The following is a 56,194-nucleotide window of genomic DNA, read 5'->3' as shown; positions in this document are numbered from 1 at the left end:
CACGGCCCACATCAGCGCTTCGCTCTTCAGCCACAGGTTCACCAGTGACGCCAGCACAATCCCAATCAGCCCCATAAACAGCATGCTGCCGAAGCCGCTCAGATCGCGCTTCGTGGTGTAACCGTACAGGCTCATCGCACCAAACATCCCGCCGGTGACCACGAAGGTGCTGGCGATGGATGAGTAGGTGTAAACGATAAAGATGCTGGAAAGCGTCAGCCCCGTTAGCGCCGAATAGAGCATAAACAGGGTCGTTGCCATGCCGGCACTCAGCTTGTGCACCAGACCCGAAAGCACAAACACCAGCGCCAGCTGCGCGATGATCAGCCCAAAGAAGGTGATTTTGCTGGAGAAGATAAACATCATCAGCTCCGGCGTATTCGCCGCATACCACGCGATAAACGCGGTAAGCAGCAGGCCAACCGTCATCCAGCCGTACACCTGAGCCATATACGTCTGCAGGCCGCTACGGGTCTGCTGTACTATTGAATCGGAACGCGGAAATCGGTCCATGATTCACTCCTGATTAAGATTAAGTAGACACACTCGTTAAGAGTAACACATCCACGTAAACCGACTACCAACGGCTGGCGGCCTGTTTATCGCTATCGCGAGATTCTACCCAGCGATCGCCTTCCGGCGTGGCTTCGCGCTTCCAGAACGGCGCTTTGGTTTTGAGGTAATCCATAATGAACTCCCCTGCCGCAAACGCGCTGCCGCGGTGGGCGCTGGTCACCCCGACAAAGACAATCTCCTCGCCAGGCCACATCTCACCGATGCGGTGAATCACCGTGACGCGCCCGAGCGGCCAGCGGTCCCGCGCCTCGTCCACTATCTCCGCCAGCGATTTTTCCGTCATGCCGGGATAATGCTCCAGCGTCAGCGCCTTCACGCTGTCACCAAGGTTGTGGTTGCGCACCTTGCCGGTAAAGGTCACGACCGCGCCGTCTTCATCGCGTTCCGCCAGCCAGCTGTATTCGGTCCCCACGTTAAATCGCTCGGGGCTCACCAGAATGCGGGTTTCAGACATCTTAGCCCCCTGTGACTGGCGGGAAGAAGGCCACTTCATCCCCGGCCTTCAGCGGATGGGTAAGCTCCACCAGCGTCTGGTTAACGGCGGCCAGCAGCTTGCCTTCATCCAGCGCCAGCGCCCAGCGGTCGCTCTGTGCCGCCAGATGCGCGCGCAGGGCCGCAACGTTTTCAAAAGAGGCATCCAGCGTCAGGCTGTCGGTATTCACCAGCTCGCGCACCTGCGCAAAAAAGAGCACCTTAATCATGGCTGTCCACCTTAAAATCACCGGATTTGCCGCCGCTTTTTGCCAGCAGGCGAACCGGGCCAATCACCATATCTTTCTGCACCGCTTTGCACATGTCGTAGATGGTCAGCGCGGCAACGGAGGCCGCCGTCAGCGCCTCCATCTCCACGCCGGTTTTGCCGGTTAAGCGGCAGAGTGACTCAATGCGCACGCGACTCTGCTCCGGCTGGGCCTGCAGGTTCACCTCCACCTTGCTCAGCATCAGCGGATGGCACAGCGGGATGAGATCCCAGGTGCGCTTGGCGGCCTGAATACCCGCGATGCGCGCGGTGGCAAAGACATCACCCTTGTGATGGCTGCCGTCGATAATCATCGCCAGCGTTTCCGGCAGCATGGTGACGAACGCTTCGGCGCGCGCCTCGCGCACCGTTTCCGCTTTGGCGGAGACGTCAACCATATGCGCTTCGCCAGCGGCGTTAATGTGGGTCAGTTGTGACATAGCTTATTTCTTTAAATGGGGATGGAAATTACACGGACGGGTACGGGCATCCAGCTGCGGGGCGATGATGTTTTCCCACGCGGTTCGGCAGGCTTTCGTCGAGCCCGGCATGGCGAAAATCAGGGTTTTGTTCGCCACCCCGGCAACGGCGCGCGACTGCAGCGTGGAGGTGCCAATCTCTTCAAAGGAGAGCATGCGGAACACCTCGCCGAAGCCTTCCACCTCGCGGTCGAACAGCGGGAGCAGCGCTTCAGGCGCCTGATCGCCCGCTGTAAAGCCGGTGCCGCCGGTGATCAGCACCACCTGCACCTCATCACTGGCGATCCACTGCGAGACCTGCGCGCGAATGGCGTAGCGGTTCTCCTTCACGATCGCTTTATCAACAATGTTATGCCCCGCGTCATGGGCCGCCTCCCGCAGCCAGTGGCCGGAGGTATCATCCTCTTCGCCACGGCGGTCGGAAACGGTAAGGATCGCAATGCGTGTCGGGATAAATTCTGCGCTGACCTGACTCATCTTCTGATTCCTTCTTAAGACTGGTTACCCGCCAATGTAAGACAGGTTCTGAGTAATGCCGGTATTGCCCTGATGCAGGAAGTGGGTCTGTTTTTTATGCGTCAGTGCTTCAGAAATGCGCGCTTCAAGCGCGTCCTGCTGCGCATCGTCTTCCAGCAGATCGCGAAGGTCCACGCCGCCGTCGCCGAACAGGCAGAGATGGAGTTTGCCCACGGAAGAGACGCGCAGGCGGTTGCAGCTGGCGCAGAAGTCTTTCTCGTAAGGCATGATAAGCCCGATCTCGCCTTCATAATCAGGATGGCAGAAGACCTGCGCCGGACCGTCGCTGCGCTGGCGGATCTGGTGGATCCAGCCGCGCCTGAGCAGTTCGTCGCGTAGCACCATGCCGGAGATGTGATGGCGGCGAAACAGCTCGCTGCCCTCGCCGGTTTCCATCAGCTCAATAAAACGCAGCTGAATGGGGCGGGTTTTGATCCACGCCAGGAAGGTATCGAGCTGGTGATGGTTTACATCACGCATCAGCACCGTGTTGACTTTGACTTTTTCGAAGCCGGCCGCAAATGCCGCATCGATACCGTCCATGACCTGCTGGAATTTATCCTGGCCGGTAATGGCGTGAAACTGGCGGGCGTCCAGACTGTCCACGCTGACGTTAATAGCGGTTAAGCCCGCATCGCGCCAGGTGGCTACGTCGCGCGCCATACGGTAACCGTTGGTGGTCACCGCAATCTGGCGGATACGTTCGTTTTCACGCACGGCGGCAATGATGTCGGGGAAATCGCGGCGCAGCGAGGGTTCACCGCCGGTAAGGCGCACTTTTTCGGTGCCGAGCTCAGAGAAGGCGCGCGTGACGCGGCGCACTTCATCCACGGAGAGAAAGCCGTTATTGGTGACGCTGCCCGGTTTGTAGCCGTCAGGCAGGCAGTAGGTGCAACGGAAATTGCACACATCGGTAATCGACAGACGTAAGTAATAAAACTTACGCGCGAAAGCATCAGTAAGTTGTGAAGCCATGTACACCTTTCCAGATACGGGAGGCACAGTCATTTCTTTCTGTACCCTGGTGGCAAATTCGCCACGGCCAGAGCGCCATATCTTTCGACACAGGCACAAGGGCTAGAGTGTATGTTTTCAATGTTGAAAACGTGGTTAGGGCGATAGTAGCGCGGAAATTCGGACAGCGCCATTGTCGCTTTTCGCTATATAATTACGTATATAGCGAATCATTCGCCCATTTTCGCTACAGAATACCTAAAAATCGCACTTTCACATTGATATACGTCATTTTGCATCGGGTGAGGCATCGTCTTTTAGGGGTAGTTAGGTTACTGTTACGCGATCGAACGTGATAAGGAATACGTATGCGCAATCGCACTTTTGCGGATCTTGACCGAGTGGTCGCTCTTGGCGGAGGCCACGGCCTGGGCCGCGTCATGTCCTCATTGTCGTCACTCGGCTCAAGGCTGACAGGGATAGTGACCACCACCGACAACGGCGGCTCAACCGGGCGGATCAGACGTGCCGAAGGCGGCATTGCCTGGGGCGATATGCGCAACTGCCTGAACCAGTTAATTACCGAGCCGAGCGTCGCGTCGGCGATGTTTGAGTACCGTTTTGGCGGCAATGGCGAACTTTCCGGACATAACCTCGGAAATCTGATGTTAAAGGCGCTGGATCACCTGAGCGTAAGGCCTCTCGAAGCCATCAATCTGATCCGTAATCTGCTCAAAGTGGACGCATTCCTGATCCCCATGTCTGAACAACCGGTTGACTTGATGGCCATCGACGCCGAAGGGCATGAAGTTTATGGCGAGGTGAATATTGACCAGCTCCTTCTGCCGCCAACGGAGTTAATGACCTATCCGAGTGTGCCCGCCACGCGTGAAGCGGTAGAGGCAATCGGGGAAGCGGATCTTATCCTGATCGGCCCGGGCAGCTTTTACACCAGCCTGATGCCGATCCTGCTGGTGAAAGAGCTGGCGCAGGCGCTGCGTCGCACCCCTGCGCCAATGGTTTACATCGGTAACCTCGGACGTGAGCTGAGCCCGGCAGCCGCAAGCCTGTCGCTGTCGGATAAACTCAATTTGATGGAGCATTACGTCGGAAAGAAGATCATTGACGGCGTGGTGGTGGGGCCGAAGGTGGATGTATCCGGTATCGGCGATCGCCTGGTGGTGCAGGAGCCGCTGGAGGCCTCAGACATCAAGTATCGCCACGACCGCCATCTGCTGCGCGAGGCGCTGGAGAAGGCGATTCAGGCGCTGGGTTAGATTCGTTTTGTGAGGCCTGATGCCCTCACCCCGGCCCTCTCCCACGGAGCTGAGGAACCCCCTGTAATTTCTCTACACGAAGCGATGAATGTTGCTTCAGAAAAATGAACGGCTTGCAGCGACGCCCTGGTCCGGCTGTAAATCGCTGAGGCGTTTCCTGCAGGCCGGGGCGAGGCGCAGGGATGCGCCGAGAGGGCGGGCTTTACATGGACGTTGCCTCCGCCCGTACCCGACAAGCCGGAAGGAATAAGCCGAGGGCACCGCGAAGCGGCGATTTACCGCCGGGAGCCCGGGTCGCCAGGGCGGCGGCGACTGAGCCGCCCTGGCACGTTCACCGGTATAGGAATCACAGAGTAGCAAGGAACATAAAGTGAACGGAATGACCACCGCTGCCGTATGTTCCCCTCACCCTAACCCTCTCCCCAAAGGGGCGAGGGGATTGTTCAGTGCTCGCAATAATTTGTGGGGATTCCTCAACCCACGGGGAGAGGGAGAAAACAACGCTTTACTCACGACGCCGCGATAAACAGATCCCGCAGTTGATGAAGCTGGTCGCGGATCTGCGCCGCCTCTTCGAACTCCAGGTTCTGCGCGTGCTGCATCATCTGCCCTTCCAGCTCGTGGATTTTCTGCTGCAGCGCTTTTGGCGTCAGCACGACGGTATCTTCTTCCACCACTGAACGCGCCTTGCCGCGGCCTTTCGCTTTGGTTTTGGCGATGTTCTGACCCAGCGCCAGAATATCCACCACCTTCTTGTTCAGCCCCTGCGGGGTAATGCCGTGTTCTTCGTTGTAACGCTGCTGTTTCTCGCGGCGGCGCTCCGTCTCACCAATCGCCTTCGCCATCGACGGGGTAATTTTGTCACCGTACAAAATCGCTTTACCGTTGACGTTACGCGCGGCGCGGCCAATGGTCTGAATCAGCGAACGCTCGGAACGCAGGAAGCCCTCTTTGTCCGCATCCAGAATCGCCACCAGCGAGACCTCCGGCATATCGAGACCTTCTCGCAGCAGGTTAATCCCTACCAGCACGTCAAACTCGCCCAGACGTAGGTCGCGGATAATCTCCATGCGCTCCACGGTATCGATATCCGAGTGCAGATAACGCACCTTCTCACCGTGCTCTTCAAGATACTCGGTCAGGTCTTCCGCCATACGCTTGGTGAGCGTGGTCACCAGCACGCGCTCGTTGATGGCGGAACGGGCGCGGATCTCTGAGAGCAGGTCGTCCACCTGCGTGGCCACCGGACGCACCTCGATAACCGGATCCAGCAGCCCGGTCGGACGAACCACCTGGTCAACCACCTCATCGCCCGATTTTTCCAGCTCATAGTTGCCCGGCGTGGCCGAGACGTAGATGGTTTGCGGCGCCAGCGCCTCAAACTCTTCAAACTTCATCGGACGGTTATCCAGCGCTGACGGCAGGCGGAAACCGTACTCCACCAGCGTCTCCTTACGCGCCCGGTCGCCACGGTACATCCCGCCGATCTGCGGGATCGTGACGTGGGATTCGTCGATCACCAGCAAACCGTCGGCCGGAAGGTAATCAAACAGCGTCGGTGGCGGCTCCCCCGGCCCGCGCCCGGAGAGGAAGCGGGAGTAGTTTTCAATGCCGGAGCAGTAGCCCAGCTCGTTCATCATCTCCAGGTCGAACTGGGTACGCTGACTCAGGCGCTGCTCTTCCAGCAGCTTATTGTTCGCCAGCAGCACCTTGCGGCGCTCGGCCAGCTCCACTTTGATCTCTTCCATCGCCTGCACGATTCGCTCGCGCGGCGTCACGTAGTGCGTTTTCGGGTAGATGGTGAAGCGCTGGATCACCGACTCAACGTGTCCGGTCAGCGGGTCGAAGAGCGACAGGCGTTCAACCTCTTCGTCAAACAGCTCGACGCGCAGCGCCATATCGTCCGATTCTGCCGGGAAGATGTCGATCACTTCACCGCGCACGCGGAAGGTGCCGCGCTGGAAGGCCTGGTCGTTGCGGGTGTACTGCAGCTCCGCCAGGCGACGCAAAATCGCGCGCTGGTCAATGATCATCCCCTGCGTCAGGTGCAACATCATCTTGAGATAGAGATCCGGATCGCCCAGACCGTAGATCGCGGAAACCGAGGCAACGACGATCACATCGCGACGCTCCAGAAGCGCCTTTGTGGCCGACAGTCGCATCTGCTCGATGTGTTCGTTCACCGAGGCATCTTTCTCAATGAAGGTGTCAGAGCTCGGCACATAGGCTTCAGGCTGGTAGTAATCGTAGTAGGAGACGAAATACTCTACCGCGTTTTCCGGGAAGAACTCTTTCATCTCGCCGTATAGCTGCGCCGCCAGGGTTTTATTGGGTGCCAGCACCATCGTTGGGCGCTGGAGATCCGCAATCACGTTGGCAATGGTAAATGTTTTACCCGAGCCGGTGACCCCCAGCAGCGTCTGGTGCGCCAGCCCATCCTCCAGCCCCTCTTCCAGACGACGGATCGCCTCAGGCTGATCGCCAGATGGACGGAAAGCAGAATTCAATTTGAACGGTTTACTCATGGGCGACAACCTGATGACGTTATAAGCGGCAGGTGAGTAATTTTACTCCTTGTTGCCAGGAATGCCAGTAAAAAACACTGGATGAAAAACCAGTAGCATGTCAGGATATTTAGAGTAGCGCCTGAATGATTAGCGCGATAGCGACCAAAATTTGGACTGTGACAACATAAAACACCAGTCAGGTCAGGTTATCCCCAGAACTTTTTCTTTTTTAACATTTGTCAAGCCAGGTAATGATAGTTTTGTGGCAACCGGTGACACTTTCATGACGGGAATTGCTTTTATCTAAGCAATTAAAAACTAAACGATATTTTCTAAAGCCGCGTTTCGCGTCAATTTGGGCGTAAGCCGCGTCTTCTCTCGCTTATCGCGTGTTTTCTAACTCTAATGCACATGGTTATCCACAGGAATAGTGGATAACTGCTTCCAGCCCATACAGACTGGCGCTCCGCAAATTCCCGGATTTTCCCACGAGACGGCGGCAAAAAATTTTTATAGCTATTTTTTGCTGATTAACAGTTGCGTCATTCATAACCAACCGATGCGATCTTGCTCACATTTTCACCCTTTCGGGCTCTGCACCACAACTCACCACCACCAGCACCGTCGATGTGCAAGCCCGGTTTTTATCCGCCGCGCTTCTGTGACTTATTCCTAAAAAAGTCGCTTTTTTAACCACTTTCCGCTTTATGGCAGGGGTTTTGCAGATTCATCCACGAGCCACACCTACACACATTTTTAAGGAGAGAAAGATGTTGAGTCTGCGTGCAGTGAATCAGTTTTACGGAAGTCAACATACGCTATGGAATGTGGATTTAGATTTTCCGCAAGGGATGTGTACAGGCGTCGTTGGTCTGCCGGGCATGGGGAAAACCACCCTCATGAATTGCATCGCCGGGAAAGTGCCTGTCGAAAGCGGCAGCATCATCTGGTATGAGGCGGGCGCACCGCCGCGTGATTTGCTCCACCCGCCGTCAGAACAGCGCTCCGGGCCGGGGATTGGCTATGTCTCGCAGGACAGGCGGATCTTCTCTCAGCTAACGATTGAGGAGAACCTGCATATCGCCATGCGGGCGACGGGGAAACCTAACCCGGAGGCGAAAAATGACGTTTACGACTTGTTTCCGGCGCTCTATGGGGTGCGGCAAACCCGCGCCAACACGCTCTCTCCGGACGACCAGTATCAGTTGGCGCTGGCTAATGCGCTGGTCAACCGCCCTCACCTGCTGATCCTGGATGACCCCCTGCACGGCGCGGGGCACAGCGTTGCCCAGAAGCTGGTGCAGCTGCTGGGGCGATTAAACCGGGAGTTAGGGATGACGGTGCTGTTAGCGGAGCAGCAGCTGTCGTTTATCCGTCGGGTGGCGGACCGTTTCTGTATGCTCTATCGCGGGCGTAACGTGGCGCAGGGCCACGTTACCGAACTGGATGATGAGCTTATCGCTCACTGGATGTCGCGGGAAGCAAAACGCTGAGATCGAGATAACGTCCTGTTTCGGCATTTTCCGCGCCGTCAGCAAGCCATGGGATCTCCCCGAGGCACGGCGCGGGCAGGACGCGCCTGAGCGTCGCCAGATACTCCAGGTGTCGTTTACCCGGCGCAACCACGTCGTTGGCTATCCAGCCCGCCAGACGCAGCCCGGCCTGCTGTACGGCCTGCGCGGTCAACATGGCGTGATTGATGCAGCCCAGCTTGACGCCGACGACAAGAATGACCGGAAGCTGCTCGGCCTGCACCCAGTCAGCAAACGTCTGCGTGTCCGAAAGCGGCGTAAACCAGCCGCCAGCCCCTTCCACCAGCACCCAGTCGGCCTGATTTTCCAGCGTCCGCAGTCCGGCAGACAGCACGGCGAAATCAATCGGACGACCTTCATCGGCGCTGATAATGTGCGGCGAGGTCGGCTCGGCAAAGGTGTACGGATTCACCGCGGAATAGGCGAGTTCACGCGTGCTGTTACGCTGGAGCGCCAGCGCGTCGGTGTTGCGTAACCCTTCCGCCGTCATCTCGCTGCCGGACGCCACGGGCTTATACCCGGCGGTGTTTTTCCCGAGCAGCCGTGCCGCCTGCAGCAGCGCCGAGCTGGCCACCGTTTTGCCCACTTCTGTGTCCGTGCCGGTGACAAAATAACGTTCAGTCACGTTCGATAATCCCATGAAAAAGTTGATAGGAGAGCGGGAATTGACCCCGCTGCTGCGGCCAGGCCAGCTCAAGACGCTGCAGCTGACCGCGGGTGAGCGGTTTTTTCTCGCGTCCGGTATGCAGGTGCGTGGCGCCTATGCCTTTCAGCGAACGCATGGCGCTGAACGCATCGCTAAAATTGAGCGTGATGGTCTGCACCACGCTGCGAGCGCGCCAGCCTGCCAGCGCCTGCGTCACCTGCTCATGCGATAAAAACCGGTTAGCATGCGGCTGTTCATCAACTGCCTGCCAGGCCTGATTCAGCTCCGGCAGCGAACTTTCCAGCAAGGTGGTAAACGCCACCTTCCCGCCCGGTCGCGCCACGCGATAAAGCTCGCGCAAGGCCTGCGGCAGGCTGCTGCACCACTGAACCGCCAGATGGCTCCAGACCAGATCAAACTGCGCGTCCGCCAGCGGGATCGCCTCGATATCGGCCAGCAGATAACGATCTGCTGCCTGCCGCTGACGCGCCTCTTCCAGCATCTGTGCTGAGAGATCGATTGCCGTCACCTGGCTTCCCGCTCCGCGCCAGTAGCGGCTGTTGCTGCCGGGACCACAGCCGGCGTCCAGCACCTGTGGAAAACCGTTCTCGCCAAGGGCGGCCAGAAGCCCCTGCGCGCTCAGACGCTGCAGCTCATCATGCTGCGAATAGCTCTGCGCGGCGCGGCCAAATGCCGCCGCGATGGCCTGCTTATTCACCGGCATCATGGAGCACCTCCAGCAACGTCTCAATATCCTGTCGTTCATGCGCCGCCGTCAGGGTTAAGCGCAGCCGCGCCGTGCCCGGTGGGACGGTGGGCGGGCGGATGGCGGTCACCCACATGCCGCGCAGGCGCAGCGCCTGTGCCAGGGCCAGCGCGCGGGCATTTTCACCGACAATCACCGGCTGGATAGCGCTCTGCGAATCGGTGCTGCAGAAGGGCAGCGCCGCGAGTCCCTGACGGAAGCGGGCGATATGCTCTGCCAGCCGCTGGCGACGCTCATCCCCTTCCGCGCTGCGGATGACTGCCAGCGAAGACGACAGCGCCACGGCCTGCGCCGGAGGCATGCTGGTGCTGTAAATCAGGTGGCGGGCAAACTGCAGCAGATAGTCGGCGACGGATTCGCTGCACAGCACGGCGGCACCGCTAACGCCAAAGCCTTTGCCGAAGGTGACAATCAGCAGTTCCGGCTTCACGTTTTGCTGATACGCGCTCCCGCGCCCTTCGTCGCCCATCACGCCAGTGCCGTGGGCATCGTCCACCAGCAGCCAGGCATGCTGCCGCTTTGCGGCCTCGTGCAGCGCGGCAAGCGGCGCGCTGTCGCCGTCCATGCTGAACACCCCTTCCGTGACCGCCAGCTGTTGTCCTTCGCAGGGTTTATCCAGCAGCGCAGCAAGCTGTCCCGCATCGTTATGGGCAAAACGCCGCAGCTGCGCCGGGCTTAAATTTGCCGCCTCCAGCAGGGAGGCGTGGCTTAAGCGATCGGCGACAATGCGATCGACCTTCCCCATCAGGGCCGTGATGACCGCCTGGTTGGCGGCAAAGCCGGAGATAAACAGCAGCGCGCGCGGGTAGCCGAGCCAGTCAGCCAGTTCCTCTTCCAGCGCCTGATGCGCCGTGGTGTATCCACTGACGTGTCCCGATCCGCCGCTGCCCACGCCAAACCGCTCCGCGCCCTGCTGCCAGGCGCGGATAATGGCCGGATGCTGGCTCAGCCCGAGATAGTCGTTGCTGGAGAAATTGCAGAACCGCTGGCCTTCACGGGTAAGAAAACGGCCCGCGCCGTTTTCCACCACCCTGCGAACGCGAAATGCCTCTGCCGCCCGACGGTCGTCGAGCGCAGAGTTGATACGTGCCTGCCAGGTCATACGGCTGCCGCGTTGTAGAACTGGTCGGTGTCGGCGTTGAAAATCTGCTGCTCCAGCTGCTGCTGTTGCTCGTTATCACCCGTCAGCACCTCGGTCTGATGCGGGTTCAGCCCCAGCTTGCGGAACAGCTGAACGTCTTTGTCCTCTTCCGGGTTCGGCGTGGTCAGCAGCTTGCAGCCGTAGAAGATGGAGTTGGCGCCGGCCATAAAGCACATCGCCTGGGTCTGCTCGTTCATCTGCTCGCGGCCCGCTGAGAGGCGAACGTAAGACGTTGGCATCATGATACGCGCCACCGCGATGGTGCGGATAAAATCAAACGCATCCACGTCCTCGTTATCCGCCAGCGGCGTGCCCTTGACCTTCACCAGCATGTTGATTGGCACGCTTTCCGGCGGGGTCGGCAGGTTCGCCAGCTGCAGCAGCAGGCCCGCGCGGTCTTTCACCGTTTCGCCTAAGCCCACGATGCCGCCAGAACAGACCTTGATCCCCGCGTCACGCACTTTATCCAGCGTATCCAGACGCTCCTGGTAGGTACGCGTGGTGATGATATTGCCGTAAAATTCCGGCGAGGTGTCGAGGTTGTGGTTGTAGTAATCCAGCCCCGCGGCCGAGAGGCGCTGCGCCTGCTCTTCGTTGAGCGTACCGAGGGTCATGCAGGCTTCGAGGCCCATCTCCTTCACGCCCTTAACCATCTGCTCCAGGTACGGCATGTCGCGATCGTGCGGGTTCTTCCACGCCGCGCCCATGCAGAAGCGGGTTGAGCCAGCGTTTTTCGCCTTGCGCGCGGAGTCGAGGACCTGCTCGACCTCCATCAGGCGCTCTGACTCCAGACCGGTTTTGTAGCGCGCGCTCTGCGGGCAATATTTGCAGTCTTCGGGGCAGGCGCCGGTCTTGATCGACAGCAGCGTGCTGACCTGAACATGGCGGGGATCGAAATGCTGACGATGCACCTGTTGGGCTTCGAACATCAGCTCAAGGAAAGGTTTGTTGAATAATTCAGTAACTTGCGACATCGTCCAGCGTGCGTGGTGAGCCATCGGGCTTCTCCAAAGGGTTTTGTTAATTTTCGGTTCGGTTTATACTCGTAAACCTAAAACTTTTCAAAATGGTTTACAAGTCGATTATGACCCAGGACGATCTCGCCTTCGACAAGCAGCATATCTGGCACCCTTACACCTCCACGACCCGCCCCCTTCCCGTTTATCCGGTGGCCTCCGCCCACGGCTGCGAGCTGCACCTCGCCAGCGGCGAGCGGCTCGTTGACGGGATGTCCTCCTGGTGGGCGGCGATTCATGGGTACAACCACCCGCGCCTGAATGCGGCGATGAAGGCCCAGATTGACCAGATGTCGCACGTGATGTTTGGCGGGATCACCCATCAGCCCGCGGTGGATTTATGCCGCCGTCTGGTAGCGATGACGCCTGACTCGCTGGAGTGCGTATTCCTGGCGGATTCCGGCTCCGTGGCGGTGGAAGTGGCGATGAAAATGGCGCTGCAGTACTGGCACGCGAAGGGCGAAACGCGCCAGCGTTTCCTCACCTTCCGCAACGGCTATCACGGGGATACCTTCGGGGCGATGTCGGTGTGCGATCCGGATAACTCCATGCACAGCCTGTGGAAGGGGTATCTGCCGGAAAACCTGTTCGCCCCTGCGCCGCAGAGCCGCTTCGACGGCGAGTGGAACGAGATGGACATGGTCGGCTTCGCGCGGCTGATGGCGGCACATCGTCACGAGATTGCTGCCGTCATTCTTGAACCGATCGTGCAGGGCGCGGGCGGAATGCGGATGTACCATCCGGAATGGCTGAGGCGTATTCGCAGGATGTGCGACCGCGAGGGCATTCTGCTGATTGCCGATGAGATCGCCACCGGCTTTGGCCGCACCGGCAAGCTGTTTGCCTGCGAACATGCGGGTATCGCCCCGGATATTCTGTGCCTCGGCAAAGCGCTGACGGGCGGCACCATGACGCTCTCCGCCACGCTCACGACCCGCCAGGTCGCCGACACCATCAGCGACGGCGAAGCAGGCTGCTTTATGCACGGTCCGACGTTTATGGGCAACCCCCTGGCCTGCGCCGTGGCGAGTGAAAGCCTGGCGATTCTGGCGAGCGGCGAGTGGCAGACGCAGGTTGCGGCGATTGAAGCGCAGCTGAAAGCGGAACTGAGCGCCGCCTCGGGGGCGAATTTCGTGGCGGACGTGCGCGTGCTGGGCGCCATCGGGGTGATTGAAACCACCCATCCGGTGAATATGGCGGCGCTGCAGCGTTTCTTCGTGGATCAGGGCGTGTGGGTACGGCCTTTCGGCAAGCTTATCTACCTGATGCCGCCGTACAGCATTACGCCGGAGCAACTGCGTAAATTAACCGACGCGGTCGTAACAGCCGTTAACATTCCCGCGCATTTCACGATTTAACCCTATGCATTACACTTGCTGAACGAGCGATCAACGAGGGTAAACCGTATGAAAATCATCAGTAAAGATCTGCGCGACGGTGAAAAACTGCCGGAACGTCACGTTTTTAACGGCATGGGGTATCAGGGAGACAATATCTCCCCGCACCTGGCGTGGGACGAGGTTCCGGCAGGCACCAAAAGCTTTGTCGTGACCTGCTACGACCCGGATGCGCCAACTGGCTCAGGCTGGTGGCACTGGATTGTGGCGAACCTCCCTGCCGACACGCGCGTACTACCGCAGGGTTCCGGTTCAGACCTGGTTGCCCTGCCTGAAGGTGCCATTCAGACGCGTACTGACTTCGGTAAAGCGGGCTACGGCGGCGCGGCACCGCCAAAAGGGGAAACCCACCGCTATATCTTCACGGTGCACGCGCTGGATGTGGAGAAGATTGAGGTCGATGAAGGCGCGAGCGGCGCAATGGTCGGGTTTAACGTGCATTTCCATACGCTTGGCAGCGCGTCGATTACGGCGATGTATTCGTAAAAAAAGCCGGGTGGCGGCTACGCCTTACCCGGCCTGGATTTCGCACTCGTAGGCCCGGTAAGCGCAGCGCCACCGGGCAAAAAAATCACAGCACCGAAGGTAACAGCCCCACCAGCCGCCCTTCTTCCAGAAGCTGCATCGCCTTATCAATATCCGGGGCAAAGAAGCGGTCGTCGTCGTAATGGGTGACGTGCTCGCGCAGCACCTGACGCGCCTGCTCCAGCAGCGGGCTGGATTTGAGCCCTTCACGCAGATCGATACCCTGACTCGCCGCCAGCCATTCCACCGCCAGCACACCGCGGGTGTTGGAGGCCATTTCCCAGAGACGACGCCCGGCAGCTGGTGCCATCGAAACGTGATCTTCCTGATTCGCCGAGGTTGGCAGGCTGTCCACGCTGTGCGGATGCGACAGCGCCTTGTTCTCGCTTGCCAGCGCTGCGGCCGTCACCTGAGCAATCATAAAGCCCGAGTTGACCCCGCCGTTACGCACCAGGAACGGTGGCAACTGGGACATGTGTTTATCCATCATCAGCGCGATGCGGCGCTCGGACAACGCGCCGACTTCGGCAATCGCCAGGGCGATATTATCCGCCGCCATTGCCACAGGCTCGGCGTGGAAGTTACCGCCGGAGACCACCTCGTTTTCCTGAGCGAACACCAGCGGGTTATCGGACACCGCGTTGGCCTCCACCAGCAGCACCTCCGCCGCCTGGCGCAGTTGCGTCAGGCACGCGCCCATCACCTGCGGCTGGCAGCGCAGGGAATACGGATCCTGCACCTTCTCACAGTTGTGGTGTGAATCGGCAATTTCGCTGGTGTCGGTAAGCACGTGACGGTACATCGCGGCGGCATCAATTTGCCCGCGCTGACCGCGCACCTCGTGGATGCGGGCATCGAACGGGCGACGCGAGCCCAGCACCGCTTCGGTGGTTAGCGCACCGCACACTACCGCCGAGGCAAACAGATCTTCCGCTTCAAACAGGCCGCGCAGCGCGAAGGCGGTCGACGCCTGGGTGCCGTTCAGCAGCGCCAGCCCCTCTTTCGCCGCCAGCGTGATCGGCGTTAAGCCAGCCTTTTTCAGCGCCTCTTTCGCCGGAAGCCACTCGCCCTGCCAGCGCGCTTTGCCTTCACCCAGCAGCAGCAGCGACATGTGCGCCAGCGGTGCGAGATCGCCGGAGGCCCCGACGGAACCCTTCGCCGGGATCCACGGATAGACTTCCGCATTAACCAGCGCCATCAGCGCCTGGATCACGCTCAGGCGGATGCCGGAGAAACCGCGCGCCAGGCTGTTGATTTTGAGCACCATCATCAGACGGACAATCTCATCGTCAAGCGGCTGGCCGACGCCCGCCGCGTGCGACAGCACCAGCGAACGCTGCAGGTTTTCCAGATCGTGCGTCGCGATGCGGGTCTGCGCCAGCAGCCCAAAGCCGGTATTAATCCCGTAAGCCGTGCGCCCTTCGGCAACGATGGCTTCAACGCAGGCCACGCTGTCGTTAATGGCGGCGTGGGCGCTTTCATCCAGCGAAAGGGTGACCGGCTGACGCCAGACGTTACGCAGCTGTTTGAGCGTCAGTGAGCCGGGAGTGAGGGTTAATGCGTTCATTCATGCTTTCCTTGTGTGGCAGGGATCATCGGCAGGTTAAGGCCCTGCTCTTTGGCACAGTCAATGGCAATCTCGTAACCCGCATCCGCGTGACGCATCACGCCGGTGGCCGGGTCGTTGTGGAGCACGCGAGCGATACGCGCGGCGGCTTCATCCGTTCCGTCACAGACAATAACCATCCCGGAATGCTGGGAGAAGCCCATCCCCACGCCGCCGCCGTGGTGCAGCGACACCCAGGTCGCGCCGCTGGCGGTATTCAGCAGGGCATTCAGCAACGGCCAGTCGGAGACCGCGTCCGAGCCGTCGCGCATGGCTTCGGTTTCGCGGTTCGGGCTGGCGACGGAGCCGGAGTCCAGGTGGTCGCGGCCAATGACGATCGGCGCGGAAACTTCACCGCTGCGCACCATTTCGTTAAAGGCGAGGCCGAGTTTTTGACGCCACTCCAGCCCTACCCAGCAGATACGCGCTGGCAGACCCTGGAAGTTAATGCGCTCGCGGGCCATGTCCAGCCAGTGGTGCAGGTGTTCGTCATCGGCGACGATCTCCTTCACTTTGGCGTCGGTTTTGTAGATGTCCTCCGGGTCACCGGACAGGGCAACCCAGCGGAACGGCCCGATGCCGCGGCAGAACAGCGGGCGGATATAGGCCGGGACGAAGCCGGGGAAGTCGAAGGCGTTATTCACGCCCATCTCTTTCGCCATCTGGCGAATGTTGTTGCCGTAATCAAAGGTCGGAATACCCATCTGGCTGAAGGCCAGCATGGCGGATACGTGTTCCGCCATGGAGCGTTTCGCGGCAAGCACCGTGCCTTCCGGATCGGTCTCCGCTTTTTGCTGGTAGGCTTCCCACGTCCAGCCTTTTGGCAGGTAACCGTGCAACGGGTCATGGGCGCTGGTCTGGTCGGTGACCAGATCCGGACGCACGCCGCGGGCGACGAGTTCTGGAAGAATGTCCGCCGCATTTGCGCACAGGGCAATCGACACCGCTTTGCCTTCGGACGTGTATTTTTTGATGCGCGCCAGCGCATCGTCCAGGCTGGTCGCCTGTTCATCGACGTAGCGGGTACGCAGACGGAAATCAATGCGGCTCTGCTGGCACTCAATGTTCAGGGAACACGCGCCGGCCAGCGTGGCGGCCAGCGGTTGCGCGCCGCCCATACCGCCCAGACCGGCGGTCAATACCCAGCGGCCTTTCAGCGAGCCGTTGTAGTGCTGGCGACCGGCTTCCACGAAGGTTTCGTAGGTGCCCTGCACGATCCCCTGGCTGCCGATGTAGATCCAGCTCCCGGCGGTCATCTGGCCATACATCGCCAGCCCTTTCGCGTCCAGTTCGTTGAAGTGTTCCCACGTTGCCCAGTGCGGCACGAGGTTAGAGTTGGCAATCAGCACGCGCGGGGCGTTTTTGTGCGTTTTAAACACGCCCACCGGCTTGCCGGACTGCACCAGCAGGGTTTCGTCGTGTTCGAGTTCGGTCAGGGATTTTACAATTGCGTCATAGCATTCCCAGTTGCGCGCAGCGCGGCCTATGCCGCCGTAGACCACCAGCTCGTGGGGGTTTTCCGCCACCTCAGGATCGAGGTTGTTCATCAACATGCGCAGCGGGGCTTCGGTGAGCCAGCTTTTGGCGGTAAGGGTGGTGCCGCGCGCGGCGCGGACGTCCTGCTGGCGGTATTTACCTGACGACATTGTGTGCTCCTATACGGGACAGATGATGCATTTAGATATACTTGTATAGACAAGCACACACAAGGTCGGATTTAACAAAAAAGATACAATTTTGTTATATTGCGTTAGCGATCACGCTTATAAAACTTATGACATAAAGTGGCCCTGCAGCCGGTAACGGTTACCCGGGAAAAGCAGCCGGGCATGCGACACAATGTGCGACGAGGACCAGGTTCGACGACGGATCAGCAGGCACGGGTCGTGCTCTTTAATGCGCAGCCGCTCGCACTCCTGCGGCGTGGCGCGCACGGCTTCCACAATGTGCTCCCCTTCCGTCAGCGGTGCGACAAGCGACAGATAGGCATGCGGCGTGGTGTGGGTGTAATCCTGGTTCAGATAGTCCGGTATCCGTTCGGCGTTAACGCAGCGATCTTCAATCTGCACCGGAATGTCGTTTTCGAAATGCACCATCACGGAGTGGAAGATGCGGCTGCCTTCTTTGACGTTCAGCTCTACCGCCTGCTCGGCGCTGGCCTGGGTCTCTTCGAGCACCAGCACCTCACAGCGGTGCTGATGATTACGCGCGGCAATTTCGTCTGCAATACTGCGGATCTCAAACAGGGCGGATTGCCCTTTCGGTTCCGCCACAAACGTCCCGACGCCCTGCAGGCGCACCAGAAGCCCTTCGTCGGTCAGCTCGCGCAGCGCCCGGTTTACGGTCATCCGGCTAAAGCCAAACTGCGCCACCAGATCGGCCTCCGAGGGAATGCGGTCGTGCGGCCGCCAGACGCCGGTGGCGATTTTTTCGCTGATCGCCTGCTTCACCTTTTCGTAGAAAGGTGCGGGAGAGCTCGACTGCGGCAGGGGTGAGCGTGAAAACATCGTGACTCCTTGAATAGTGTTATGCCCACCAGTGAGCAATTTGCCAGGCCAGGCGGGCGGCGAGCTTAGCGCCCTGCCCGTCCCTATCGTACTGTGGGTTAAACTCTACCAGATCGGCGGCCTGGAGCTTACCGCTACGGCAGATATGTTCGATGACGGGGAGGAGATCCAGTGCCGGTATGCCTAACGCAGCCGGAGCGGAAACGGCAGGCATCTCGCTGGCGGGCAGCACGTCAAGATCGATCGTCAGGTAGACGCGATCGGCCTGCGCCAGCACACTTTCCAGCGCAGACAGTGCATCGCGCCTGAAATGGAGATCTTCCACCAGCGTGACGTTCAGGCGTTCAGCCTCATCCCACAACGCCTGCGTGTTCGCCGCCCGGCTCACGCCAAAGCAGGCGTACTGAAATGCCCGCCCGCGCTCATCGCAGTAGTGCGCCAGCTGGCGAAACGGCGTGCCGGACGTCGCCCGCTCTGCCTTGCGCAGATCGAGATGGGCATCAAGGTTTATGATGACAACCCGCTCGTTCGGGAAGGCGTCCAGCACGCCGCGACCGTGCGCCCACGCGGTTTCGTGTCCGCCGCCAAAGACCAGCGTGCGCATCCCGGAGCGCTGGCAGGCTGTCACGGCATCGCTTAACGTCTGCTGTGCCGCCTCAAGCTCGTCACCTTCAACGTAGACCGATCCCATATCCGCCAGCCGATCGTGTCCCTGATGGCTTGCCATATTCGCCAGCGCCTTTCGCAGCATATCAGGCGCCTGCACGGCGCCGGGCCTGCCCTGATTGCGTTTTACGCCTGCATCACATTCAAAGCCTATCAGCGCAATGCCGGATGATAGCGGCTTGAACGCTCCCTGCTGCCGTATCGTCTGGAAAATGCGCGTTGCGTTGCTGGCCTCGGCGCTGTCGTCGCGCCCCTGCCAGACCGATTCGGCTACGGGCCGCCATAACCTCATACTGCCTCCCCACGGAAAATACGTTGATACAGCGGATTGCGTCCCGGCTCGTAGACCATCTCTACCGGATGGTGTGCATCCCAGACGATGAAATCAGCGACAAACCCGGCCCGCAGCTGTCCGTGGGTTTCCCCGCGGCCCAGCGCCTGCGCGGCATGCCGCGTGACGCCAGCCCAGGCCTCTTCTGGCGTCAGGCCAAACTGGACGCAGGCCATGTTCATCGCCAGGTGCAGGCTGGCAAACGGGCTGGTACCGGGGTTATAGTCGGTGGCGACCGCCATCGGCACGCCCTGTTTTCTGAGCTGTTCCACCGGCGGACGCTGGCGCTCCTGCAGAAAATAGAACGCACCCGGCAACAGGACCGCAACCGTGCCGCTTTGCGCCATCGCCTGAACGCCTGCGTCGTCAAGATATTCGATATGATCGGCGGAGAGTCCCTTATACCGGCTGACCAGCGCCGCACCGCCCTGATTCGACAGCTGCTCGACGTGCCCTTTCACCGGAATACCGAGCGCGGTCGCCGCCTTAAAGAGGCGCTCGGTTTGCGACGGGGTAAAGCCGACGTTTTCGCAGAACACGTCTACTGATTCGTATAACTCTTTTTGCCACAGCGTGGGCAATATCTGCTCACAGACCAGCGTGAGGTACGCATCCGGATCCTGTCGGTATTCCGGCGGAACCGCATGAGCCGCCAGCAGCGTTGGGCTGATATCAACCGGATTATTGAGGCTCAGCTGGCGCGCGACCTGCAGCATCTTCTCTTCGGCCTCGGCGTTGAGACCGTATCCAGATTTGATTTCAACCGTGGTGACACCTTCATTCATCAGACGTTGAAGCCGCTGCTGCGCCAGCTTAAGCAGGGTTTCGGGCGAGCTGCTGCGCGTCGCCGTCACGGTCGCGTTAATCCCGCCCCCCTGGGCGCTGATGGTTTGATAAGAGACACCGTTAAGACGCTGCTCCCACTCCGCCGCGCGATCGCCGCCAAACACCAGGTGGGTATGACAGTCAATCAGGCCCGGCGTGACCAGACGTCCCTGAAGATCGACACAGTGACGGTGTCCGGCCGGAATGTCAGATTCAGGGATCACGGCCAGAAGGGTGTGGCCGCGTACGACCAGGGCATGTTGCTCTTTCAGTCCATAGGGCGCACAGACGTCCGGCGCCATCGTAGCCAGTCGCGCATTTCGCCATATCACATCGTCGGGATGAATCTGCTGCATAGGCATTCCACTTGTCATAGGTTGTATAGACATTTATTTTCATCTGTTGTCTGCTGTCAACCGACTTTGCGGAAAATGTTATTTATTTGTGATCACTTACCCGCCGCCCCTGGGCTAAAAATGCAACTTTTACCCTTTTTATCTTCCCGTTTCGCTCAACTTAGTATAAAAAAGCAGGCTATTTCGTCTATCCCGTAAAGACTTGCATACCCAGGAGCTTCACCTTGAACATTTCCAGGATTTCCCGTCTGGCGTTAGCACTCGCCTTTGGCGTGACATTATCCGCATGCAGTTCAACCCCACCGGATCAGCGGCCTTCTGAGCAGGTCGCGCCCGGTACGGCCTCCCGCCCGATTTTGTCCGCTGATGAAGCGAAGAACTTCGACCGTGCGCACTACTTCTCGTCGATGGATCCTAACGCTGCGCCGTGGACCCCGTCTTCGATTAACCTGCCGAAACAGCCTGACTTCGTGGTTGGCCCGGCGGGTGCGCAGGGTGTAACGCATACCTCGATTCAGGCTGCGGTAGATGCTGCCATCACGAAACACAGCGCATCTCGCCAGTTCATCGCGATCCTGCCAGGTGAATATGAAGGCACCGTGTATGTTCCGGCGGCACCGGGCAGCATTACGCTTTACGGTCTGGGCGAAAAAGCGATCGACGTAAAAATTGGCCTGGCGATTGATTCCGAAATCGACAGCAACACCTGGCGTCACCTGGTGAACCCGGCCGGTAAATATATGCCGGGTAAACCGGCGTGGTACATGTTTGATAACTGCCAGAGCAAGCGTGCCGCCACCATTGGCGTGATGTGCTCTGCGGTGTTCTGGTCCCAGAATAACGGTCTGCAGCTGCAGAACCTGACCATCCAGAATACCCTGGGTGACAGCGTTGACGCCGGTAACCACCAGGCCGTCGCGCTGCGCAGCGATGGCGATAAAGTGCAGATTAACAACGTCAACATTCTGGGTCGTCAGAACACCTTCTTCGTGACCAACAGCGGTGTACAGAACACGCTGCAGAATAACCGTCTGACCCGTACGCTGGTGACCAACAGCTACGTTGAAGGTGATGTGGATCTGGTGTCCGGCCGCGGCGCGGTGGTATTTGATAACACCGATTTCCGCGTGGTGAACTCACGCACTCAGCAGGAAGGTTACGTGTTTGCTCCGGCAACCCAGTCGAACCTCTTCTTCGGCTTCCTGGCCGTGAACAGCCGCTTCAACGCTGCCGGTGACGGCGTGGCGCAGCTGGGACGCTCCCTGGACGTGGACGCAGCGACCAACGGTCAGGTTGTGATCCGTGACAGCGTGATCAACGAAGGCTTCAACATGGCGAAGCCGTGGGCGGATGCGGCGATCTCCAAACGTCCGTTCTCCGGCAATACCGGTGCGGTGGACGATAAAGGGAACGTGCAGCGTAACCTGAACGACGCTAACTTCAACCGCATGTGGGAGTACAACAACCGCGGTCTGGGTAGCAAAGTGGTTGCTGAGCCGAAGCAGTAAGCAGTCCTTTTGCCGGGTGGCGGCTTCGCCTTACCCGGCCTACAGGTTATGTAGGCCCGGTAAACGCAGTGCCACCGGGCATAAAAAAACCTCGCATTCGCGAGGTTTTTTGTTTTAAGCCGCTTAGTGAGCGTTAACCACCACCCACATCGGCCCCTGGCCTACGGCGTAGCGCCCTTTCTCTTCCAGCAGACCCTGCTCGCCTTTAATTTCATACAGCGCGATATGGTGGGATTTCTGCCCCGCTGCAATCAGGTATTTGCCGCTGTGATCGATATTAAAGCCGCGCGGCTGAGTTTCCGTCGGCTGGAAGCCTTCAACCGCCAGCACGCTGCCGTCTTCGGAAACGCTAAACACGGTAATCAGGCTGGAGGTACGGTCACAGGCGTACAGATGACGGCCATCTGGCGTAATGTGGATATCTGCCGCCCAGCGGGTGTCGGAGAAATCAGACGGCATCATGTCCAGCGTCTGCACGCACTCAATCTGACCGTTTGGATCTTTCAGTTCCCATACGTCCACAGAGCTGTTCAGTTCGTTGACCACGTAGGCGTACTGCTGGTTCGGATGGAAGACCATATGACGCGGGCCTGCACCTTCTACCGTCGTGACTTCAGCAGGATTCTGCGCCACCAGGTGACCATCGTCGCTCAGGGTGAACAGGCAGATACGATCCTGCTTCAGCGCAGGCACCCACAGCGTGCGGTTATCCGGAGAGATATTCGCCGAGTGGCAACCTTCAAGCCCTTCCACCACATCCACGGTTTCGACCGGAATGCCATCTTCAAGACGGGTTACGCTGACGCAACCCGCGTTATAAGAGCCGCTGAAGACAAAGTTGCCTTTACGATCGGTTGAGATATGGGTTGGGCTGCCCGGCAACGGGGCTTCGGCAGTGTAAGTCAGCGCGCCGTCGTCCGGAGAGATGCGATAGGCCAGCACGCGAAACTCCGGGCGCACACCCACGTACAAGAAACGTTTATCCGGGCTGATAACCATCGGTTGCACCTGACCTGGCACATCAACAACCTGAACCAGCGTGAGTGTCCCTTCGGTATTTAAACGCCAGACGTGGATCTGCTGGCTTTCAGGACTGGCGGTATAAACGGTTTGTTTCATGAATATTCACTCCTCACTGCGCATGAAAGTAGTTAACTTTTAACGGTGAATGCTGAATTGTCGACAGGAGTTTTGAAGCGTTCGCCTCTCGGTGTACCATCCCATCAAAACGTAAATTCAATATTAACCCGGAAAAACAAATGACCTCGCGTGTGATTGCTCTGGATTTAGACGGTACCTTACTGACGCCGCAAAAAACCCTTCTCCCCTCTTCTCTGGAAGCGCTTAAACGCGCACAGGAAGCGGGATATCAACTCCTTATCGTAACGGGTCGACATCACGTTGCCATTCACCCTTTTTATCAGGCACTGGCGTTAGATACACCTGCAATTTGTTGTAATGGCACTTATTTGTATGATTATCAGGCAAAAAAGGTTTTAGCCTCCGACCCGCTGCCGGTTCCCCAGGCGCTGCAACTGATTGATCTGCTGGATGAGCATGCCATTCACGGCCTGATGTACGTGGATAACGCGATGGTGTACGAGCGCCCAACCGGCCATGTGGTGCGCACCAGCAACTGGGCGTTGTCCCTGCCTGAAGCGCAGCGTCCGGTCTTTACTCAGGTATCTTCCCTGCGTCAGGCAGCCCAGGACGTTGAGGCTATCTGGAAATTTGCCCTGACGGATGAAGACACCACCAAACTGAATGCCTTCGCGAAACACGTGGAACAGACGCTGGGTCTGGAGTGCGAATGGTCCTGGCACGATCAGGTGGATATTGCCCGCAAAGGCAACAGCAAAGGCAAGCGTCTGACGCAGTATGTGGAATCGCAGGGCTGGTCAATGCAGGACGCGATCGCCTTCGGCGACAACTACAACGACATCAGCATGCTGGAAGCCGTCGGTACGGGCGTGGCGATGGGCAATGCCGACGACGCGGTAAAAGCGCGCGCTAACGTGGTGATTGGCGACAACACCACCGACAGCATCGCGCAGTACATTTATACCCACCTGCTGTAATCAGGCGGTGATCGAGACGCTCTTGATTTGCGCGTAGAGCCACAGGCCAGGTTTGATTCCTAACTCATCCCTGGCCCACGGGCTGATGCGTGCCCAGAGCGTTCTGCTTCCCACCTCGAGCTTCACTTCCACCTGGCCGTTATCATCAAAACACTCCGCGACTTTGGCGCGCAGGATATTTCGAATACTGGTTTGCAGCGGCGGCTGCAGCACCAGCGAAACGTCAGATGCCTGAATACGAATACGCAGCGCGGACTGCAACGGCTTGTCGATCTTATTGACCCACAGGTGCTGATCGCCCAGCGCCAGCGCCGTCATCGCGTAGTGCGGATGGTGTTCCAGCACGCTCACTTTCAGGATGCTGCTCTGCTGTTCCCGGGGTAACCACGGGTGCATTACGCTGCTGCCCCACACCTCTTCCAGGTTGCCGAAGGCCTTGACGCTGCCCTCTTCCAGCACCAGCACTTTGTCGGCCAGATGCAGGATCTCATCCAGCGAATGGCTGACGTAGAGCATTGGAATATTAATTTCCCGCGTCAGGCGCTGCAGGTAGGGCAGGAGCTCACGTTTGCGCGGAATATCCAGCGAGGCCAGCGGTTCGTCGAGCAGCAGCAGTTCGGGCGCGGTCAGCAACGCGCGGCCAATCGCCACGCGCTGTTTTTCTCCGCCGGAAAGCGAGGATGGCAGCCTGTCGAGCAGTGGCTCAATGCCTAAAAGCGTCACCAGCTTATCAAACTGCCCGGCCATGCTTTTCGCCATGCCGTAACGCAGGTTGCCGCGCACGCTGTAGTGTGGGAATAAGCGCGCGTCCTGAAAAACATAGCCGATGCGGCGTTTATCCGGCGACAGATACACCTTATTTTCCACGTCATTCAGAACGCGGTTATTCAATACAATCCGTCCTGTCTGCGGGCGCGTCAGGCCGCTGATGGCATTTATTAGCGACGTTTTTCCCGCCCCCGACACGCCGAAAATGGCGGTGATACCGCTTGCAGGCAGCGTCTCGTTAAGCGTCAGGGTATGGTTTCCCAGCGTCTGAGTGAAATTCAGTTCCAGCATGCTTATTTCCCCATCCGCTCACGGCTGAGCCGCGCCAGCCATTCCGACACCAGCAGCGATACCAGGGCTAATACGATTGAGATGATACACAGCCGCGCCGCCGCGCCCTCTCCGCCCGGCGTTTGAATCAGAGTATACATGGCCGATGGAATGGTTCGCGTCTCGCCGGGAATGTTCGAGACAAAGGTGATCGTCGCGCCAAACTCGCCCAGCGAGCGGGCGAAGGCCAGTACCGTCCCGACAATAATGCCGGGTAACGTCAGGGGAAGCGTGATGGTGAAAAAGACGCGCCAGCGCCCGGCACCCAGCGTACGCGCCGCCTGTTCGAGCTTCATGTCCACGCCTTCCAGCGCGAGGCGGATCGCCCTCACCATCAGCGGGAATGACATTACCGCTGCCGCCAGTACCGCACCGCGCCAGCTAAAAGCGAACGTCAGCCCAAACCAGTCGTAGAGCTTCTCGCCGATAAAACCGCGCCGCCCCATCGAAACCAGCAGCAGATAACCGACCACCACGGGCGGCAACACGAGCGGAAGATGAAGCACGCTGTCGAGCAGCGCTTTACCGGGAAACTGACAGCGAACCAGTAACCAGGCAAAGAAGATCCCAAAGGGCAAACTCAGCGCAACCGCCAGGGAAGAGACTTTAAGGCTCAGCAGAACAGCCTGCCATTCAGGATCGGTCAATATCATCAGTGAGTCGTAAATCCGTAACGTTTAAAGATTGCGGACGCTTCCGGCCCCTTCAGATAATCGCGGAAAGCCGTCACGGTCGCATTTTTATGTCCATCAACAATCGCAACAGGATATTCCACTTTCTTGTGGGAGTCTTCCGGGAACGTTGCCACCACTTTCACACCCTTACTGGCGACGGCATCGGAGCCATACACAATGCCCAGCGGGGCTTCGTTGCGTTCCACCAGCGCCAGCGCGCCGCGGACATCTTCCGCCGGAGCCAGCTTCGGCGACAATGTCTCCCACGCGCCCAGCTTTTGCAGCGCTTCTTTGGCGTAGATCCCGGCCGGAACGTGCTCCGGATCGCCCACCGCCAGACGCCCGCCGTTCAGCAGACTTATCCAGTGGGTCTCTTTGTTGATGGTGAAGTCAGCCTGAGCGCTGGCTTTTGGCGCCACGACAACCAGGCTATTCCCCAGCAGCGTTTCGCGGGTTGCCGCATCAATCGCTTTCTTCTCCACCGCGTAATCCATCCACTTCTGGTCAGCCGAGATGAACAGATCCGCCGGTGCGCCCGCTTCTATCTGGCGCGCCAGCGTCGAGGAAGAGGCAAACGAGGAGACCACCTCGACGTTTTTCTCTTTTTTATACGCCGCCGCGATATCCTGCAGCGCGTTGGTCAGCGACGCCGCCGCAAAGACCGTGATTTTACCGTCGTCCGCCAGCGCGTGGCCGGTAAGTGAAAGCGTCAGCGTTGCCCCTGCGAAAAGGCGTACCCAGGTACGTGCCATTTTTAACTCCTGTGAGTAGCGTTATATACCCATTAATATAACGGTAACATCAGGGAGATCCCAGCGTTAAATCGTACCGCTGAAGAGGTAAACCGGTGTGATACGTTAAATATTATCGGCGAAAACGGGAAAATCTTGAGAGCAAAACGCCCGGGCAAGCCGGGCGTTTTGGGGGGAATCAATGCTGCTTTTTAGCCTGGTCTCTGTGACCAATGTTCGAAAAGACGTTGAACACTTCACCCAGGCCGTAGATGGCACCGAGGATGATGGCCATCACTACTGGTACCATGATCACGGCGAATACCAGACTTTTCAACAACTCTAACATGGTTTTCTCCAGATATTGTGAATAGCGTATTCTACCCTTTCAACTGAGAAAAACATCCCCTTTTGTGCGGTACCCTTTGCGCCCTGCACCATTTGGGTCACAATACCCTTTTTGCCAGGACACTGTTATGCAGGCCGAAATTCTTCTCACACTCCGACTTCAGCAAAAGCTTTTCGCCGATCCGCGACGTATCGCCCTGCTTAAACAAATAGAACAAACGGGCTCGATTAGCCAGGGGGCGAAAAACGCGGGCATCAGCTACAAAAGTGCCTGGGACGCCATCAACGACATGAACACCCTGAGCGAACAGCCGCTGGTGGACAGAGCCACGGGCGGCAAAGGCGGCGGCGGTGCAATCGTGACGCGTTATGGCCAGCGTCTTATTCAGCTTTACGATCTGCTGGCCCAGATTCAGCAAAAGGCGTTCGATGTGTTAAGCGATGACGATCACGTTCCGCTGGACAGTCTGCTGGCCGCCATTTCCCGTTTCTCGCTACAAACCAGCGCCCGCAACCAGTGGTTTGGTACGGTGACGGCGCGCGACAATCTGCAGATACAGCAGCATATTGAGATCCTGCTTGCCGATGGCACCACCCGTCTGAAGGCCGCCATAACGGCGCAAAGCGCGGAACGTCTTGAACTGGATGAAGGGAAAGAGGTGCTGGTGTTGCTGAAGGCGCCGTGGGTCACTATCACGCGCGATCCCGATGCGGCAAAGGCAGCAGATAACCAGCTGCAGGGCACAATCAGCCACATCGAACGCGGCCAGGCGCAGTGCGAAGTGCTGATGACCCTGGCAGATGGGCAGCCGCTTTGCGCGACCCTACCGCTCAGCGAGTCGGACGACTTAGAAGAAGGTGCTATCGTCACCGCGTATTTCAACGCGGACCGGGTGATTATCGCCACTTTGTGCTGAGCGCATTGACAATCGTACCGACAGTGCGTATCCCTGATATCTATTGCTGCAAAAACAGGGATAAATCATGTCATCATTGCATATTTCGCAAGGCACGTTTCGTCTTAGCGATACCCGAACGCTGACGATTGCTGATTTGACACTACGCGCGGGTGAAAGCTGGGCGTTTGTCGGCACCAACGGCAGCGGTAAATCTGCGCTGGCCCGTGGGCTGGCGGGAGAGCTCAACCTCCTCAAGGGCGAATACCAGAGCGACTTTACGCGCCTGACGCGCCTGTCGTTTGAACAACTGCAAAAGCTGGTCAGCGACGAGTGGCAGCGCAACAACACCGATTTGCTCAGCCCTGGTGAAGACGATACCGGCCGTACGACCGCAGAAATTATACAGGATGAGGTGAAAGACCCCGCCCGCTGTGAGCACCTGGCAGAACAGTTCGGTATCTCCCCTCTGCTGGACCGGCGCTTTAAATACCTTTCGACCGGCGAGACGCGAAAAACGCTGCTTTGTCAGGCGCTGATGAGCCAACCTGAACTGCTTATTCTGGACGAACCGTTCGACGGTCTTGACGTGCAGTCCCGGGCGCAGCTGGCGTCCCTGCTGGCATCGCTTAATCAGCAGGGATATACCCTCGTGCTGGTGCTTAACCGCTTCGATGAAATTCCGGACTTTATCCAGCACGCGGGCGTCCTGGCCGACTGTAACCTGACCGAGACCGGCGAAAAAACCGCGCTGCTTAAGCAGGCGCTGATTGCCCAGCTCGCCCACAGCGAACAGCTCGACGGTATTACCCTTCCGGAACCTGACGCCCCTTCGGCCCGCCATGCGCTTGACCCCCACCAGCCGCGCATCGTGCTGCGTGACGGGATGGTCGCTTATGACGATCGCCCGATCCTTAACCGCCTCAGCTGGACGGTCAATCCGGGCGAGCACTGGCAGATTGTCGGCCCCAACGGCGCGGGGAAATCCACGCTGCTGAGCCTGATCACCGGCGATCACCCGCAGGGCTATAGCAACGATCTGACGCTGTTCGGTCGGCGTCGCGGCAGCGGCGAAACCATCTGGGATATTAAAAAACATATCGGCTATGTCAGCAGCAGCCTGCATCTGGATTACCGGGTCAGTACCACGGTACGCAACGTGATCCTCTCCGGCTATTTTGATTCCATCGGTATTTATCAGGCGGTGTCGGACAAACAGCACAAGCTGGCCCAGCAGTGGCTGGATATCCTGGGCATGGACAACCGGGTCGCTGACGCGCCGTTTCATAGCCTGTCGTGGGGGCAACAGCGTCTGGCACTGATCGTTCGCGCGCTGGTGAAACACCCTACGCTGCTGATCCTCGACGAACCGCTGCAGGGACTCGACCCGTTGAACCGACAGCTTATCCGCCGCTTTGTGGACGTGCTGATTAGCGAAGGTGAAACGCAGCTGCTGTTTGTTTCACATCATGCCGAAGATGCCCCCTCCTGCATCACGCATCGCCTGGAGTTTGTTCCGGATGGCGAGCACTATCGTTATCTGCAAAGCAAAATCGATTGACCCCCGGAGGGCACCGCCCTCCGTTTTTCAGATAACCTGCACTAATACATTGCTATCCCGTTGATCTACAATGCCTCATGGCAGCTGAAAATCGGATTTTAAAAACAGTGTAAACGATTCCACTATTTTATCCCATGTCACACTTTTTGCGTCTCTGTTATGCTATGGTTATTACATACCATAAGCCCAATGGAGCGAAATATGCGAGTTCTGGTAACAGGTGGTAGCGGTTACATCGGTAGTCATACCTGCGTGCAGCTGCTGCAAAACGGCCATGACGTCATCATTCTCGACAACCTGTGCAACAGTAAGCGCAGCGTGCTGCCTGTGATTGAACGTCTTGGCGGTAAACAACCGACTTTCGTGGAAGGCGACATCCGCAACGAAGCGTTGATGACCGAGATCCTTCACGACCACGCCATTGAAGCGGTGATCCACTTCGCGGGTCTGAAAGCCGTCGGGGAGTCCGTTGCAAAACCGCTCGAGTATTACGACAACAACGTCAACGGTACCCTGCGTCTCATCTCCGCCATGCGTGCGGCCAACGTCAAAAACTTCATCTTTAGTTCTTCCGCCACCGTCTATGGCGATCAGCCCAAAATTCCTTACGTTGAAAGCTTCCCGACCGGGACGCCGCAGAGCCCGTACGGCAAAAGCAAGCTGATGGTGGAGCAGATCCTGACCGACCTGCAAAAAGCCCAGCCGGAATGGAGCATCGCGCTGCTGCGCTACTTCAATCCGGTCGGTGCCCATCCGTCTGGCGATATGGGTGAAGATCCGCAGGGCATTCCGAACAACCTGATGCCGTATATCGCGCAGGTTGCCGTCGGTCGTCGCGATTCGCTGGCGATTTTTGGCAATGACTACCCCACCGAAGATGGCACTGGCGTGCGCGACTATATCCACGTGATGGATCTGGCAGATGGCCACGTTGCCGCCATGCAGCAGCTGGCGGATAAACCTGGCGTGCATATTTACAACCTCGGCGCCGGGGTCGGCAGCAGCGTGTTGGACGTGGTCAATGCCTTCAGCAAAGCCTGCGGCAAGCCGGTGAACTACCACTTCGCACCGCGTCGTGAGGGCGATCTGCCTGCTTACTGGGCCGACGCCACCAAAGCCGACAAAGAGCTTAACTGGCGTGTTACGCGCACGCTTGATGAAATGGCACAGGATACCTGGCACTGGCAGTCACGCCACCCGCAAGGCTATCCGGACTAAGGATCCGTCATGACGCAATTTAATCCCGTCGATCATCCGCATCGTCGCTTTAACCCGTTAAGCGGGCAATGGATTTTAGTTTCTCCGCATCGCGCCAAGCGCCCCTGGCAGGGGGCGCAGGAGACGCCTGCAAAACTGACCTTGCCGCAGCACGACCCGGACTGCTTCCTCTGTCCGGGCAACACGCGCGTGACCGGGGATAAAAACCCGGACTACAAAGGCACCTTCGTGTTTACCAACGATTTTGCCGCCCTGATGACCGACACGCCGGACGCGCCGGAAAGCCACGATCCGCTGATGCGCTGTGAAAGCGCGCGCGGTACCAGCCGCGTGATCTGCTTCTCTCCCGATCACAGCAAAACGCTGCCGGAGCTGAGCGTTGAGGCACTGAAAGAGGTGGTCAGCACCTGGCAGGCGCAAACTGCCGAGCTGGGTCAAACTTACCCATGGGTGCAGGTGTTTGAAAATAAAGGTGCGGCAATGGGCTGCTCCAACCCGCATCCGCATGGCCAGGTCTGGGCGAACAGCTTCCTGCCTAACGAAGCCGAGCGTGAAGACCGTCTGCAAAAAGCGTATTACGCGGAAAACGGCTCGCCGATGCTGGTGGATTACGCGCAGCGTGAGCAGGCAGACGGCAGCCGTACCGTGGTGGAAACCGAACACTGGCTGGCCGTCGTCCCTTACTGGGCCGCCTGGCCGTTTGAGACGCTGCTGCTGCCGAAAGCACACGTGCAGCGCATCACCGAACTCAGCGACGCGCAGCGCGACGACCTTGCCCTGGCGCTGAAAAAACTGACCAGCCGTTATGACAACCTGTTCCAGTGCTCCTTCCCATACTCCATGGGCTGGCACGGCGCACCGTTTAACGGGGAAGAGAATCCGCACTGGCAGCTGCATGCCCATTTCTATCCGCCGCTGCTGCGCTCTGCGACGGTACGTAAATTTATGGTGGGCTACGAAATGCTGGCGGAAACCCAGCGTGATCTGACGGCGGAACAGGCGGCAGAACGTCTGCGTGCCGTTAGCGACGTCCACTATCGCGAATCAGGAGTTTAAAAAATGAGTCTGAAAGATAAAACACAATCCCTGTTTGCTGAGAAATTTGGCTACCCTGCCACCCACGTAATTCAGGCGCCTGGTCGCGTTAACCTGATCGGTGAACACACTGACTATAACGACGGTTTTGTGCTGCCGTGTGCCATCGATTACCAGACGGTCATCAGCTGCGCGAAGCGCGACGACCGCCAGGTTCGCGTGATTGCGGCGGATTACGGGAATGAGACGGACGCGTTTTCCCTCGATGCCCCGATTGTGACGCACGACAGCCAGCAGTGGTCTAACTACGTGCGCGGCGTGGTGAAGCATCTGCAGAAGCGTAATAAAAACTTCGGCGGCGCCGATTTGGTCATCAGCGGCAACGTGCCGCAGGGGGCGGGCTTAAGCTCCTCTGCGTCTCTGGAGGTCGCCGTCGGCACCGTGTTCCAGCAGCTCTATCATTTACCGCTGGATGGCGCACAAATCGCCCTGAACGGTCAGGAAGCGGAAAACCAGTTCGTGGGTTGCAACTGCGGCATCATGGACCAGCTAATCTCCGCGCTGGGCAAAAAAGAACACGCGCTGCTGATCGACTGCCGCTCGCTTGGCACCAAAGCCGTTCCCCTGCCAAAAGGCGCGGCTGTCGTGATCGTCAACAGCAACTTTAAGCGCACGCTGGTGGGCAGCGAGTACAACACCCGCCGCGAGCAGTGCGAAACCGGCGCCCGCTTCTTCCAGCAGCCCGCCCTGCGCGACGTGACGCTCAATGAATTTAACAAAGTGGCGCACGAGCTGGATCCGATTGTCGCCAAACGCGTTCGTCACGTGCTGACGGAAAATGCCCGTACCGTTGAAGCCGCCTCCGCGCTGGCGAAAGGTGACCTGAAACGCATGGGTGAGCTGATGGCAGAATCTCACGCCTCCATGCGCGATGATTTCGAGATTACCGTTCCGCAAATCGACACCCTGGTGGAGATCGTCAAAGCGGTCATTGGCGACAAAGGCGGCGTACGCATGACGGGCGGCGGTTTTGGCGGCTGCATCGTTGCGCTGGTCCCGGAAGAGCTGGTCCCTGCCGTACAGGACGCCGTGGCGAAGCAGTACGAAGCGAAAACAGGTATCAAAGAAACCTTCTATGTTTGCAAAGCATCACAAGGAGCCGGACAGTGCTAAACGAAACACCTACCCTCGCACCGGATGGTCTGCCGTATCGCCTGTTAACCCTGCGCAACCGCGCGGGGATGGTGGTTACGCTTATGGACTGGGGTGCAACCCTGCTTTCAGCCCGCGTACCGATGCCGGACGGCAGCGTGCGCGAAACCCTGCTCGGCTGCGCATCGCCCGAGCAGTATGTTAATCAGTCCGCCTATCTGGGCGCATCCGTAGGACGCTATGCTAACCGCATCGCGAAGAGCCGCTTTGAGCTCGACGGCGTACAGTACACCCTGCTTCCAAGCCAGGGTGAAAACCAGCTGCACGGCGGCCCGGAAGGCTTTGATAAACGCCGCTGGAAAATTGTTCGGCAAAACGACGGCGAAGTGCTGTTCTCGCTGGATTCGCAGGATGGCGATCAGGGCTTCCCGGGTAACCTTATTGCCTCCGCGCGCTTTACGCTGACCGACGACAACCGTATCGCCATCGAATACCGTGCGACGGTCGACAAGCCGTGTCCGGTCAACCTGACCAATCACGCGTACTTTAATCTGGACGGCAACCAGTGCGACGTGCGTGAGCACAAGCTGCAGATCCTGGCGGATGCGTATCTGCCGGTTGACGAAATGGGCATTCCGTATCAGGGGCTCAAAGACGTGAGCGGGACCAGCTTTGATTTCCGCCGCGCGAAAACGATCGCCCAGGATTTCCTGAGCGATGACGATCAGCGCAAGGTGAAAGGTTACGACCACGCGTTCCTGCTGCAGGCCAAAGGTGATGTGAAACAACCTGCCGCACAGGTCTGGTCTGCGGATGAGAAGCTGCAGATGACGGTTTATACCACTGCCCCTGCCCTGCAGTTTTACTCAGGTAACTATCTCGGCGGCACAACGGCGCGCGAACACGAAGAGTACAGCGACTGGCAAGGCCTGGCGCTGGAGAGCGAGTTCCTACCGGACAGCCCGAATCATCCGGAATGGCCGCAGCCAGACTGCGTGCTCCGTCCGGGTGAAGAGTATGTTAGCGTGACGGAATATCATTTTATTCCACATTAATATTCAGCCCTCCCTCTGGAGGGCTTTTTTCTGCGCGCCTTGCTGAAAATAGCGCCGATCGCAGACAAAATCATAACCCTGGATTCACAAGCATCTTACACTCAGAGACTATTTTCGCTATGGTTAGGGTTAAGCGTTGCTGCTGGCACGGCCACGGCAATATAATGAGAATTGTTATCATTCTAAAAATGCTTGAGGAGTAAGAGATGGCTATTACTAAGCTGGTTCTGGTGCGTCACGGCGAAAGCCAGTGGAACAACGAAAACCGCTTTACCGGTTGGTACGACGTTGATCTGTCCGAGAAAGGCGTAAGCGAAGCAAAAGCAGCAGGTAAACTGCTGAAGGAAGAAGGCTTCAGCTTTGATTTTGCTTACACCTCTGTGCTGAAACGTGCCATCCACACCCTGTGGAACGTGCTGGACGAACTGGACCAGGCCTGGCTGCCGGTTGAGAAATCCTGGAAACTGAACGAGCGTCACTACGGTGCGCTGCAGGGCCTGAACAAAGCGGAAACCGCTGAGAAATACGGTGACGAGCAGGTTAAACAGTGGCGTCGCGGCTTTGCGGTCACCCCACCAGAGCTGACCAAAGATGACGAGCGCTACCCAGGCCACGACCCGCGTTACGCAAAACTGACCGACGCTGAGCTGCCAACCACCGAGAGCCTGGCGCTGACCATCGACCGCGTTGTGCCTTACTGGAACGAAACCATTCTGCCACGCCTGAAAAGCGGCGAGCGCGTGATTATCGCGGCTCACGGTAACTCCCTGCGTGCGCTGGTGAAATACCTGGACAACATGGGTGAAGACGAAATTCTCGAACTGAACATCCCAACTGGCGTACCGCTGGTGTATGAGTTCGACGAAAACTTCAAGCCAATCAAACACTACTACCTGGGTAATGCGGACGAAATCGCAGCGAAAGCGGCGGCCGTTGCGAACCAGGGTAAAGCGAAGTAATTTCGCTGACCATAAAAAAAGCGCGGAACCATCCGCGCTTTTTTATTTGAGCCGTCAGAATTAACCGCGACGCGCTTTTACTGCGTTAGCCAGCTGGCGCAGGATGGCGTCGGTATCGTCCCAGCCGATACAGGCATCGGTCACGCTCTTGCCGTACACCAGCGGCTCGCTGCCTTCCAGGTTCTGGTTACCTTCAACCAGATGACTTTCGATCATCACCCCAATTACCGCCTTCTCACCGCCGGCAATCTGCTGACAGACATCTGCGCCCACTTCCATCTGCTTTTTAAACTGCTTGCTGGAGTTGGCGTGGCTGAAATCGATCATCACCTGCGGTGGCAGCCCGGCTTTTTCCAGCCCGACTTTGACTTCGGCCACATGTTTTGCGCTGTAGTTTGGCTCTTTGCCGCCGCGCAGAATGATATGGCAGTCACCGTTACCGCTGGTGTTAACGATGGCAGAGTGACCCCACTTGGTCACGGACAGGAAGCAGTGCGGTGCGCCCGCTGCGTTGATGGCGTCGATAGCCACCTTAATGGTGCCGTCAGTGCCGTTTTTGAAGCCCACCGGACAAGAGAGACCGGACGCCAGCTCGCGGTGAACCTGAGATTCAGTAGTGCGGGCACCAATTGCCCCCCAGCTCATCAGGTCTGCCAGATACTGGGGCGTAATCATGTCCAGGAATTCACCGGCCGCAGGCAGCCCGCTGTCGTTAATCTCCAGCAGCAGCTTGCGCGCAATGCGCAGACCGTCGTTGATCTGGAAGCTGTTATCCATGTGCGGATCGTTAATCAGCCCTTTCCAGCCCACGGTCGTACGCGGTTTTTCAAAGTAGACGCGCATGACGATTTCCAGCTCGTCCTTCAGCTCTTCACGCAGGGTGAGCAAACGGGCAGCGTATTCTTTCGCGGCAGCAGGATCGTGAATCGAGCACGGGCCAATCACCACCAGAAGACGATCGTCATTACCTTTCAGGATCTTATGGATCGCTTTACGAGCATGAGAAACCGTGTTTGCGGCATTTTCAGTGGCGGGGAATTTCTCAAGGAGTGCTACAGGAGGTAATAACTCATTGATCTCTTTAATGCGTAAATCGTCGTTCTGATAATTCATCTTCGTTCCAGCTCTGCCATATCTTTAGTAATGAAAGCAATCCTTTCAATCTATCTTGTCGACCAGGAAGTGTAAACACGGTTTTACACTTCACGCAGATAATTCCTGGAATTCGCCTAAAAATCGCCACAAAATAGCGAAAAATGAGATCTAACCTAAGCTTTTTAACTGTAACAACCAATTTTAAACGCTTAAACGCGATTCCCTACTGACGTAAGTCCGTAAGGCGGAATCTTTCGCCTCAAAAAAGATGCACTGTTGGAGAATGTTATCCAGCGTAACGACAAGAACAGGAGCACCATGATGAAAATGACAAAACTGGCAACCCTCTTCCTGACCGCCACCCTTACCCTGGCAAGCGGCAGCGTCCTGGCCGCCGAAACGGGCACCTCAGAGAGCAACGGTGACGCGAATGCGGCTGCGGCGGCAGGTCAGCCTGCACCTGATGCAAAACAGAATATTGCCCCGAATAACGTCGACAACGGCCAGATCAATACCGGCAATACCAACACGGGCGGCACCATGCTGCATCCAGACGGTAGCGGTTCCGGCACCATGAACCATGACAATATGAGTTCAGACGAGGTCCACAAGAACTCCATGTGTAAGGACGGCAAATGCCCGGACCCTAACGACAAAGTGGGTAACGACGCCAATACCAAAACGGATGGTACCACACAGTAATTTGTATGCACCGTCAGAAAAAGGAGAGCCCAGGCTCTCCTTTCTTTTTGGAGTAACCTATTAAAAACGCTACACTAAAAACAATAACACTTCAGGAAAGCAGACATGGCGCACTCCCATTCCCACTCGCATGCACCCGGCAACGACAACGCTAAACGACTGATGCTGGCCTTTGGCGTCACGGCAACGTTTATGATTATCGAGGTCATTGGCGGCCTGGTTTCCGGCTCTCTGGCGCTTTTGGCCGATGCCGGACATATGCTGACCGATGCCGCCGCCCTGCTCTTCGCCCTGCTGGCCGTGCAGTTTGCGCGCCGCCCACCGAATGCGCGCCACACCTTCGGCTGGCTGAGGCTGACCACCCTGGCCGCGTTTGTTAACGCCATTGCGCTGGTGGTCATTACCGTGCTTATCGTCTGGGAAGCCATACAGCGCTTTCGGCATCCACAGCCGATCGCCGGGGCGACAATGATGGTCATTGCCGTGGCAGGGTTGCTGGCGAATATTCTGGCCTTCTGGATCCTGCACCGCGGGAGCGGGGAAAAGAACCTCAACGTGCGCGCGGCGGCACTGCATGTGCTGGGGGATTTGCTCGGTTCAGTCGGGGCGATTGTCGCCGCGCTGGTGATCCTCTATACCGGCTGGACGCCTGTCGATCCGATTCTGTCCGTACTGGTGTCGTGTCTGGTCTTGCGTAGCGCCTGGCGGCTGCTGAAGGAGAGCGTGAACGAACTGCTTGAAGGGGCGCCAGCATCCATGGACATTGATGAGCTGAAGCGTAACCTGCGCCGTACTGTCCCGGAAGTCCGTAATGTCCATCACGTGCACGTCTGGCTGGTAGGAGAGAAACCGGTCATGACGCTGCACGTCCAGGTGATCCCACCTCACGACCACGATGCGCTGCTCGATCGCATTCAGCACTTCCTGGAGCACCACTACGACATTAGCCACGCTACCGTTCAGATGGAGTATCAGCCCTGTAGCGGACCGGACTGCCACCTTAACGAGGCGCAGTCCGGTCATTCACATCATCATGACCACTAGCTGGAAAGCGCGTGAGAGCCTCGCTCACGCGCACTGTTAATCCACATTCGGCTGCCGTTCAGTGCGATGAAGGTCAGCAGCAGATATTCCAGCGACATGGCATAGACGCCCTGCAGGGCGAAGATCGCCACGCTGATCACATTGATGATGACCCACAGCAGCCAGTTCTCAACGTATTTACGGGTCATCAGAATCATTGCCGCAATCGACAGCACCATCATGCAGGAATCCCAGAACGGGAAAGCATCCGGCTGGAGTTCTGGCATCGTTACGTTCAGGCCGATGCCGGACATGACTGAAACGGCAACGCGGGTCAGGAAGGCAAACACCGGGTTGATGTAAACGGTCATTAAGCCAATGGCCACCACGCAGGCGACGAACCAGGCGATGGCTTTCGGCAGGGGCAGCCAACGGATCTGCAGCTCGGCCTCCTGCTGGCTGTTCTGACGCGACCAGGCATACCAGCCGTAAATATTGGCGGCAAAGAAGAACAGCTGCAAAAGCAGGCTGGCGTACAGCTGGATCTGGAAGAAGATAATCGCAAACAGCGTGACGTTAATCAGCCCGAACGCGTAGTTACTGATCTTCTCAAGGCTTGCCAACCAGATACACAATAAGCCCGCCAGCGTACCTACGGCCTCAATCCATGACAGGTCATAGCCACCTGCACCAATCGGTATATGAACCAGAATGTTATGTGTGCTAAAAAAATCCATCTTTTCCCCGGGGCGAGTTGAATTAAGTACGTAGTGTAGCCGCAAAATCCAGCATGCGGTTAAGCGGAATTAACGCGCCTTCACGCAGGGCGGCATCCACATGGATTTCATGCGCCGCACCACCGGTTTCTAACCCTTCGGCAATCGCTTTCAGGCCATTCATCGCCATCCAGGGACAATGCGCGCAGCTGCGGCACGTTGCGCCCTCGCCCGCCGTTGGTGCTTCAAGAAGCTCTTTCTCCGGCACGGCCTGCTGCATCTTATAGAAGATACCGCGATCGGTCGCGACAATGAGCTGCTTGTGAGGCAACGTCCTGGCCGCGTTGATAAGCTGGCTGGTTGAGCCCACGGCATCCGCCATGTCGACAATTGACTGCGGTGACTCGGGGTGAACAAGAATGGCGGCGTCAGGATAAAGCGCCTTCATGCGCGCCAGCGCCTGAGTTTTGAATTCATCGTGCACAATGCAGGCACCCTGCCAGCAAAGGACATCAGCCCCCGTCTGCTTCTGAACATAATTGCCGAGATGACGATCAGGCGCCCAGATAATTTTTTCCCCCAGGCTGTCCAGATGTTCAATCAGCTCAACGGCGATGCTCGACGTGACCACCCAGTCAGCCCGCGCTTTTACCGCCGCAGAGGTGTTAGCGTAGACCACCACGGTCCGGTCAGGATGAGCGTCACAGAAGGCCGTGAATTCGTCAATCGGACAGCCCAGATCCAGGGAACACTCCGCGTTAAGCGTGGGCATCAGAATGGTTTTTTCCGGGCTCAGAATCTTTGCCGTCTCGCCCATAAAACGCACGCCGGCAACCAGCAGCGTGGAAGCGGGATGTCGTGCACCGAAGCGCGCCATCTCCAGTGAGTCAGAAATGCAGCCGCCGGTCTCTTCCGCCAGCTGCTGAATTTCCGGGTCGGTGTAGTAATGGGCCACCATTACCGCATCGCGCTCTTTAAGAAGACGTTTGATCTTCTCGCGGTAGAATTGCTTTTCATCCTGGCTCAGCGGGACAGGCTTTGGCGGAAACGGATAGATTGCGGCTTCAGGATCAAACATCACACTCATTATGGCTTCTCGTTTTACGGGCTTAACAATATTGCCTTTCATTTGCCTGACATAGCAAAACGCGTGGCAATTGTGTTTTGTATACTAAACAAGATAGCGAATCTGGCGTGAAAAGTCACCGGGAATAGATGGGCGGAGCATTTGTTGTACCGCAGATAGCAAAAAGGCGCCTTTAGGGCGCCTTTCTACACTGGTGGGTCGTGCAGGATTCGAACCTGCGACCAATTGATTAAAAGTCAACTGCTCTACCAACTGAGCTAACGACCCCTTGCGGGATTTTTTTCTTCGAAGTGGTGGGTCGTGCAGGATTCGAACCTGCGACCAATTGATTAAAAGTCAACTGCTCTACCAACTGAGCTAACGACCCATTCGGGTGCTGACTTCGAAGATTTTTACTCGGTACCACTTTAAAGTGGTGGGTCGTGCAGGATTCGAACCTGCGACCAATTGATTAAAAGTCAACTGCTCTACCAACTGAGCTAACGACCCGAGTGGTGGGTGATGACGGGCTCGAACCGCCGACCCCCTCCGTGTAAAGGAGATGCTCTACCAACTGAGCTAATCACCCACTCTGTACTGCCGAAACTGCGTTAAGTGGTGGGTCGTGCAGGATTCGAACCTGCGACCAATTGATTAAAAGTCAACTGCTCTACCAACTGAGCTAACGACCCACTTTTATGCTGCTTTCACGTTGTTTGATATCCCGTGGCAACGGCGGCATATATTACTGATTTAAGAATTCTGCGCAACAAAAATTTCGATGAAGATCACTTAACTGCTTAGTAATCATGCTGCACGACCAGAAATAACGCGATTTCTGGTCATGCGATAATCATCCCATCGAATTCAGACGTTTTTGCGCCTGCTTAGCACCTTCGGTACCCGGGAATTTTGCAACCACCTGCTGATAAACCGCTTTGGCTTTCGCGGTGTCGCCTTTGTCCTGCATGATCACGCCAACCTTATACATCGCATCGGGCGCTTTCGGCGATTTTGGGTAATTTTTCACCACGGAGGCAAAATAAAACGCCGCATCGTCCTTTTTACCCTTGTTGTAATTCAACTGACCGAGCCAGTAATTGGCATTTGGCTGATAAGTGGAATCAGGGTATTTCTTAACAAAGCTCTGAAACGCAGCAATCGCGTCATCCTGACGAGATTGATCCTGTACCAGGGCAATGGCCGCATTGTAGTCCGTATTCGCGTCACCGCTCTGTACAGGCGCGCCTGTTGAGGCTGACGTATCAGCAGATGGCGCTGGCGTAGACGTCGCCGCACCGCTCTGATCGCCTGCGGCTGGCTGTGCTGCTGCACCACCACCACTGCTCAGGCTATCGATCTGCAACAAGATTTGCTTCTGACGTTCCACAACCTGGTTAAGCTGATACTGGCTTTCCTGAATCTGACCACGGAGAGAGTCAATATCATTCTGGTTATCGGAAAGTTGTTGCTGGAGTTGGGTTAAAAGCTGGCTGTGAGCGTTAGAAATACGCTCGAGTTGAGTGACCCGGTCTTCTACCGAGCCTGAGCCGACACTACTGATTGGTGCCTGAGCAAAAGCGGCCCAGGGGGCCGCTATTCCAACCAGTAACGACAGACTCAACAGATGATGTCTGAAGTTACTGCTCATGCAATTCTCTTAGTAAACCAGTACGGCACGACGGTTTTTGGAGTAAGCCGCTTCGTCGTGACCCAGTACTGCAGGTTTTTCTTTACCGTAAGAAACGATGGAGATCTGGTCAGCAGAAACGCCTTTACCCTGCAGGTACATTTTAACAGCGTTAGCACGACGTTCACCCAGGGAGATGTTGTACTCTGGAGTACCACGTTCGTCCGCGTGACCTTCTACGGTGACTTTGTAAGATGGGTTGCTACGCAGGAAGTTAGCGTGCGCATCCAGCATCGCAGCGAAGTCAGAACGGATGTCGTATTTATCCAGATCGAAGTAAACGATGTTGTTCTGCTGCAGCTGCTGCATCTGAAGACGCGCCTGCTCTTCAGAAGACATGTTGCCATTGCCGTTCGCGTCCATACCGGTGCCGGCACCCATCATGCCTTCGCCGCTCTGGTCATTGCTGGCGTTCTTGTTAGAAGAACACGCTGCGATTGCCATTACAGGCAGAGCGATCATCAGCCCCTTCAGCACTTTGTTCAGTTGCATTTCTATGATTCCTTTAGTAATCAATTAATTATTATTTACAGATACGGCGACCAGGCAGGTGATTTTACCTGTCCATCAGTAGCCGGAATACGCGCTTTGAAACGCCCATCTGTAGAAACCAGATTCAGCACAGATCCCATCCCCTGAGAAGAGCTGTAGATTACCATCGTGCCGTTAGGTGCCAGACTTGGCGTTTCATCCAGGAACGTTGACGACAGAACTTGAACGCCACCCGCTACCAGATCTTGTTTGGCAATGTGCTGCTGCCCACCGTTAGAGCTGACCATTACCATAAATTTACCGTCGCTGCTCACGTCTGAGTTCTGGTTCTGTGAACCTTCCCAGGTAATACGCTGCGGAGCACCGCCGTTGATGTTGACTTTATAGATTTGTGGACGGCCGGCCTGGTCAGAGGTAAACGCCAGGTTTTGACTGTCCGGGAACCATGAAGGTTCGGTGTTGTTGCTGCGACCATCGGTCACCTGACGGATCTGGCCAGAGCCAATGTCCATCACGTACAGGTTCAGGCTACCGGTTTTAGACAACGCAAACGCCAGTTTAGAGCCATCTGGAGAGAACGAAGGCGCACCGTTGTGACGTGGGAAAGACGCCACCTGACGAACCGCACCGTTTGCCAGCGTCTGGATAACCAGCGCAGAACGGCCGCTTTCGAAGGTGACATACGCCAGCTTAGAACCGTCCGGAGACCAGGCTGGAGACATCAGTGGCTGCGAAGAGCGTTTCACCAGGAACTGGTTGTAGCCATCGTAATCAGATACGCGCAGCTCATACGGGAATTGACCACCGTTGGTCTGCACCACGTACGCGATACGGGTACGGAACGCACCTTTAATGCCGGTCAGTTTTTCAAATACCGCATCGCTGGCAGCGTGTGCCGCGTAGCGCAGGTACTGCTTAGTGACCTTGTAAGAGTTCTGGGCCAGAACGGTACCTGGTGCACCGCCGGTATCCACCAGCTGCCAGGCCACGTTGTAAGAACCGTCTGGATTAGGGGTAACCTGACCCACAACCACGGCATCAATACCCAGTGCAGACCATGCTGCAGGCTGAACTTCCTGCGCGCTACCCGGCTGCTGAGGCAGACGAGAACGATCTAACGGGTTGAATTTACCGCTGTTACGCAGATCAGCCGCCACGATGCCACCGGCATCTTCAGGTGCAGCGCCAGGACCGGCCCACTGGAACGGAACAACACCGATTGGGCGTGCCGAGTCCACCCCCTGGGTGATCTCGATACGTACTTCTGCGTGCAGTACTGCTGCCCACAGCATTAAAAAACTAAATGCTACACGTAATGCCTGCTTCATCATATCTCCCTTATCCGGGTAACCTTACCCACGATAATTTAGCAGAATGTTAACAAACTCAAATAGACAAAACTACCCGAACCCTGTGACTAAACCTGGTCTATTTTTCCCCGTTTGCACGGGGAAAATGTAACTTAAGGTTTGAAGTCCAGCGGCGCATTTTTGAAGACTTCGTAGACTGCCTGCGAAGGCGGTTTAGGCATCTTCGCCTGACGCGCTGCAGCCAGGGCCGCAGTACATAAAGCCGGGTCGCCACCTTCAGACTTAATATCCAGCAGCATGCCATCCGGAGCCAGTTTTATACGTAACGTACACGTTTTACCGGTATAGGAAGACGCATCATAGAATCGGCTTTCAATAGCGGATTTAATCTGCGCGGCATAACCGTTGATTTCAGCCCCTGTCGCACCGTTACTCTTAGTGTTACCACTTCCGGTCGGCGCTGCGTTGTTTCCTTTCGCCCCACCGCCCGTTTTCGGCGCATTCTTACCGGAGCTCAAATCGCCCAGCAGATCGTCAACCCCTGCGGCAGCAGCGGCTTTTTCAGCGGCGGCAGCCTTTTTAGCAGCCGCTTTTTCAGCTGCTGCTTTCTTATCGGCAGCGGCCTTCTCAGCTGCAGCTTTTTTGTCAGCAGCGGCTTTTTCGGCGGCTGCCGCTTTTTCTGCCGCGGCTTTTTCTGCTGCTGCTTTCTCGGCAGCAGCCGCTTTCTTCGCTGCCTCGGCAGCAGCTTTCTTCTCTGCTTCCTGAGCGGCCTTCTTCGCGGCTTCCGCTTCTGCTTTCTTCTGAGCATCAGCTGCGGCTTTCTTAGCGGCTTCGGCTTCCGCTTTCTTCTGAGCATCAGCGGCGGCTTTCTTCGCGGCTTCGGCTTCCGCTTTCTTCTGGGCATCAGCAGCCGCTTTCTTCGCCGCTTCTGCCGCTAATTTCGCCTGGGCATCAGCCTGTGCTTTCGCGTCCGCTGCGGCTTTTGCTGCCGCCTCTTCCGCCTGCTTTTGCTGTTCCTGTGCTTTTTTCGCGGCCTCTTCGGCTTGTTTCTGCTGTTCTGCCTGCGCTTTCGCGGCTTCCTGCGCCTGCAAACGTTCTTTCTCAAGCTGCTTCAGACGCTCCTGCTCTGCGGCCTGCTTTTCACGCAGTTCTTCCGCTTGCTGTTGCGCCTGTTTTTCACGCTGCTCTTCAGCCCGTTTTGCACTCGCCTTCTGCTGTTGTTGGCGATTATAGTTCTGTACTACCGCACCGGGATCCACCATCACGGCGTCAATGGAAGACCCTCCACCGCCGCCGGCTGATGCATCAATATGCTCGTCGAACGAACTCCAGATCAGCGCTGCAAAAAGAATAACGTGCAGCACTGCGGAGACGATTATCGCTCGCTTAAGCTTGTCGTTCTGTTCGGTTGCCTTTGACACTATCGGTTCCCAAAAACTACGCGGATGATCAAATAGGTTGGGTCATTAAGCCAACTGACTTAACACCCGCACTATGTAGCAAGTTCAGCGCTTTAATAATTTCATCGTAGGGTACGTCTTTCGCGCCACCGATTAAGAAGACCGTTTTCGGATTTGACTCCAGGCGACGCTGCGCTTCGGCAATAACCTGCTCAGGTGGCAGCTGATCCATACGATCCTTCTCTACCACGACGCTGTATTGCCCTACGCCGGAAACCTCAATGATAACCGGAGGATCGTCATTGGTGCTCACCGCCTGTGATTCTGTCGCATCCGGCAGATCCACTTCCACGCTCTGGGTAATGATTGGCGCTGTTGCCATGAAGATCAGCAGCAGTACCAGCAGGACGTCCAGCAGTGGAACGATATTGATTTCGGACTTGAGCTCGCGACGACCTCGTCCACGCGATCTGGCCATGGTTTACCCCTTGTTGCTCTCGGTGCTGGTAAACGCCTGACGGTGCAGAATCGCAGTGAACTCTTCCATAAAGTTGTCGTAGTTCAGTTCCAGTTTGTTCACGCGCTGGTTCAGACGGTTATAGGCCATAACTGCCGGAATTGCCGCAAACAGACCGATAGCGGTCGCAATCAGTGCTTCAGCGATACCCGGTGCAACCATCTGCAACGTCGCCTGCTTCACCGCGCCCAGCGCGATAAAGGCGTGCATGATCCCCCACACGGTACCAAACAGACCGATATACGGGCTGATGGAACCGACAGTACCGAGGAAAGGAATATGCGTTTCAAGGTTTTCCAGCTCGCGGTTCATCGAGATGCGCATCGCACGCGAGGCACCTTCCACCACCGCTTCCGGCGCATGATTGTTTGCACGATGCAGACGGGCGAACTCTTTGAAACCGCTATAGAAAATTTGCTCGGAGCCGGTCAGGTTTTCACGGCGTCCCTGGCTCTCCTGGTACAGACGAGAAAGCTCAATGCCCGACCAGAACTTATCTTCAAACGCTTCAGCTTCACGGCCGGCGGCATTGAGGATACGCGTTCTCTGGATGATGATGGCCCAGGATGCGATTGAAAAACCAATCAAAATCAACATGATAAGTTTAACCAGAAGGCTTGCCTTCAGGAACAAATCAAGGATATTCATGTCAGTCACTGCTTAAACTCCGCGACAATAGACTTAGGAAGCGCACGAGGCTTCATTATGGTTGGATCAACACAAACAATCAGTACTTCAGCTGAGTTCAGTACGGTGTTCTCTGCGTTGACTATCCGCTGCGTGAAAACCAGTGAGGTCCCGCGCATTGATGTAATTTCAGTTTGGACTTCGAGCATATCGTCGAGTCTGGCAGGCGCAAAATACTCAAGCGTCATCTTGCGTACCACAAAGGCAACTCGCTCAGCCAACAGCACCTGTTGACTAAAGTGATGATGGCGCAGCATCTCTGTGCGTGCCCGTTCATAAAAAGCAACGTAGCTGGCGTGGTAAACCACACCACCGGCATCGGTATCTTCGTAATAGACACGAACCGGCCATCGAAACAGCGTTGTATTCACTTTACATCCCAGTAATGCAACAAAAGTTAGAGCTTTTAAACTTCGCTACTATACGCGCGGGAAAGATGGTTTGGAATGGGGGAAAGTAAACGGAGAGTAAATTTTTATGGGCTCGGGTAAGCCCATAACGTTAACGGACATTTCTTATTCAGAAGAAGAAGAAAATCAAACCGGCGAGAAGCACCAGATCGGCAATCAGCGGGCAGAAAATTCCCTGCCAGTGAACGGCTTTCGGACGAAAGCCCACGCCGTGGATCACACCTGCGCACACCGCCCACATAATGAGGAAGCCGTGCCAGATTTCAAGCTCGCTGGTTTTCGCTGCAAAGCGCGAAGGGTCCCAGAAGATACAGCCTGCCAGCAGTAATGCCATCACTAAAGAAAGCGCCCGTAACGGGCGCTTGTCCATTACCGCGTAAAGTTTCGCGATAATATTCATCAGTGTTTTTCTTCACCCGCTTTGGTCGCTTCTACGTGCTCAAGCGCCAGGGCAGTGATGACACCAAATGCACAGGCAAGAAGCGTCCCTAAAATCCATGCGAAATACCACATATTCAGCTCCTTACTTAGTACATAGAGTGGGTGTTGCTTTCGATATGTTCTTTCGTGATACGACCGAACATTTTCCAGTAACACCAGATGGTGTAGGCCAGAACGATCGGAACGAACACGCAAGCAACATACGTCATCAGGTTCAGCGTCATATGGCTGGACGTTGCATCCCACATGGTCAGGCTAGCATTCAGCATGGTGCTGGATGGCATAACGAATGGGAACATCGCAATACCCGCCGTCAGGATAATGCATGCCAGGGTCAGTGAAGAGAACACGAACGCCAGCGCGCCTTTTTCCAGACGAGACGTCAGCACGGTCAGCAGCGGCAGCAGCACACCCAGAGCCGGGATCGCCCACAGCACAGGGGTATTGTTGAAGTTCACCAGCCATGCCCCCGCCTGACGCGCCACTTCTTTGGTCAGCGGGTTAGACGGTGCGGTGTGGTTGATCGCAGACGTCACCACGTAGCCATCAATACCGTACACCACCCACACACCGGCCAGCGCGAAGCAGACCAGCGTAACCAGCGCAGCAACCTGAGCCGTCGCGCGAGAACGCAGATGCAGCTCACCCACGGTACGCATCTGCAGATAGGTTGCGCCCTGAGTGATGATCATCGCCACGCTCACGACACCAGCCAGCAGACCAAACGGATTCAGCAGCTGGAAGAAGTTACCGGTGTAGTAAAGACGCATGTATTCGTCCAGGTGGAACGGCACGCCCTGCAACAGGTTACCGAACGCCACGCCGATCACCAGCGGTGGAACGAAGCTACCGATGAAGATGCCCCAGTCCCACATATTGCGCCAGCGGGTATCTTCAATCTTGGAACGGTAGTCGAAACCGACCGGACGGAAGAATAAAGAGGCCAGCACCAGAATCATCGCCACATAGAAACCGGAGAACGCAGCCGCGTAGACCATCGGCCAGGCAGCGAACAGCGCGCCGCCTGCGGTGATCAGCCACACCTGGTTACCGTCCCAGTGCGGGGCGATGGAGTTGATCATGATTCGACGCTCGGTGTCATTACGACCGAGGAAACGGGTGAGCATCCCCACCCCCATGTCGAAACCATCCGTGACGGCGAAACCGATCAGCAGAACGCCAACCAGCAGCCACCAGATAAAACGCAATACTTCATAATCGATCATTTGATGACTCCTGTCTTAGCGTGCCGGCTGAGTAGTCGCAGTGGACTGCTCGTAGTGATAGCGACCGGTTTTCAGGCTGCTTGGGCCAAGGCGCGCGAACTTGAACATCAGGAACAGTTCAGCCACCAGGAACAGGGTGTACAGACCACAAATCAGCAGCATGGAGAAGATCAGGTCGCCTGCGGTCAGGGACGAGTTCGCTACCGCCGTTGGCAGCACCTCACCGATCGCCCATGGCTGACGGCCATACTCCGCCACAAACCAGCCGGATTCAATTGCGATCCACGGCAGTGGAATACCGTACAGCGCAGTGCGCAGCAGCCATTTTTTCTCGCCGATACGGTTGCGAATCACGGACCAGAAGGACGCCGCAATGATCAGCAGCATGATGATGCCGCAGCCCACCATGATACGGAATGCGAAGTACAGTGGCGCAACGCGTGGAATCGAGTCTTTGGTTGCCATCTGGATCTGCGCTTCCGTCGCATCAGACACGTTCGGGGTATAACGCTTCAGCAGCAGACCGTAACCCAGATCTTTCTTCACATCGTTAAACTGGTCGCGAACGGCCTGGTCGGTAGAACCGGCACGCAGCTGTTCCAGCAGCGAGTAGGCTTTCATACCGTTACGGATACGCTCTTCGTGCTGCACCATCAGCTCTTTCAGACCCGTCACCTGCTTATCAACAGAACGGGTGGCGATGATACCCAGCGCATAAGGGATTTGAATGGCGAAGCGGTTTTCCTGCGCGTCCTGATCCGGAATACCGAACAGCGTAAAGGCAGCAGGCGCCGGCTGGGTTTCCCATTCGGCTTCGATGGCGGCCAGTTTGGTTTTCTGCACGTCACCCATTTCGTAACCGGATTCATCACCCAGAACGATAACGGAGAGGATGGCAGCCATACCGAAGCTTGCAGCGATAGCAAAGGAGCGCTTAGCAAACGCGAAGTCACGACCGCGCAGCATGTAGTAAGAACTGATGCCCAGTACAAACATCGCGCCGCACACATAGCCAGAAGCGACGGTGTGAACGAATTTAACCTGAGCAACCGGGTTCAGGACCAGCTCGGCAAAGCTGACCATCTCCATACGCATGGTTTCGAAGTTAAAATCAGACGCGATAGGGTTCTGCATCCAGCCGTTCGCAACCAGGATCCACAGCGCGGACAGGTTCGAACCTAATGCCACCAGCCAGGTCACCGCCATATGCTGGACTTTACCCAGACGGTCCCAACCGAAGAAGAACAGACCTACAAAGGTGGATTCGAGGAAGAATGCCATCAGACCTTCAATGGCCAGCGGCGCACCGAAGATATCCCCCACATAGTGGGAATAGTAAGACCAGTTAGTCCCGAACTGGAACTCCATGGTCAGACCGGTGGCCACGCCCAGTGCGAAGTTGATACCAAACAACTTGCCCCAGAACTTGGTCATATCTTTATAAATCTGTTTGCCGGAGAGAACGTATACCGTTTCCATGATGGCCAGCAGGAACGCCATACCGAGCGTCAGTGGCACAAACAGGAAGTGGTACATCGCGGTCAAGGCAAACTGTAAGCGCGACAGTTCGACTATATCTAACATTATGACTCCTTGCTCATCGCATGAAGACTCCGAGAGTGAACCCCGTCAAAGCGATCCACACGCATGCCCCAATACAAATTATTCGCATCCTTGTCGTCGTTATTACCCTGAAGGAGGATAAAAACGATGACGTGAGGTTACAAATACGTTAATAAAAAACTCAAATTGATCCCGCAAATATAATACGCTGCAAAACCCTTACAATAAACAGGTTTTTATAGAGTCACATTTACGTTTTTCGACGGTGATCAATTTATAGCAAAATTACCACTTTTCGGCCATTTTGATCGGGGACAATTTAGCGCTTTTCAGCACCTTTTTCCAAGGATTAAACTTTGATTTAAATCAAAAACAAACCTTGATGTTAACTATGTTTAATCGTGGTAAGAATGGTAAAAACCATGTTAATGATATGTGCATGCTAAGATGTGATTGGTTATCGAAGACGGAAAAAAATATAAACAGAAGTGATTTTAATTAACGCGAAACAAAAGCCTCATTTCGATGCGCGGCAAACAATAAAGCATAGTCGGGCCAGGTTATTTTTCCATGGCATTTATGCAACCCTTCGTAATTACATTTATTTTACTTTTGTCACCCCATAACTTAACACCGAGGAGTGACTATTTAATGAAAAAGGCCGCAAACAGTGCAGCCTTTTAATGATATCAGCGGTTCTCAGGCAAGAAGAAGGCTAAAGGTTCGCGACTGTCCTGGTCTGAACGCCCCGACAATGCCTTCGTCTTCACCGTGGTCCATCAGCCGTTCATTCATGTCCGTTTCGCAGCACCGCTTCACCGCCGGATTGACGGATAGCATCGCGTCACATGCGCTGGACTGCGAAGGGTTGAACAGTCGAAGAATGAGCTCATCACGGTCTTCCGCTTTTTTGATCGCGCTGAGTACGCATCCCGTTGGCGAAATCGCTAACAGGCTGTAGCTTTCCGGTGTGGTCAACGACGCGCGATTCAACTTCATTGCATCCCAGGGGATCTTGTTATAACACTGCACCGGCGTTAACCACGATTGAGCCTGATGCGCGACACCCGCGTTTTCCGGCGAGCCGCTGAAGCTGAAGAGGCTAAAGCGACAGCTTAGCGGACCACGCACCTGAGAGTCCGGGACCGGCATTTTGATACCGGATGGTCTGCCGGGGCGCAGGAGCAGATCTTCTTTGCCGAGTACCCCCACGCCGCGCAGCAAGGTCAGAGCAAATGCTTTTTGTTCATCGCCCACGACTTCAAATTCACGCAGCCCCTCGGTAAATAGCGCAAGCCCGTTTCGTTTTTCCTGCAGGACGGCGTAGTTAAGTAAATTCCAGACGGGAACCGGCGCTTCTTTCCACCCCTCCTCCTGCCAGTTTTGCATCGCTGCGTCCTGCACCGGGCGAGTGATCGAGCCAAACTGCGTATCCGCTAACACTTCCTCTGTCATAAACGGCGTTGGGATCAGCACGCGAACGCGGTGGTCATCGGCCTGATTATCCAGGCACACCACCACGTCAATGCGTCTGCTGTTATGGCTTAGCGTAATCTCAAATTCAGCGTCGAGATAGCCGTTTCGCTGGCGCGCCGCGCGTTCGGCCAGGTTCGCCGGAACGGCGATTCGATGGCGAATAACCGCCCTGCTCTGCCAGCCTTCATGCGTAACCTCAAATTCATGCCCGCCCTGCGCGGAAGTGAGTCTCCACTCTTCCCGCGAAGGCGAGTAGTCGTACTCGTCGCCATCATCCGAGCTCTCTTCGATTTCCAGCACGCGGTCATAAACAAGCCCGGTTTCTTTGTCGCGCAGGCGCAGCGTACCGTCGTCATTTACGTCAATCTGCCAGAAGGCGTTTTCAAGTAAGGATGCGGTGTTTTCCCCCGGAGAGAGTACTTTCCCGGCCACGTTAGGTTCGATAAACAGCGTACGGTAGCCCATCGCCGGCAGTATCTGGCTGAGCTGAATATCAAACTCCATAAACGGTTCGTAATTGCCGTAGTGAACAATCTGTCGGTCAATGAGGCCCGGGTCGAGCTCGCGTGCGCTGCGGATGAAATACGGGATCTCGTTGCCTTTGTCATCCCGCAGACGGAACTGGCTGGCGCGCAGTCGAATCGTGGTGTTCATCACCTCTTCACGCGGCCAGGGCATCAGGTTGAACATCACCAGCTTATCGGCATCGCTTTGCGGCATATTGTCGACAATCTTGCGCATATAGAAACGCGCCAGGTTATCTGCCATGTCCTCAGCCAGCTCGAAGCGGGAGACAATCTCGCGATGCACCTTGTCGCTGCAGCAGCAGCCGATGCTGTCGTGAGCGTGATTTTTGAGGATCTCTTTCCACATCTTCTCCAGCAGGCCGTGGTGGTAGTCGAAGCCCAGCGTCCAGGCAAGCGTCGCCAGCGGCTCAAGGATATTGACAATTTTGTTCTCAATACGCGCATGGGCGATTTTGATATCCATGCGCGTGGAGCCGATGGTCCGGTGCACGCGCATGTATTTACCGTCGATAAACTCACCTTTTAAGGTCGCCAGGTCATCGCGGTGCGCGTCGATGCGATCAAAGACCTCCTCAAACCGGCTCATCACAAATTGACGCTGCGGATAGATTTCACGCAGCTTCTCCATCACCGCGAAAATGTTCTGCTGCAGCGGCATCTGGTCGTGTCCGTTGGGCAGCAAAATCGCTTTGGTGACGGACGCCTTTTCCAGAACCTCGAAATAGCTGTCGAGCCGTTTTCGCAGCCCCGCTTCGTCCTCCGGTAAGTACTTACCAATCGCGTAGCCCAGTGGCAGCACCTGTGCCGTCACTTCACTCCCGTCCTGGCTCTGCCAGAGAAATTCGGTTTTATCGGTCCCGTGGCGTTCAGAACAACCGCGCCAGAACATCGTGCGTGTAATGCCAAACCCGTTATAGATATGCGGAAGCTGGCCGGACATGCCAAACGAATCCGGCAGATAGCCGATCTTCATCGGCTCGCCGAAGGCCATACAATCCCGGATGCCGTACATCAGGTTGCGGACAATCGACTCGCCGCTCACGATCGTGGTATCGGTCTGGGTATACCAGGGGCCGATAATCAGCTTTCCACGCTCGACAAGCGCCTTCACGCGAGAGCGGTTTTCGGGCACAACGGCAAAATAATCCTCCAGAACAGCCGTCTGTCCATCGAGAACATAGTATTTGTACTCATCATCCTGCTCCAGCCGGGTCAGGATCTCTTCCATATTATTGACCAGAAGAATACGCGACTCTTCGGTGGTGAAATACCACTCACGGTCCCAGTGCATATGCGGCGTGATATGAACGCGAGATACAGCTTTCATCTTCGTTTCCTGTTTGTGCGTTTTTACGATAAGGCGTCTTCAGTGACGTAGTTGCCCTTTTTTACCGCCTGGCGTCGCCAGAGCAGCAGAACCAGAGTGGAGATAGCGGTACCCACCAGCGCCGCACCAAACCAGCCCGCCGCAGCAACCACACCACCCAACCCGGCATCGTGAAGTAAAAAAAGAGAGAAAATCCCGGCCCCCGGCGTAGACAACCCGATCCCCATCGCACCGACAGCCGCGCCTGTCACCATGGATCCGAGTACAAATGAGCCAATAACGCGAAGCGGATCTTCTATCGCCATCGGAATCGCCCCTTCGGTAATGCCCGCGAGGCCGAGCAACCAGGTCGATTTGCCGGTTTCAATTTCAAACGACTTAAACAGCTTCGGTGCCAGCATCGTTGACGCCGTGACGGTGAAGGCTGAGACCATTTTGACGGAGGCAAAGATCGCATAGGGACCGTATACCCCGTTCGCCATCGCCCCCAGGCAGAACGCGTAAGAGGCTTTGTTGACCGGACCACCCAAATCGAATGAGCACATAAACCCGAGGATTGCCCCCAGAAGCAGCGCATTCGCGCCGGACAGACCGTTAAGCCAGACGGTGAGCGTGTTATTGAGCCAGGCCACCGGTTCGCCAATCACAAACAGCATCAGGCTGCCCGCGCCCAGCACGCCAATCACCGGATAGAGATAAAAAGTCAGAAAGCCGTTGTAGCGACTACTGAGCCGGATGTGGTTTTTCACCCAGCGCATCAGATAGCCCGCGATCAGCCCGCCGACGATAGCGCCAAGAAAACCGGAGCCGATCATGTTGGCAGCCAGACCGGCCGCAAAGCCCGGCGTCAGCGCAGGTTTATCCGCCAGCGAGTAGGCGGTATAGGCCGACAGGACAGGCACCATCAAAATGCCAAGCATGCCGCCGCCAAGCTTGCGGTACATCCACAGCCACGAGTTTTCCTGGTCAAACAGGTGCTGCAGGCCAAGGATTTGCGCCAGCAGTACCGATACGGCCAGCACCGTACCGCCAGCGACGATCAGCGGCACCGCAAAAGAGATGCCGCTGAGAAGCGCCTGCTTGAGTTCAGTTTTAACGCGCTTTTTCGTTTCGGTATCGACTTGCGCCTGGCGCGCATGGGTAGAAGGCTTTAGCGCCAGCGCGCGCTCAATCAACGCTTCGGCATGACGCAGGGGTTCCGCAACGGGCACGGAAATGGCGGGGATCCCCTGAAAGCGCTCGCTCTCTTTGATCGCCACTTCAGCGGCAAAAATACACGCTTTCGCCTCCTGCAACTGCTGGGCAGTAATTCGCCCTTCGATGCCGTTCGCCCCCTGCTTTTCGACCACCACGTTGACGCCGAGCTTACGTCCCGCTTTCTCCAGGTACTCTGCGGCCATATAGGTATGCGCGATCCCCGCAGGACAGGCGGTGACACAGACGACGGTTGGTGCATTCACCGGCGTATCATCCTCGTCTTCCTTCGAGACACCGTTCAGCGCATCAAGCAGATCCTCTGCCGTCTCGGCAGCCATAACGCGCTCCCGGAGGGCATCATCGGCAAGGCGAGACGTCAGCGCCGTCAGCACCTGAATATGCGTGGATCCCGCTTCAGCTGGCGGGATGGCAAGCAGGACGATCAGCTCTACGCGTTCAGGGCCGTCCACCCCCTCCCACTCCAGCGGTTCGCGCAGCGTAGCAACCGCAAAAGCCGCTTCGTTCACCGCGTTCGATTTACCATGCGGAACAGCAAGCCCTTCACCCAGTGCGGTTGGCCCCTGCGATTCGCGACGGTAGACCTCCGCCAAAAATGCATCGCCATCTGTAATTTTGCCCAGCGCCACCAGCCGCATTGTAAGCTGGCGAATGGCCTCATCACGGCTGGCATAGTGCGCCTGCACGCAGACAGCACTGGTGTGGGTCAGAGTCGTCAGGTTCATAAGATCCTCACACATAAGTTGTTATTGTCTGGCGGCAATTTTGGCAGGTCACACAATACATTTATGTGATCAATTTCACTAACAACGCAAATTTGTATTTAAGTTGTATTATTTACAAATTTTAAGTGGGAGGCATAATTCCATGAAAAGGTATTAGAAAGGCAGATTCGATGGGTAACAAACCGATGTACCGGCAAATAGCCGATGCGCTTCGCGAAAAAATCAGTGCGGGAGAGTTAAAGCCTGGCGATGCGTTACCGACGGAATCCAGCCTTCAGGAGGCATTCAACGTGAGTCGCGTCACGGTGAGACAGGCGCTGAAGCTGCTTACGGAAGAGCAGATCGTCGAGAGCATTCAGGGCAGCGGCACCTACGTAAAAGAAGAGCGCGTCAATTACGATATTTACCAGCTCACCGGGTTTTACGAAAAACTGGCGGACCGGAACGTGGATACCCACAGTGAGGTGAGCATTTTCGAAGTGCTGAAAGCCGATGCAAAACTTGCCGAAAAGCTGAATATCTCTCATGACGATAAAGTCTGGCACGTCAAACGCGTCCGCTTTATCAAACAAAAACCGGTAAATCTGGAAGAAACGTGGATGCCGCTAGCCCTGTTCCCCGATCTCACCTGGGAAGTGATGGAGAATTCGAAATACCACTACGTTGAGCAGATCAAAAAGCTGGTTATCGATCGCAGCGAGCAGGAGCTGGTGCCGATCATGCCGTCAGAGGAGGCGATCGCCGCGCTGTCGCTCGATCCGACAAAGCCGATCCTGGAAAAAGTCTCCCGCGGGTTTCTGAAGGACGGACGGGTATTTGAATACAGCCGCAACGTGTTCAATACCGATGATTACAAGTTCACGCTAGTCGCCAGACGCAGGCAATAAAAAAGGCCGCTTTACAGCGGCCAACCATGTCGAAACGGACATTTTTATACTGCAACGCCCCCCTTCCGGGGAGCAGAGAGGACTTACTTAATGATGGATTTCAGTGCTTCGCCGATATCCGCCAGGCTGCGAACGGTCTTCACGCCTGCGGCTTCCAGCGCTGCGAATTTCTCATCAGCCGTACCTTTACCACCAGCGATGATCGCGCCTGCGTGACCCATACGCTTGCCTTTCGGCGCAGTCACACCCGCGATGTAGCCAACAACTGGCTTGGTCACGTGTTCTTTGATGTAAGCAGCGGCTTCTTCTTCCGCGCTACCACCGATCTCACCGATCATCACGATCGCTTCGGTCTGTGGATCTTCCTGGAACAGCTTCAGGATGTCGATGAAGTTAGAACCCGGGATTGGGTCACCGCCGATGCCCACGCAGGTGGACTGGCCGAAGCCGTAGTCGGTGGTCTGCTTAACCGCTTCATAGGTCAGGGTACCGGAACGGGACACGATGCCCACTTTACCCGGCTTGTGAATGTGGCCCGGCATGATGCCGATTTTGCATTCGCCCGGGGTGATAACGCCTGGGCAGTTCGGGCCGATCATACGCACGCCAGCTTCATCCAGCTTCACCTTCACGGTCAGCATATCCAGCGTCGGGATACCTTCGGTGATGGTGATGATCAGTTTGATGCCTGCGTCGATCGCTTCCAGAATAGAATCTTTGCAGAACGGCGCCGGAACGTAGATCACGGTCGCGGTTGCGCCCGTCGCTTCTACGGCTTCACGCACGGTGTTGAACACTGGCAGGCCCAGGTGGGTAGTGCCACCTTTACCTGGCGTTACGCCGCCAACCATCTGCGTGCCGTAGGCAATCGCCTGTTCGGAGTGGAAAGTCCCCTGGCTACCGGTGAAGCCCTGGCAGATAACCTTGGTATCTTTATTAATTAAAACTGACATTATTTCCCCTCCACTGCGGCAACAACCTGCTGAGCTGCATCCGTCAGACTTTTCGCTGCAATAATATTCAG

The 56,194-nt window shown here is 56.7% G+C and carries 55 protein-coding genes, 5 tRNA genes and 1 riboswitch (2 of these 61 cut by a window edge); of the genes, 16 read left to right on the top strand and 44 right to left on the bottom strand.

Annotated elements, in window-relative coordinates:
• The 6 genes from KGP25_RS07090 to moaA all read right to left on the bottom strand — a co-directional run.
• A protein-coding gene (locus KGP25_RS07090; RefSeq protein ID WP_069719576.1) for a Bax inhibitor-1/YccA family protein crosses the window boundary here: on the bottom strand, window positions 1-513 show its 5' portion. The gene continues 195 nt to the left of window position 1, outside the view; the window shows 513 of its 708 coding nt (coding positions 1-513); it begins with the start codon at window positions 511-513; the stop codon falls past the left edge of the window.
• Window positions 514-577: 64 nt separating this feature from the next.
• Window positions 578-1,030: a molybdopterin synthase catalytic subunit MoaE gene (gene moaE / locus KGP25_RS07085; RefSeq protein ID WP_039266008.1), complete on the bottom strand. Its 453-nt coding sequence runs from the start codon at window positions 1,028-1,030 to the stop codon at window positions 578-580.
• A gap of 1 nt (window position 1,031) precedes the next feature.
• Window positions 1,032-1,277 carry a molybdopterin synthase sulfur carrier subunit gene (moaD, locus tag KGP25_RS07080; RefSeq protein ID WP_008501143.1) on the bottom strand — a complete coding sequence of 82 codons (246 nt, stop codon included), beginning with the start codon at window positions 1,275-1,277 and terminating at the stop codon, window positions 1,032-1,034.
• On the bottom strand, window positions 1,270-1,755 hold the full coding sequence (gene moaC / locus KGP25_RS07075) for a cyclic pyranopterin monophosphate synthase MoaC (protein ID WP_023292962.1): 486 nt from the start codon (window positions 1,753-1,755) through the stop codon (window positions 1,270-1,272). The genes moaD and moaC overlap by 8 nt, the downstream gene beginning before the upstream one ends.
• 3 nt (window positions 1,756-1,758) lie before the next feature.
• Entirely contained in the window at window positions 1,759-2,271 is a 513-nt protein-coding gene (gene moaB, locus KGP25_RS07070; RefSeq protein WP_045403780.1) for a molybdenum cofactor biosynthesis protein B, read from the bottom strand.
• Between the two features lie 24 nt (window positions 2,272-2,295).
• Window positions 2,296-3,285, bottom strand: a complete 990-nt coding sequence (gene moaA / locus KGP25_RS07065; RefSeq protein ID WP_053076358.1) for a GTP 3',8-cyclase MoaA — start codon at window positions 3,283-3,285, stop codon at window positions 2,296-2,298.
• A riboswitch (molybdenum cofactor riboswitch) is annotated at window positions 3,273-3,407 on the bottom strand. It overlaps the preceding gene by 13 nt.
• Before the next feature lie 225 nt (window positions 3,408-3,632).
• Between moaA and yvcK the strand changes: the two genes are divergently transcribed.
• Window positions 3,633-4,541 carry a uridine diphosphate-N-acetylglucosamine-binding protein YvcK gene (gene yvcK, locus KGP25_RS07060; RefSeq protein ID WP_028015643.1) on the top strand — a complete coding sequence of 303 codons (909 nt, stop codon included), beginning with the start codon at window positions 3,633-3,635 and terminating at the stop codon, window positions 4,539-4,541.
• Window positions 4,542-5,050: 509 nt separating this feature from the next.
• On the opposite strand, the gene uvrB is transcribed toward yvcK, so the two are convergent.
• The gene (uvrB, locus tag KGP25_RS07055) at window positions 5,051-7,066 is read right to left on the bottom strand and encodes an excinuclease ABC subunit UvrB (protein WP_045909484.1); all 2,016 of its coding nucleotides are present in this window, start codon (window positions 7,064-7,066) and stop codon (window positions 5,051-5,053) included.
• A gap of 752 nt (window positions 7,067-7,818) precedes the next feature.
• Between uvrB and KGP25_RS07050 the strand changes: the two genes are divergently transcribed.
• The gene (locus tag KGP25_RS07050) at window positions 7,819-8,541 is read left to right on the top strand and encodes an ATP-binding cassette domain-containing protein (protein ID WP_223540166.1); all 723 of its coding nucleotides are present in this window, start codon (window positions 7,819-7,821) and stop codon (window positions 8,539-8,541) included.
• Here KGP25_RS07050 and bioD read toward each other — a convergent pair.
• From bioD to bioB, 4 genes are read right to left on the bottom strand one after another with little or no spacing between them, the layout of a single operon-like run.
• Window positions 8,504-9,205, bottom strand: coding sequence for a dethiobiotin synthase (gene bioD, locus KGP25_RS07045; protein ID WP_048026995.1), 702 nt, complete (start codon window positions 9,203-9,205; stop codon window positions 8,504-8,506). The two genes, KGP25_RS07050 and bioD, sit on opposite strands and share 38 nt — an antisense overlap.
• Window positions 9,198-9,953: a malonyl-ACP O-methyltransferase BioC gene (bioC, locus tag KGP25_RS07040; protein ID WP_223540165.1), complete on the bottom strand. Its 756-nt coding sequence runs from the start codon at window positions 9,951-9,953 to the stop codon at window positions 9,198-9,200. The genes bioD and bioC overlap by 8 nt, the downstream gene beginning before the upstream one ends.
• The gene (gene bioF / locus KGP25_RS07035) at window positions 9,937-11,094 is read right to left on the bottom strand and encodes an 8-amino-7-oxononanoate synthase (RefSeq protein ID WP_223540164.1); all 1,158 of its coding nucleotides are present in this window, start codon (window positions 11,092-11,094) and stop codon (window positions 9,937-9,939) included. Before bioF ends, bioC begins: the two co-directional genes overlap by 17 nt.
• Window positions 11,091-12,131 carry a biotin synthase BioB gene (gene bioB / locus KGP25_RS07030; protein WP_008501133.1) on the bottom strand — a complete coding sequence of 347 codons (1,041 nt, stop codon included), beginning with the start codon at window positions 12,129-12,131 and terminating at the stop codon, window positions 11,091-11,093. The genes bioF and bioB overlap by 4 nt, the downstream gene beginning before the upstream one ends.
• A 68-nt stretch (window positions 12,132-12,199) precedes the next feature.
• Here bioB and bioA point away from each other — a divergent pair, with 68 nt between their 5' ends.
• Window positions 12,200-13,507 carry an adenosylmethionine--8-amino-7-oxononanoate transaminase gene (gene bioA, locus KGP25_RS07025; RefSeq protein WP_048026991.1) on the top strand — a complete coding sequence of 436 codons (1,308 nt, stop codon included), beginning with the start codon at window positions 12,200-12,202 and terminating at the stop codon, window positions 13,505-13,507.
• Window positions 13,508-13,555: 48 nt separating this feature from the next.
• Window positions 13,556-14,032 carry a kinase inhibitor gene (locus tag KGP25_RS07020; protein ID WP_024908770.1) on the top strand — a complete coding sequence of 159 codons (477 nt, stop codon included), beginning with the start codon at window positions 13,556-13,558 and terminating at the stop codon, window positions 14,030-14,032.
• 85 nt (window positions 14,033-14,117) lie between these two features.
• Here KGP25_RS07020 and hutH read toward each other — a convergent pair whose 3' ends face one another.
• From hutH to hutI, 5 genes are all read right to left on the bottom strand, one after another.
• Window positions 14,118-15,638 carry a histidine ammonia-lyase gene (gene hutH / locus KGP25_RS07015; protein WP_032656312.1) on the bottom strand — a complete coding sequence of 507 codons (1,521 nt, stop codon included), beginning with the start codon at window positions 15,636-15,638 and terminating at the stop codon, window positions 14,118-14,120.
• A complete protein-coding gene (gene hutU, locus KGP25_RS07010; protein ID WP_223540163.1) occupies window positions 15,635-17,323 on the bottom strand; it encodes a urocanate hydratase in 1,689 nt (562 codons plus the stop codon). The genes hutH and hutU overlap by 4 nt, the downstream gene beginning before the upstream one ends.
• Window positions 17,324-17,449: 126 nt before the next feature.
• Window positions 17,450-18,184, bottom strand: a complete 735-nt coding sequence (locus tag KGP25_RS07005) for a histidine utilization repressor (RefSeq protein ID WP_045909476.1) — start codon at window positions 18,182-18,184, stop codon at window positions 17,450-17,452.
• Window positions 18,185-18,203: 19 nt separating this feature from the next.
• Window positions 18,204-19,142, bottom strand: a complete 939-nt coding sequence (gene hutG / locus KGP25_RS07000; protein WP_223540162.1) for a formimidoylglutamase — start codon at window positions 19,140-19,142, stop codon at window positions 18,204-18,206.
• Window positions 19,139-20,362 (bottom strand): imidazolonepropionase, encoded by a 1,224-nt coding sequence (gene hutI, locus KGP25_RS06995; RefSeq protein WP_048026987.1) that lies wholly within the window; start codon window positions 20,360-20,362, stop codon window positions 19,139-19,141. Before hutI ends, hutG begins: the two co-directional genes overlap by 4 nt.
• Before the next feature lie 224 nt (window positions 20,363-20,586).
• Between hutI and KGP25_RS06990 the strand changes: the two genes are divergently transcribed.
• Window positions 20,587-21,870 (top strand): putative acyl-CoA thioester hydrolase, encoded by a 1,284-nt coding sequence (locus KGP25_RS06990; protein WP_196346004.1) that lies wholly within the window; start codon window positions 20,587-20,589, stop codon window positions 21,868-21,870.
• A 123-nt stretch (window positions 21,871-21,993) separates the two neighbouring features.
• Here the strand turns inward: KGP25_RS06990 and pgl are convergent, their stop codons facing one another.
• Window positions 21,994-22,989 (bottom strand): 6-phosphogluconolactonase, encoded by a 996-nt coding sequence (gene pgl, locus KGP25_RS06985; protein WP_045909472.1) that lies wholly within the window; start codon window positions 22,987-22,989, stop codon window positions 21,994-21,996.
• Window positions 22,990-23,129: 140 nt separating this feature from the next.
• Here pgl and KGP25_RS06980 point away from each other — a divergent pair, with 140 nt between their 5' ends.
• Window positions 23,130-23,948, top strand: a complete 819-nt coding sequence (locus KGP25_RS06980; RefSeq protein ID WP_047073877.1) for a pyridoxal phosphatase — start codon at window positions 23,130-23,132, stop codon at window positions 23,946-23,948.
• Here KGP25_RS06980 and modC read toward each other — a convergent pair whose 3' ends face one another.
• From modC to KGP25_RS06960, 4 genes are all read right to left on the bottom strand, one after another.
• Window positions 23,949-25,007, bottom strand: coding sequence for a molybdenum ABC transporter ATP-binding protein ModC (modC, locus tag KGP25_RS06975; RefSeq protein WP_196364856.1), 1,059 nt, complete (start codon window positions 25,005-25,007; stop codon window positions 23,949-23,951).
• A gap of 2 nt (window positions 25,008-25,009) precedes the next feature.
• Entirely contained in the window at window positions 25,010-25,699 is a 690-nt protein-coding gene (gene modB / locus KGP25_RS06970; RefSeq protein ID WP_045909470.1) for a molybdate ABC transporter permease subunit, read from the bottom strand.
• A complete protein-coding gene (gene modA / locus KGP25_RS06965) occupies window positions 25,699-26,472 on the bottom strand; it encodes a molybdate ABC transporter substrate-binding protein (RefSeq protein WP_048026983.1) in 774 nt (257 codons plus the stop codon). Before modA ends, modB begins: the two co-directional genes overlap by 1 nt.
• Window positions 26,473-26,650: 178 nt before the next feature.
• Window positions 26,651-26,800 (bottom strand): AcrZ family multidrug efflux pump-associated protein, encoded by a 150-nt coding sequence (locus KGP25_RS06960; RefSeq protein ID WP_008501118.1) that lies wholly within the window; start codon window positions 26,798-26,800, stop codon window positions 26,651-26,653.
• A 127-nt stretch (window positions 26,801-26,927) separates the two neighbouring features.
• Here KGP25_RS06960 and modE point away from each other — a divergent pair, with 127 nt between their 5' ends.
• From modE to gpmA, 7 genes are all read left to right on the top strand, one after another.
• Window positions 26,928-27,716 (top strand): molybdenum-dependent transcriptional regulator, encoded by a 789-nt coding sequence (gene modE / locus KGP25_RS06955; RefSeq protein ID WP_223540161.1) that lies wholly within the window; start codon window positions 26,928-26,930, stop codon window positions 27,714-27,716.
• Window positions 27,717-27,783: 67 nt separating this feature from the next.
• Complete coding sequence (gene modF / locus KGP25_RS06950) at window positions 27,784-29,256, top strand: molybdate ABC transporter ATP-binding protein ModF (RefSeq protein ID WP_223540160.1); 1,473 nt, start codon at window positions 27,784-27,786, stop codon at window positions 29,254-29,256.
• Window positions 29,257-29,457: 201 nt separating this feature from the next.
• Complete coding sequence (gene galE / locus KGP25_RS06945; RefSeq protein ID WP_048026980.1) at window positions 29,458-30,474, top strand: UDP-glucose 4-epimerase GalE; 1,017 nt, start codon at window positions 29,458-29,460, stop codon at window positions 30,472-30,474.
• Window positions 30,475-30,483: 9 nt separating this feature from the next.
• Entirely contained in the window at window positions 30,484-31,530 is a 1,047-nt protein-coding gene (gene galT, locus KGP25_RS06940; RefSeq protein WP_223540159.1) for a galactose-1-phosphate uridylyltransferase, read from the top strand.
• A 3-nt stretch (window positions 31,531-31,533) separates the two neighbouring features.
• On the top strand, window positions 31,534-32,682 hold the full coding sequence (gene galK, locus KGP25_RS06935; RefSeq protein ID WP_021241009.1) for a galactokinase: 1,149 nt from the start codon (window positions 31,534-31,536) through the stop codon (window positions 32,680-32,682).
• A complete protein-coding gene (gene galM / locus KGP25_RS06930; protein WP_048026977.1) occupies window positions 32,676-33,716 on the top strand; it encodes a galactose-1-epimerase in 1,041 nt (346 codons plus the stop codon). The genes galK and galM overlap by 7 nt, the downstream gene beginning before the upstream one ends.
• 206 nt (window positions 33,717-33,922) lie before the next feature.
• Complete coding sequence (gene gpmA / locus KGP25_RS06925; protein ID WP_008501111.1) at window positions 33,923-34,675, top strand: 2,3-diphosphoglycerate-dependent phosphoglycerate mutase; 753 nt, start codon at window positions 33,923-33,925, stop codon at window positions 34,673-34,675.
• A 60-nt stretch (window positions 34,676-34,735) separates the two neighbouring features.
• On the opposite strand, the gene aroG is transcribed toward gpmA, so the two are convergent.
• Window positions 34,736-35,788: a 3-deoxy-7-phosphoheptulonate synthase AroG gene (gene aroG / locus KGP25_RS06920; RefSeq protein ID WP_008501110.1), complete on the bottom strand. Its 1,053-nt coding sequence runs from the start codon at window positions 35,786-35,788 to the stop codon at window positions 34,736-34,738.
• A gap of 303 nt (window positions 35,789-36,091) precedes the next feature.
• Here aroG and KGP25_RS06915 point away from each other — a divergent pair, with 303 nt between their 5' ends.
• On the top strand, window positions 36,092-36,472 hold the full coding sequence (locus KGP25_RS06915; protein ID WP_069719594.1) for a protein YbgS: 381 nt from the start codon (window positions 36,092-36,094) through the stop codon (window positions 36,470-36,472).
• A 105-nt stretch (window positions 36,473-36,577) separates the two neighbouring features.
• Complete coding sequence (zitB, locus tag KGP25_RS06910) at window positions 36,578-37,516, top strand: CDF family zinc transporter ZitB (RefSeq protein WP_048026976.1); 939 nt, start codon at window positions 36,578-36,580, stop codon at window positions 37,514-37,516.
• Here zitB and pnuC read toward each other — a convergent pair.
• The 20 genes from pnuC to mngA form a co-directional block, all read right to left on the bottom strand.
• A complete protein-coding gene (pnuC, locus tag KGP25_RS06905) occupies window positions 37,513-38,232 on the bottom strand; it encodes a nicotinamide riboside transporter PnuC (protein ID WP_024908791.1) in 720 nt (239 codons plus the stop codon). The genes zitB and pnuC overlap by 4 nt on opposite strands.
• Window positions 38,233-38,254: 22 nt before the next feature.
• Complete coding sequence (gene nadA / locus KGP25_RS06900) at window positions 38,255-39,298, bottom strand: quinolinate synthase NadA (protein WP_008501105.1); 1,044 nt, start codon at window positions 39,296-39,298, stop codon at window positions 38,255-38,257.
• A gap of 191 nt (window positions 39,299-39,489) precedes the next feature.
• A tRNA-Lys gene (locus KGP25_RS06895) sits at window positions 39,490-39,565 on the bottom strand.
• A 24-nt stretch (window positions 39,566-39,589) separates the two neighbouring features.
• Window positions 39,590-39,665, bottom strand: a tRNA-Lys gene (locus tag KGP25_RS06890).
• A 46-nt stretch (window positions 39,666-39,711) separates the two neighbouring features.
• A tRNA-Lys gene (locus tag KGP25_RS06885) sits at window positions 39,712-39,787 on the bottom strand.
• A gap of 3 nt (window positions 39,788-39,790) precedes the next feature.
• A tRNA-Val gene (locus KGP25_RS06880) sits at window positions 39,791-39,866 on the bottom strand.
• 27 nt (window positions 39,867-39,893) lie between these two features.
• Window positions 39,894-39,969 (bottom strand) — tRNA-Lys (locus KGP25_RS06875).
• A gap of 161 nt (window positions 39,970-40,130) precedes the next feature.
• A complete protein-coding gene (gene cpoB, locus KGP25_RS06870; RefSeq protein ID WP_021241013.1) occupies window positions 40,131-40,928 on the bottom strand; it encodes a cell division protein CpoB in 798 nt (265 codons plus the stop codon).
• Between the two features lie 9 nt (window positions 40,929-40,937).
• On the bottom strand, window positions 40,938-41,459 hold the full coding sequence (gene pal, locus KGP25_RS06865; RefSeq protein ID WP_003858578.1) for a peptidoglycan-associated lipoprotein Pal: 522 nt from the start codon (window positions 41,457-41,459) through the stop codon (window positions 40,938-40,940).
• A 35-nt stretch (window positions 41,460-41,494) separates the two neighbouring features.
• The gene (tolB, locus tag KGP25_RS06860; protein WP_008501103.1) at window positions 41,495-42,787 is read right to left on the bottom strand and encodes a Tol-Pal system beta propeller repeat protein TolB; all 1,293 of its coding nucleotides are present in this window, start codon (window positions 42,785-42,787) and stop codon (window positions 41,495-41,497) included.
• Window positions 42,788-42,921: 134 nt separating this feature from the next.
• Window positions 42,922-44,190 (bottom strand): cell envelope integrity protein TolA, encoded by a 1,269-nt coding sequence (tolA, locus tag KGP25_RS06855; RefSeq protein WP_008501102.1) that lies wholly within the window; start codon window positions 44,188-44,190, stop codon window positions 42,922-42,924.
• A gap of 28 nt (window positions 44,191-44,218) precedes the next feature.
• Window positions 44,219-44,647 (bottom strand): colicin uptake protein TolR, encoded by a 429-nt coding sequence (gene tolR / locus KGP25_RS06850; RefSeq protein ID WP_003858589.1) that lies wholly within the window; start codon window positions 44,645-44,647, stop codon window positions 44,219-44,221.
• Between the two features lie 3 nt (window positions 44,648-44,650).
• Complete coding sequence (gene tolQ / locus KGP25_RS06845) at window positions 44,651-45,343, bottom strand: Tol-Pal system protein TolQ (RefSeq protein ID WP_008501101.1); 693 nt, start codon at window positions 45,341-45,343, stop codon at window positions 44,651-44,653.
• Entirely contained in the window at window positions 45,340-45,744 is a 405-nt protein-coding gene (gene ybgC, locus KGP25_RS06840; protein ID WP_003858593.1) for a tol-pal system-associated acyl-CoA thioesterase, read from the bottom strand. The genes tolQ and ybgC overlap by 4 nt, the downstream gene beginning before the upstream one ends.
• A gap of 148 nt (window positions 45,745-45,892) precedes the next feature.
• Window positions 45,893-46,183, bottom strand: coding sequence for a cyd operon protein YbgE (gene ybgE / locus KGP25_RS06835; protein WP_008501100.1), 291 nt, complete (start codon window positions 46,181-46,183; stop codon window positions 45,893-45,895).
• Entirely contained in the window at window positions 46,183-46,296 is a 114-nt protein-coding gene (gene cydX / locus KGP25_RS06830) for a cytochrome bd-I oxidase subunit CydX (protein WP_003858598.1), read from the bottom strand. The genes ybgE and cydX overlap by 1 nt, the downstream gene beginning before the upstream one ends.
• A gap of 14 nt (window positions 46,297-46,310) precedes the next feature.
• On the bottom strand, window positions 46,311-47,450 hold the full coding sequence (gene cydB, locus KGP25_RS06825; RefSeq protein ID WP_048226125.1) for a cytochrome d ubiquinol oxidase subunit II: 1,140 nt from the start codon (window positions 47,448-47,450) through the stop codon (window positions 46,311-46,313).
• A gap of 15 nt (window positions 47,451-47,465) precedes the next feature.
• Entirely contained in the window at window positions 47,466-49,034 is a 1,569-nt protein-coding gene (cydA, locus tag KGP25_RS06820; protein WP_008501098.1) for a cytochrome ubiquinol oxidase subunit I, read from the bottom strand.
• Between the two features lie 678 nt (window positions 49,035-49,712).
• Window positions 49,713-52,343, bottom strand: coding sequence for a mannosylglycerate hydrolase (gene mngB, locus KGP25_RS06815; protein ID WP_223540158.1), 2,631 nt, complete (start codon window positions 52,341-52,343; stop codon window positions 49,713-49,715).
• A gap of 23 nt (window positions 52,344-52,366) precedes the next feature.
• A complete protein-coding gene (gene mngA / locus KGP25_RS06810) occupies window positions 52,367-54,283 on the bottom strand; it encodes a PTS 2-O-a-mannosyl-D-glycerate transporter subunit IIABC (protein ID WP_223540157.1) in 1,917 nt (638 codons plus the stop codon).
• A gap of 170 nt (window positions 54,284-54,453) precedes the next feature.
• On the opposite strand from mngA, the gene KGP25_RS06805 reads away from it, so the two are divergent.
• Window positions 54,454-55,170 (top strand): GntR family transcriptional regulator, encoded by a 717-nt coding sequence (locus KGP25_RS06805; RefSeq protein ID WP_223540156.1) that lies wholly within the window; start codon window positions 54,454-54,456, stop codon window positions 55,168-55,170.
• 83 nt (window positions 55,171-55,253) lie between these two features.
• Here the strand turns inward: KGP25_RS06805 and sucD are convergent, their stop codons facing one another.
• Together sucD and sucC are read right to left on the bottom strand one after the other, a co-directional pair.
• Complete coding sequence (sucD, locus tag KGP25_RS06800; protein ID WP_008501094.1) at window positions 55,254-56,123, bottom strand: succinate--CoA ligase subunit alpha; 870 nt, start codon at window positions 56,121-56,123, stop codon at window positions 55,254-55,256.
• Window positions 56,123-56,194: the 3' portion of an ADP-forming succinate--CoA ligase subunit beta gene (gene sucC, locus KGP25_RS06795; protein WP_006809579.1), read on the bottom strand. It continues 1,095 nt past the right edge of the window; only the last 72 of its 1,167 coding nucleotides appear in the window; its start codon lies beyond the right edge, outside the window; the stop codon is at window positions 56,123-56,125. Before sucC ends, sucD begins: the two co-directional genes overlap by 1 nt.

The organism is Enterobacter sp. JBIWA003 (assembly GCF_019968825.1).
GTDB lineage: Bacteria > Pseudomonadota > Gammaproteobacteria > Enterobacterales > Enterobacteriaceae > Enterobacter > Enterobacter quasiroggenkampii.
This window is presented reverse-complemented; position numbering and strand designations above follow the sequence as displayed.

Excerpts from the sequence above, each read along its gene's own strand:
- moaE (WP_039266008.1), bottom strand. The coding sequence starts at position 1,030 with ATGTCTGAAACCCGCATTCTGGTGAGCCCCGAGCGATTTAACGTGGGG.
- moaD (WP_008501143.1), bottom strand. The coding sequence starts at position 1,277 with ATGATTAAGGTGCTCTTTTTTGCGCAGGTGCGCGAGCTGGTGAATACC.
- moaC (WP_023292962.1), bottom strand. The coding sequence starts at position 1,755 with ATGTCACAACTGACCCACATTAACGCCGCTGGCGAAGCGCATATGGTT.
- moaB (WP_045403780.1), bottom strand. The coding sequence starts at position 2,271 with ATGAGTCAGGTCAGCGCAGAATTTATCCCGACACGCATTGCGATCCTT.
- moaA (WP_053076358.1), bottom strand. The coding sequence starts at position 3,285 with ATGGCTTCACAACTTACTGATGCTTTCGCGCGTAAGTTTTATTACTTA.
- yvcK (WP_028015643.1), top strand. The coding sequence starts at position 3,633 with ATGCGCAATCGCACTTTTGCGGATCTTGACCGAGTGGTCGCTCTTGGC.
- uvrB (WP_045909484.1), bottom strand. The coding sequence starts at position 7,066 with ATGAGTAAACCGTTCAAATTGAATTCTGCTTTCCGTCCATCTGGCGAT.
- KGP25_RS07050 (WP_223540166.1), top strand. The coding sequence starts at position 7,819 with ATGTTGAGTCTGCGTGCAGTGAATCAGTTTTACGGAAGTCAACATACG.
- bioC (WP_223540165.1), bottom strand. The coding sequence starts at position 9,953 with ATGATGCCGGTGAATAAGCAGGCCATCGCGGCGGCATTTGGCCGCGCC.
- bioF (WP_223540164.1), bottom strand. The coding sequence starts at position 11,094 with ATGACCTGGCAGGCACGTATCAACTCTGCGCTCGACGACCGTCGGGCG.
- bioB (WP_008501133.1), bottom strand. The coding sequence starts at position 12,131 with ATGGCTCACCACGCACGCTGGACGATGTCGCAAGTTACTGAATTATTC.
- bioA (WP_048026991.1), top strand. The coding sequence starts at position 12,200 with ATGGTTTACAAGTCGATTATGACCCAGGACGATCTCGCCTTCGACAAG.
- KGP25_RS07020 (WP_024908770.1), top strand. The coding sequence starts at position 13,556 with ATGAAAATCATCAGTAAAGATCTGCGCGACGGTGAAAAACTGCCGGAA.
- hutH (WP_032656312.1), bottom strand. The coding sequence starts at position 15,638 with ATGAACGCATTAACCCTCACTCCCGGCTCACTGACGCTCAAACAGCTG.
- hutU (WP_223540163.1), bottom strand. The coding sequence starts at position 17,323 with ATGTCGTCAGGTAAATACCGCCAGCAGGACGTCCGCGCCGCGCGCGGC.
- KGP25_RS07005 (WP_045909476.1), bottom strand. The coding sequence starts at position 18,184 with ATGTTTTCACGCTCACCCCTGCCGCAGTCGAGCTCTCCCGCACCTTTC.
- hutG (WP_223540162.1), bottom strand. The coding sequence starts at position 19,142 with ATGAGGTTATGGCGGCCCGTAGCCGAATCGGTCTGGCAGGGGCGCGAC.
- hutI (WP_048026987.1), bottom strand. The coding sequence starts at position 20,362 with ATGCAGCAGATTCATCCCGACGATGTGATATGGCGAAATGCGCGACTG.
- pgl (WP_045909472.1), bottom strand. The coding sequence starts at position 22,989 with ATGAAACAAACCGTTTATACCGCCAGTCCTGAAAGCCAGCAGATCCAC.
- KGP25_RS06980 (WP_047073877.1), top strand. The coding sequence starts at position 23,130 with ATGACCTCGCGTGTGATTGCTCTGGATTTAGACGGTACCTTACTGACG.
- modC (WP_196364856.1), bottom strand. The coding sequence starts at position 25,007 with ATGCTGGAACTGAATTTCACTCAGACGCTGGGAAACCATACCCTGACG.
- modB (WP_045909470.1), bottom strand. The coding sequence starts at position 25,699 with ATGATATTGACCGATCCTGAATGGCAGGCTGTTCTGCTGAGCCTTAAA.
- modA (WP_048026983.1), bottom strand. The coding sequence starts at position 26,472 with ATGGCACGTACCTGGGTACGCCTTTTCGCAGGGGCAACGCTGACGCTT.
- KGP25_RS06960 (WP_008501118.1), bottom strand. The coding sequence starts at position 26,800 with ATGTTAGAGTTGTTGAAAAGTCTGGTATTCGCCGTGATCATGGTACCA.
- modE (WP_223540161.1), top strand. The coding sequence starts at position 26,928 with ATGCAGGCCGAAATTCTTCTCACACTCCGACTTCAGCAAAAGCTTTTC.
- modF (WP_223540160.1), top strand. The coding sequence starts at position 27,784 with ATGTCATCATTGCATATTTCGCAAGGCACGTTTCGTCTTAGCGATACC.
- galE (WP_048026980.1), top strand. The coding sequence starts at position 29,458 with ATGCGAGTTCTGGTAACAGGTGGTAGCGGTTACATCGGTAGTCATACC.
- galT (WP_223540159.1), top strand. The coding sequence starts at position 30,484 with ATGACGCAATTTAATCCCGTCGATCATCCGCATCGTCGCTTTAACCCG.
- galK (WP_021241009.1), top strand. The coding sequence starts at position 31,534 with ATGAGTCTGAAAGATAAAACACAATCCCTGTTTGCTGAGAAATTTGGC.
- gpmA (WP_008501111.1), top strand. The coding sequence starts at position 33,923 with ATGGCTATTACTAAGCTGGTTCTGGTGCGTCACGGCGAAAGCCAGTGG.
- aroG (WP_008501110.1), bottom strand. The coding sequence starts at position 35,788 with ATGAATTATCAGAACGACGATTTACGCATTAAAGAGATCAATGAGTTA.
- KGP25_RS06915 (WP_069719594.1), top strand. The coding sequence starts at position 36,092 with ATGAAAATGACAAAACTGGCAACCCTCTTCCTGACCGCCACCCTTACC.
- zitB (WP_048026976.1), top strand. The coding sequence starts at position 36,578 with ATGGCGCACTCCCATTCCCACTCGCATGCACCCGGCAACGACAACGCT.
- pnuC (WP_024908791.1), bottom strand. The coding sequence starts at position 38,232 with ATGGATTTTTTTAGCACACATAACATTCTGGTTCATATACCGATTGGT.
- nadA (WP_008501105.1), bottom strand. The coding sequence starts at position 39,298 with ATGAGTGTGATGTTTGATCCTGAAGCCGCAATCTATCCGTTTCCGCCA.
- cpoB (WP_021241013.1), bottom strand. The coding sequence starts at position 40,928 with ATGAGCAGTAACTTCAGACATCATCTGTTGAGTCTGTCGTTACTGGTT.
- pal (WP_003858578.1), bottom strand. The coding sequence starts at position 41,459 with ATGCAACTGAACAAAGTGCTGAAGGGGCTGATGATCGCTCTGCCTGTA.
- tolB (WP_008501103.1), bottom strand. The coding sequence starts at position 42,787 with ATGAAGCAGGCATTACGTGTAGCATTTAGTTTTTTAATGCTGTGGGCA.
- tolR (WP_003858589.1), bottom strand. The coding sequence starts at position 44,647 with ATGGCCAGATCGCGTGGACGAGGTCGTCGCGAGCTCAAGTCCGAAATC.
- ybgE (WP_008501100.1), bottom strand. The coding sequence starts at position 46,183 with ATGAATATTATCGCGAAACTTTACGCGGTAATGGACAAGCGCCCGTTA.
- cydX (WP_003858598.1), bottom strand. The coding sequence starts at position 46,296 with ATGTGGTATTTCGCATGGATTTTAGGGACGCTTCTTGCCTGTGCATTT.
- cydB (WP_048226125.1), bottom strand. The coding sequence starts at position 47,450 with ATGATCGATTATGAAGTATTGCGTTTTATCTGGTGGCTGCTGGTTGGC.
- cydA (WP_008501098.1), bottom strand. The coding sequence starts at position 49,034 with ATGTTAGATATAGTCGAACTGTCGCGCTTACAGTTTGCCTTGACCGCG.
- mngB (WP_223540158.1), bottom strand. The coding sequence starts at position 52,343 with ATGAAAGCTGTATCTCGCGTTCATATCACGCCGCATATGCACTGGGAC.
- mngA (WP_223540157.1), bottom strand. The coding sequence starts at position 54,283 with ATGAACCTGACGACTCTGACCCACACCAGTGCTGTCTGCGTGCAGGCG.
- KGP25_RS06805 (WP_223540156.1), top strand. The coding sequence starts at position 54,454 with ATGGGTAACAAACCGATGTACCGGCAAATAGCCGATGCGCTTCGCGAA.
- sucD (WP_008501094.1), bottom strand. The coding sequence starts at position 56,123 with ATGTCAGTTTTAATTAATAAAGATACCAAGGTTATCTGCCAGGGCTTC.